General features: G+C 68.9%; 53 protein-coding genes and 2 pseudogenes (1 of these 55 only partly in view). 28 read left to right on the top strand and 27 right to left on the bottom strand.

Annotation, left to right across the window (positions count from 1 at the left end):
• Nucleotides 1-383: the 3' portion of a nuclear transport factor 2 family protein gene (locus BST38_RS19255; RefSeq protein ID WP_083145069.1), read on the top strand. Its footprint begins 52 nt before the window's first position; the window shows 383 of its 435 coding nt (coding positions 53-435); the start codon falls outside the window, past its left edge; its stop codon occupies nt 381-383.
• Between the two features lie 19 nt (nt 384-402).
• On the opposite strand, the gene BST38_RS19250 is transcribed toward BST38_RS19255, so the two are convergent.
• Nucleotides 403-1,254, bottom strand: coding sequence for a Vgb family protein (locus BST38_RS19250; RefSeq protein ID WP_083145068.1), 852 nt, complete (start codon nt 1,252-1,254; stop codon nt 403-405).
• Nucleotides 1,255-1,335: 81 nt separating this feature from the next.
• On the opposite strand from BST38_RS19250, the gene BST38_RS19245 reads away from it, so the two are divergent.
• The 6 genes from BST38_RS19245 to BST38_RS19220 all read left to right on the top strand — a co-directional run bounded on the left by BST38_RS19245 (nt 1,336) and on the right by BST38_RS19220 (nt 6,036).
• On the top strand, nt 1,336-1,953 hold the full coding sequence (locus BST38_RS19245; RefSeq protein ID WP_083145067.1) for a biotin transporter BioY: 618 nt from the start codon (nt 1,336-1,338) through the stop codon (nt 1,951-1,953).
• Nucleotides 1,946-2,641 (top strand): energy-coupling factor ABC transporter ATP-binding protein, encoded by a 696-nt coding sequence (locus tag BST38_RS19240; RefSeq protein ID WP_083145066.1) that lies wholly within the window; start codon nt 1,946-1,948, stop codon nt 2,639-2,641. The genes BST38_RS19245 and BST38_RS19240 overlap by 8 nt, the downstream gene beginning before the upstream one ends.
• Entirely contained in the window at nt 2,638-3,240 is a 603-nt protein-coding gene (locus BST38_RS19235) for an energy-coupling factor transporter transmembrane component T family protein (RefSeq protein ID WP_083145065.1), read from the top strand. The genes BST38_RS19240 and BST38_RS19235 overlap by 4 nt, the downstream gene beginning before the upstream one ends.
• Before the next feature lie 100 nt (nt 3,241-3,340).
• Nucleotides 3,341-4,240, top strand: coding sequence for an SDR family oxidoreductase (locus BST38_RS19230; protein WP_083145064.1), 900 nt, complete (start codon nt 3,341-3,343; stop codon nt 4,238-4,240).
• Entirely contained in the window at nt 4,230-5,138 is a 909-nt protein-coding gene (locus BST38_RS19225; RefSeq protein ID WP_083145063.1) for a DMT family transporter, read from the top strand. Before BST38_RS19230 ends, BST38_RS19225 begins: the two co-directional genes overlap by 11 nt.
• Before the next feature lie 13 nt (nt 5,139-5,151).
• Complete coding sequence (locus BST38_RS19220) at nt 5,152-6,036, top strand: universal stress protein (protein ID WP_083145062.1); 885 nt, start codon at nt 5,152-5,154, stop codon at nt 6,034-6,036.
• A gap of 2 nt (nt 6,037-6,038) precedes the next feature.
• Here the strand turns inward: BST38_RS19220 and BST38_RS19215 are convergent, their stop codons facing one another.
• The 3 genes and pseudogenes from BST38_RS19215 to BST38_RS29555 form a co-directional block, all read right to left on the bottom strand.
• A complete protein-coding gene (locus BST38_RS19215; RefSeq protein WP_083145061.1) occupies nt 6,039-7,574 on the bottom strand; it encodes an APC family permease in 1,536 nt (511 codons plus the stop codon).
• A gap of 70 nt (nt 7,575-7,644) precedes the next feature.
• Nucleotides 7,645-8,031: an NUDIX hydrolase gene (locus tag BST38_RS29560; RefSeq protein WP_207569361.1), complete on the bottom strand. Its 387-nt coding sequence runs from the start codon at nt 8,029-8,031 to the stop codon at nt 7,645-7,647.
• A 24-nt stretch (nt 8,032-8,055) separates the two neighbouring features.
• Nucleotides 8,056-8,694, bottom strand: a pseudogene (locus BST38_RS29555) (cysteine hydrolase family protein); the annotation flags it as partial.
• A 136-nt stretch (nt 8,695-8,830) separates the two neighbouring features.
• Between BST38_RS29555 and BST38_RS19205 the strand changes: the two are divergent.
• Both BST38_RS19205 and BST38_RS19200 read left to right on the top strand, forming a co-directional pair.
• A complete protein-coding gene (locus tag BST38_RS19205) occupies nt 8,831-9,829 on the top strand; it encodes a methylenetetrahydrofolate reductase C-terminal domain-containing protein (RefSeq protein ID WP_083145060.1) in 999 nt (332 codons plus the stop codon).
• Nucleotides 9,826-10,587 carry a class I SAM-dependent methyltransferase gene (locus tag BST38_RS19200; protein WP_083145059.1) on the top strand — a complete coding sequence of 254 codons (762 nt, stop codon included), beginning with the start codon at nt 9,826-9,828 and terminating at the stop codon, nt 10,585-10,587. Before BST38_RS19205 ends, BST38_RS19200 begins: the two co-directional genes overlap by 4 nt.
• Here BST38_RS19200 and BST38_RS19195 read toward each other — a convergent pair.
• Nucleotides 10,565-11,950, bottom strand: a complete 1,386-nt coding sequence (locus BST38_RS19195; protein ID WP_083145058.1) for an NAD(P)/FAD-dependent oxidoreductase — start codon at nt 11,948-11,950, stop codon at nt 10,565-10,567. The two genes, BST38_RS19200 and BST38_RS19195, sit on opposite strands and share 23 nt — an antisense overlap.
• A gap of 299 nt (nt 11,951-12,249) precedes the next feature.
• On the opposite strand from BST38_RS19195, the gene BST38_RS19190 reads away from it, so the two are divergent.
• On the top strand, nt 12,250-12,942 hold the full coding sequence (locus BST38_RS19190) for a GAF and ANTAR domain-containing protein (protein ID WP_420872574.1): 693 nt from the start codon (nt 12,250-12,252) through the stop codon (nt 12,940-12,942).
• A gap of 4 nt (nt 12,943-12,946) precedes the next feature.
• On the opposite strand, the gene BST38_RS29260 is transcribed toward BST38_RS19190, so the two are convergent.
• Nucleotides 12,947-13,225: a hypothetical protein gene (locus tag BST38_RS29260; protein WP_083145057.1), complete on the bottom strand. Its 279-nt coding sequence runs from the start codon at nt 13,223-13,225 to the stop codon at nt 12,947-12,949.
• A gap of 174 nt (nt 13,226-13,399) precedes the next feature.
• A complete protein-coding gene (locus tag BST38_RS29700; RefSeq protein ID WP_237160847.1) occupies nt 13,400-13,987 on the bottom strand; it encodes a hypothetical protein in 588 nt (195 codons plus the stop codon).
• On the opposite strand from BST38_RS29700, the gene BST38_RS19180 reads away from it, so the two are divergent.
• Nucleotides 13,962-15,479: an alkaline phosphatase family protein gene (locus tag BST38_RS19180; protein ID WP_237160846.1), complete on the top strand. Its 1,518-nt coding sequence runs from the start codon at nt 13,962-13,964 to the stop codon at nt 15,477-15,479. The genes BST38_RS29700 and BST38_RS19180 overlap by 26 nt on opposite strands.
• A gap of 9 nt (nt 15,480-15,488) precedes the next feature.
• Here BST38_RS19180 and BST38_RS19175 read toward each other — a convergent pair whose 3' ends face one another.
• On the bottom strand, nt 15,489-16,154 hold the full coding sequence (locus tag BST38_RS19175) for a VldE C-terminal domain-containing protein (RefSeq protein ID WP_083145055.1): 666 nt from the start codon (nt 16,152-16,154) through the stop codon (nt 15,489-15,491).
• Nucleotides 16,155-16,314: 160 nt separating this feature from the next.
• On the opposite strand from BST38_RS19175, the gene BST38_RS19170 reads away from it, so the two are divergent.
• Complete coding sequence (locus BST38_RS19170) at nt 16,315-17,688, top strand: amino acid permease (RefSeq protein ID WP_083145054.1); 1,374 nt, start codon at nt 16,315-16,317, stop codon at nt 17,686-17,688.
• A gap of 33 nt (nt 17,689-17,721) precedes the next feature.
• Here BST38_RS19170 and BST38_RS19165 read toward each other — a convergent pair whose 3' ends face one another.
• Together BST38_RS19165 and BST38_RS19160 are read right to left on the bottom strand one after the other, a co-directional pair.
• Nucleotides 17,722-18,051: a cupin domain-containing protein gene (locus tag BST38_RS19165; protein WP_083145131.1), complete on the bottom strand. Its 330-nt coding sequence runs from the start codon at nt 18,049-18,051 to the stop codon at nt 17,722-17,724.
• A 43-nt stretch (nt 18,052-18,094) separates the two neighbouring features.
• The gene (locus BST38_RS19160) at nt 18,095-18,946 is read right to left on the bottom strand and encodes a hypothetical protein (RefSeq protein WP_083145053.1); all 852 of its coding nucleotides are present in this window, start codon (nt 18,944-18,946) and stop codon (nt 18,095-18,097) included.
• 244 nt (nt 18,947-19,190) lie between these two features.
• Between BST38_RS19160 and BST38_RS19155 the strand changes: the two genes are divergently transcribed.
• The 5 genes from BST38_RS19155 to katG all read left to right on the top strand — a co-directional run bounded on the left by BST38_RS19155 (nt 19,191) and on the right by katG (nt 26,884).
• Nucleotides 19,191-21,440 (top strand): NADP-dependent isocitrate dehydrogenase, encoded by a 2,250-nt coding sequence (locus tag BST38_RS19155; RefSeq protein WP_083145052.1) that lies wholly within the window; start codon nt 19,191-19,193, stop codon nt 21,438-21,440.
• 101 nt (nt 21,441-21,541) lie between these two features.
• A complete protein-coding gene (locus tag BST38_RS19150) occupies nt 21,542-22,684 on the top strand; it encodes a DUF7159 family protein (protein ID WP_083145051.1) in 1,143 nt (380 codons plus the stop codon).
• A 52-nt stretch (nt 22,685-22,736) separates the two neighbouring features.
• Nucleotides 22,737-24,017, top strand: coding sequence for an acyltransferase family protein (locus BST38_RS19145; protein WP_083145050.1), 1,281 nt, complete (start codon nt 22,737-22,739; stop codon nt 24,015-24,017).
• A 161-nt stretch (nt 24,018-24,178) separates the two neighbouring features.
• Entirely contained in the window at nt 24,179-24,619 is a 441-nt protein-coding gene (locus BST38_RS19140) for a Fur family transcriptional regulator (RefSeq protein WP_083145130.1), read from the top strand.
• An 18-nt stretch (nt 24,620-24,637) separates the two neighbouring features.
• Complete coding sequence (gene katG / locus BST38_RS19135; protein WP_083145129.1) at nt 24,638-26,884, top strand: catalase/peroxidase HPI; 2,247 nt, start codon at nt 24,638-24,640, stop codon at nt 26,882-26,884.
• 4 nt (nt 26,885-26,888) lie between these two features.
• Here katG and BST38_RS19130 read toward each other — a convergent pair whose 3' ends face one another.
• Complete coding sequence (locus BST38_RS19130) at nt 26,889-27,641, bottom strand: ATP-binding protein (protein WP_237160845.1); 753 nt, start codon at nt 27,639-27,641, stop codon at nt 26,889-26,891.
• 162 nt (nt 27,642-27,803) lie between these two features.
• Between BST38_RS19130 and BST38_RS19125 the strand changes: the two genes are divergently transcribed.
• A complete protein-coding gene (locus BST38_RS19125; RefSeq protein WP_237160844.1) occupies nt 27,804-28,946 on the top strand; it encodes a glycosyltransferase in 1,143 nt (380 codons plus the stop codon).
• On the opposite strand, the gene phoU is transcribed toward BST38_RS19125, so the two are convergent.
• The 4 genes from phoU to BST38_RS19105 all read right to left on the bottom strand — a co-directional run bounded on the left by phoU (nt 28,939) and on the right by BST38_RS19105 (nt 34,827).
• Entirely contained in the window at nt 28,939-29,628 is a 690-nt protein-coding gene (gene phoU, locus BST38_RS19120) for a phosphate signaling complex protein PhoU (RefSeq protein WP_237160843.1), read from the bottom strand. The genes BST38_RS19125 and phoU overlap by 8 nt on opposite strands.
• A 103-nt stretch (nt 29,629-29,731) precedes the next feature.
• Nucleotides 29,732-30,610 (bottom strand): helix-turn-helix transcriptional regulator, encoded by an 879-nt coding sequence (locus BST38_RS19115; protein WP_083145049.1) that lies wholly within the window; start codon nt 30,608-30,610, stop codon nt 29,732-29,734.
• A gap of 201 nt (nt 30,611-30,811) precedes the next feature.
• Nucleotides 30,812-32,959, bottom strand: coding sequence for a catalase (locus BST38_RS19110; protein WP_083145048.1), 2,148 nt, complete (start codon nt 32,957-32,959; stop codon nt 30,812-30,814).
• Between the two features lie 80 nt (nt 32,960-33,039).
• Nucleotides 33,040-34,827, bottom strand: a complete 1,788-nt coding sequence (locus tag BST38_RS19105) for a thiamine pyrophosphate-requiring protein (protein WP_083145047.1) — start codon at nt 34,825-34,827, stop codon at nt 33,040-33,042.
• Nucleotides 34,828-34,892: 65 nt separating this feature from the next.
• On the opposite strand from BST38_RS19105, the gene BST38_RS19100 reads away from it, so the two are divergent.
• Both BST38_RS19100 and BST38_RS19095 read left to right on the top strand, forming a co-directional pair.
• Complete coding sequence (locus tag BST38_RS19100; RefSeq protein WP_110781802.1) at nt 34,893-37,241, top strand: Tex family protein; 2,349 nt, start codon at nt 34,893-34,895, stop codon at nt 37,239-37,241.
• A complete protein-coding gene (locus tag BST38_RS19095; RefSeq protein ID WP_083145046.1) occupies nt 37,238-37,891 on the top strand; it encodes a sensor domain-containing protein in 654 nt (217 codons plus the stop codon). The genes BST38_RS19100 and BST38_RS19095 overlap by 4 nt, the downstream gene beginning before the upstream one ends.
• A 9-nt stretch (nt 37,892-37,900) precedes the next feature.
• Here BST38_RS19095 and eat read toward each other — a convergent pair whose 3' ends face one another.
• A complete protein-coding gene (gene eat / locus BST38_RS19090) occupies nt 37,901-39,310 on the bottom strand; it encodes an ethanolamine permease (RefSeq protein ID WP_083145045.1) in 1,410 nt (469 codons plus the stop codon).
• A 288-nt stretch (nt 39,311-39,598) separates the two neighbouring features.
• Here eat and BST38_RS19085 point away from each other — a divergent pair, with 288 nt between their 5' ends.
• Entirely contained in the window at nt 39,599-40,546 is a 948-nt protein-coding gene (locus tag BST38_RS19085; protein ID WP_083145044.1) for a DUF7159 family protein, read from the top strand.
• 18 nt (nt 40,547-40,564) lie between these two features.
• On the top strand, nt 40,565-41,725 hold the full coding sequence (locus BST38_RS19080) for an acyl-CoA dehydrogenase family protein (RefSeq protein WP_083145043.1): 1,161 nt from the start codon (nt 40,565-40,567) through the stop codon (nt 41,723-41,725).
• A 3-nt stretch (nt 41,726-41,728) separates the two neighbouring features.
• On the opposite strand, the gene BST38_RS19075 is transcribed toward BST38_RS19080, so the two are convergent.
• Nucleotides 41,729-43,003: a spinster family MFS transporter gene (locus BST38_RS19075; RefSeq protein WP_083145042.1), complete on the bottom strand. Its 1,275-nt coding sequence runs from the start codon at nt 43,001-43,003 to the stop codon at nt 41,729-41,731.
• A 174-nt stretch (nt 43,004-43,177) separates the two neighbouring features.
• Here BST38_RS19075 and BST38_RS19070 point away from each other — a divergent pair, with 174 nt between their 5' ends.
• Together BST38_RS19070 and BST38_RS19065 are read left to right on the top strand one after the other, a co-directional pair.
• Complete coding sequence (locus tag BST38_RS19070) at nt 43,178-43,465, top strand: hypothetical protein (protein ID WP_083145041.1); 288 nt, start codon at nt 43,178-43,180, stop codon at nt 43,463-43,465.
• Nucleotides 43,466-43,568: 103 nt separating this feature from the next.
• Nucleotides 43,569-44,036: a DUF5078 domain-containing protein gene (locus BST38_RS19065; protein ID WP_083145039.1), complete on the top strand. Its 468-nt coding sequence runs from the start codon at nt 43,569-43,571 to the stop codon at nt 44,034-44,036.
• Between the two features lie 162 nt (nt 44,037-44,198).
• Here BST38_RS19065 and BST38_RS19060 read toward each other — a convergent pair whose 3' ends face one another.
• The 3 genes from BST38_RS19060 to BST38_RS19050 are packed head-to-tail and all read right to left on the bottom strand — an operon-like array spanning nt 44,199 to nt 47,880.
• Nucleotides 44,199-44,552, bottom strand: coding sequence for a DUF732 domain-containing protein (locus tag BST38_RS19060; protein WP_083145036.1), 354 nt, complete (start codon nt 44,550-44,552; stop codon nt 44,199-44,201).
• Nucleotides 44,549-47,455: an MMPL/RND family transporter gene (locus BST38_RS19055; RefSeq protein ID WP_083145034.1), complete on the bottom strand. Its 2,907-nt coding sequence runs from the start codon at nt 47,453-47,455 to the stop codon at nt 44,549-44,551. Before BST38_RS19055 ends, BST38_RS19060 begins: the two co-directional genes overlap by 4 nt.
• Nucleotides 47,452-47,880, bottom strand: coding sequence for an MmpS family transport accessory protein (locus BST38_RS19050; protein WP_083145032.1), 429 nt, complete (start codon nt 47,878-47,880; stop codon nt 47,452-47,454). Before BST38_RS19050 ends, BST38_RS19055 begins: the two co-directional genes overlap by 4 nt.
• 278 nt (nt 47,881-48,158) lie before the next feature.
• On the opposite strand from BST38_RS19050, the gene BST38_RS19045 reads away from it, so the two are divergent.
• A complete protein-coding gene (locus tag BST38_RS19045) occupies nt 48,159-49,352 on the top strand; it encodes a cytochrome P450 (protein WP_083145030.1) in 1,194 nt (397 codons plus the stop codon).
• Here BST38_RS19045 and BST38_RS19040 read toward each other — a convergent pair.
• Nucleotides 49,332-49,745 carry an Rv0313 family protein gene (locus tag BST38_RS19040; RefSeq protein WP_083145028.1) on the bottom strand — a complete coding sequence of 138 codons (414 nt, stop codon included), beginning with the start codon at nt 49,743-49,745 and terminating at the stop codon, nt 49,332-49,334. The two genes, BST38_RS19045 and BST38_RS19040, sit on opposite strands and share 21 nt — an antisense overlap.
• A gap of 65 nt (nt 49,746-49,810) precedes the next feature.
• Here BST38_RS19040 and BST38_RS19035 point away from each other — a divergent pair, with 65 nt between their 5' ends.
• On the top strand, nt 49,811-50,668 hold the full coding sequence (locus BST38_RS19035) for a ketosteroid isomerase family protein (RefSeq protein ID WP_083145027.1): 858 nt from the start codon (nt 49,811-49,813) through the stop codon (nt 50,666-50,668).
• Nucleotides 50,669-50,675: 7 nt separating this feature from the next.
• Nucleotides 50,676-51,275: a hypothetical protein gene (locus BST38_RS19030; protein WP_083145026.1), complete on the top strand. Its 600-nt coding sequence runs from the start codon at nt 50,676-50,678 to the stop codon at nt 51,273-51,275.
• Between the two features lie 11 nt (nt 51,276-51,286).
• Here BST38_RS19030 and BST38_RS19025 read toward each other — a convergent pair whose 3' ends face one another.
• Nucleotides 51,287-51,937, bottom strand: a complete 651-nt coding sequence (locus BST38_RS19025) for a hypothetical protein (protein WP_083145024.1) — start codon at nt 51,935-51,937, stop codon at nt 51,287-51,289.
• Between the two features lie 26 nt (nt 51,938-51,963).
• Here BST38_RS19025 and BST38_RS19020 point away from each other — a divergent pair, with 26 nt between their 5' ends.
• Entirely contained in the window at nt 51,964-52,455 is a 492-nt protein-coding gene (locus BST38_RS19020) for an NUDIX hydrolase (RefSeq protein WP_083145023.1), read from the top strand.
• 22 nt (nt 52,456-52,477) lie between these two features.
• Here BST38_RS19020 and BST38_RS19015 read toward each other — a convergent pair.
• The 5 genes and pseudogenes from BST38_RS19015 to BST38_RS18995 form a co-directional block, all read right to left on the bottom strand.
• Nucleotides 52,478-52,861, bottom strand: a pseudogene (locus BST38_RS19015) (nuclear transport factor 2 family protein); the annotation flags it as partial.
• A gap of 8 nt (nt 52,862-52,869) precedes the next feature.
• Entirely contained in the window at nt 52,870-54,216 is a 1,347-nt protein-coding gene (locus tag BST38_RS19010; RefSeq protein WP_083145022.1) for a serine/threonine-protein kinase, read from the bottom strand.
• A gap of 19 nt (nt 54,217-54,235) precedes the next feature.
• Nucleotides 54,236-55,333, bottom strand: coding sequence for a PDR/VanB family oxidoreductase (locus tag BST38_RS19005; RefSeq protein WP_083145021.1), 1,098 nt, complete (start codon nt 55,331-55,333; stop codon nt 54,236-54,238).
• Nucleotides 55,333-56,235, bottom strand: coding sequence for a metal-dependent hydrolase (locus tag BST38_RS19000; RefSeq protein WP_083145020.1), 903 nt, complete (start codon nt 56,233-56,235; stop codon nt 55,333-55,335). Before BST38_RS19000 ends, BST38_RS19005 begins: the two co-directional genes overlap by 1 nt.
• A gap of 83 nt (nt 56,236-56,318) precedes the next feature.
• Nucleotides 56,319-56,801, bottom strand: coding sequence for a hypothetical protein (locus BST38_RS18995; protein ID WP_083145126.1), 483 nt, complete (start codon nt 56,799-56,801; stop codon nt 56,319-56,321).
• Between the last annotated feature and the right edge of the window lie 202 nt (nt 56,802-57,003).

The following is a 57,003-nucleotide window of genomic DNA, read 5'->3' as shown; positions in this document are numbered from 1 at the left end:
AACGCGAATACCTGGCTTCCGGCGGGCCCTGTCACGGCGACTTCGACGTTCTCGCACCGTATTTCGCCACGGATGTGGTGTTGTGCCAGGCCACGGCTCTTCCGTACGGCGGGGTGTGGCGCGGTCACGACGGGATGCGGGCCTTCTTCGCGGCCATGGCCGCCACCTGGTCGGAGTTCGAGATGCTCGATCAGCAGTTCCTGGCCACCGGCGAGACCGCCGTGGTCCGGACCCGGGTCCGTGCCCGGGCGCGGGCGAGCCGCCGCGAGGTGAGCTTCCCGATCCTGCAGACCCTGCGCATCGCCGACGGACGGATCGCCGAGGTGTGGCCGTTCTACTGGGACACCGCCGCGATCGTCGCCGCGATCGCGCCGACTCGGTGACACCCTGGGGGCGGGCCGCCTAGTTGGTGGGCAGGCGCACGACGTACCCGGCTTCGAGAGCAGCCCACAGCGCCCCGTCGGTGGCCATCGCCAGTCCACGGGGCTCGCTGCCTGCGGGCAGGTCGATCAGCATGACCTCGCCGTCGGCGCTGACACGGGCGAGCTGGTCGGATTCGCACAGGCTGACCCAGACTCCGTCCGCCTGATCGGCGATCACCGTGTGGGGCTTGCCCGGTAGGTCAAGTTCCTGAATCGCTTCGTCGAGCGGAATGCGGCCCAGCTTGCCGGCCCGAGTTTCGGTGAACCACAGCGCATCATCGTGCGTCGCGGTGATGCCGACGGGCCCCGAAGACGGGGTCGGGGTCTGCCGGACGCTCACCGTCCCAGCCATGTCGAGCCGTCCGATGGCGCTGCCGCGGTGGAGGGTGAACCACAGCGCGCCATCGGGGCCCGTGGTGATCATCGTCGGGTCGCCCCGCGGGACTGCCACCACGTCCACCTCATCGTCGGCACCGATCCGGCTCACCGTGCCCGAGGTCGTCGTGGTGAACCACAGCGCTTCATCGGGTCCGACGCACAGACACGATGGTGCGCTCCCGTCGGGCAGCTCGATCTCGCGCTGCGCGCCGTCCACGGCGATACGGCCGATCCGGTCGTCCCCGCTGCGGGTGAACCACAGGGCTCCGTCCGGCGCGGCGACGATGTTCGATGGCTTGCTGTGCGGGGCCACCGGAAAGATGTCCAATCCACCGTCCGGCGCGATGCGTGCGATCTCCCCGGACTGGACCAGCGTGACCCAGATGGCGCCGTCGGGGCCCGGGGCGAGCGCATACGGACCGCCGGACACCGCGATATCGAGGACCCCACTCACGGCACGACGGTACGTCACCCCCGACCTGGTGGCCGCCGGGGGAGGCGGCTCTCACAGCCGGGCATCGACGATAATTCCGGGGTGAACCCTGAGACCTCCGGCCCCGCCGGCACGGCCCGCTTCGGCCGCCTCGAGTGGCGGGACCTGACGCAGGCCGCGGTGTTCGCCGGTCTGCTCGCAGCCCTGGGCCTGCCGGGCACCCTGACGCTCGGGCCGACCGGGGTGCCGATCACCCTGCAGACACTGGGCGTGATGCTCGCCGGGTCGATCCTCGGCCCACGCAAAGGACTGCTGGCCATCGCGCTGTTCGCGACCCTGGCCGTCGCCGGGCTGCCGATCCTGGCCGGCGGCCGCACCGGCCTGGTGTCACTGTCCTCGCCGACCGCGGGCTTCTTCGTCGGCTGGTTACCCGCCGTCGTGGTGATCGGGGTCCTGACCGCGCTGATGATGCCGCGCTACCGGGTGGCCTGGGGCATCCTGATCAACATCGTGGGCGGGATGGGCGTCATCTACCTGTTCGGCACGGTCGGACTGATGCTGCGCACCGACCTGAACTGGTGGGCGGCGTTGTCCACCAACGGGATCTACATTCCCGGCGATATCGCCAAAGCCGTGGTGTGCGCCTACGTCGCCGCCCAGGTGCACCGCGCCCGGCCGGGCCTGATCACGCCGTGGCGGGCCCGCCGATCCGATGCCTGACGACCCGCCCGGCGCCCTCGTCGTCGACGGGGTGTCCCACGCGTTCGGCGACCGCCGGGTGCTGCGCGACGTGTCGCTGACGCTGACCGAGCGCCGGATCGCCATCGTCGGTGCCAACGGCAGCGGCAAGTCGACGCTGGCCCGCATGTTCAACGGCCTGGTGATGCCCGACCGGGGGTCGGTGCGGGTGCACGGTCTGGACACCAAGCGGTCCACCCGGCAGGTGCGCCGCACGGTCGGGTTCGTGTTCACCGATCCGGACCGCCAGATCCTGATGCCCACCGTCGCCGAGGACGTGGAACTGTCGCTGTCGCGGCACCGGCTGGACCGCGCCGCGCGCACTGAGCGGGTGGCTGCGGTGCTCGACCGGTTCGGGCTCGCAGGGCATGCGGATCAGCCCGCACATCTGCTCTCCGGCGGCCAGAAGCAGCTGCTGGCGCTGGCGACTGTCCTGGTCACCGAACCCTCGGTGGTGGTCGCCGACGAACCGACCACCCTGCTCGACCTGCGCAACGCGCGGATGCTGCGCGGCGCGTTCGCCGCGCTGGACACCCAGCTCGTGCTGGTCACCCACGACCTGGAGTTGGCGGGCGACGCCGACCGGGTCGTCGTGCTCGACGACGGCCGCGTGGTGGCCGACGACGTGCCCGCCGCGGCGCTGGCGGTCTATCGGAAGCTGATGTCGTGACGGTGCTGGGGGACTACCGGCCCGGACGGTCCTGGCTGCACCGGATGCCCGCCGGGATGAAGCTGGTCGGCCTCGGCGTGGTCATCGTCGCGATGACGGTGGCGGTCGACTCCCCGATGCGGTTGGCCGTGGCCGCGGCAGCGGTGGCCGCGGTGATCGCCTGCGCCCGGCTGCCGGTGGGCGCGCTGGCCGCCCAACTGCGCCCGGTGCTGTGGGTGGTCGCGGCGATCTTCGTGCTGCAGCTGCTGCTGACGGGCTGGCGCCGCGCTCTGGTGGTGTGCGGGGTGCTGCTGCTGGCGGTGGGCCTGGCCGCGATCGTGACGACGACGACCCGGACGACCGACATGCTGGACGCGGCGACGCGGGCGATGGCGCCGCTGGCGAGGTTCGGGTTCCCGGCCCGGCAGGTGGCCATCGCGCTGGCGCTGACGATCCGGTCGATCCCGCTGCTGGTGGACATCATCCGTCAAGTCGAGGAGGCCCGCCGGGCGCGCGGGCTGCGGATCTCGCCGCGCATCGTGTTCGTCCCCGTTGTGGTCGCGGCGCTGCGCGCGGCCGACGATTTCAGCGAGGCGCTGATCGCCCGCGGGATCGACTGACCCTCCGATCACCGCGTTCACCACGCCCCGCGGCACCCGGTCGCGCAGAATGTGGCGAGGCGCCCACCTTGGAGCCGGCGGTGCACCACGGAAGGCGTCGATGATCGAGATAGCGGGAACCGGCCGGCCGGCCGAGCGGGTACCGCCCGACACATTGCGTCGGGCACTGCGCCTGGCGGGGATGCGGCCGTTGCCCCGCCCTCGTAACCCTGCCCGTATCGACCTGCGGGGCAAGCGGATTCTCATCACGGGTGCGTCGTCCGGGATCGGTGAGGCCGCCGCCGGCAAGCTCGCGGACCGGGGTGCGGTGGTGATCCTGGTGGCCCGCCGCGGCGACCTGCTGACCGGCGTCGCCGATCGGATCACCGCTCGCGGTGGTCAGGCCATCGCGATGCCCACCGACCTGTCCGATCTCGAGGCCGTCGATGCCCTCGTACACCGCGCCGGCCGGGTGGATGTTCTCGTCAACAACGCCGGCCGGTCGATCCGGCGTTCCCTGCTCGAATCCTTGGACCGCTGGCACGATGTCGAGCGCACCATCGCGCTGAACTACTACGCGCCGCTGCGGCTGATCCGTGGGATCGCGCCCGGCATGGTCGAGCGCGGCGACGGGCACATCATCAACATCTCCAGCTGGCGCGTGATGCCGGAGTCCTCACCGCTGTTCGGCGTCTACAACGCGTCCAAGGCCGCGCTGAGCGCCGTGAGCAGAGTCATCGACAACGAACTCGCCGACTCCGGTGTGCGATCGACGACGATCTACTACCCGTTGGTGGCCACTCCGATGATCGCGCCGACCCGCGCCTACGACGGCCTCGCCGCGTTGAGCGCCGACGAGGCGGCAGACTGGATCGTGACCGCCGCGCAGACCCGGCCGGTGCGGATCATGCCGCGCAAGATGATCCCGCTGCGTGCGCTCGACCTCATCTCGCCGCGGCTGCTCAACAGCGTGATGAAGCGCTCCACACCACAGACCGGGCGCGCACCCGGTGAACGCTGAGCGCGTCGGCTACCGCGACGAAAACCTGCTTCTCGGAGCATTTCTCACCACCGCGGCGTTCTTCTGCGTGGCCATGGTCGGCACGCTGGCGAAGGTCTCGGGCCAGTACACCTCCACCGGTGTGCTGCTGCTCTTCCAGAACGCGATCTGCCTGGTGTTCATCCTGCCGGTCGTGGCGCGTGACGGGTGGGCGTCGGTGCGGACCGCGAAGTTCGGCTTGCACATGCTGCGTGCGGTGACCGGGACAGGATGCTGGTACGCGCTGTTCTTCGCGATCACCCAGATTCCGCTCGCCAATGCCACGTTGCTGACCTACAGCGCCCCACTCTGGATGCCGTTGATCGCGTGGGCGGTGACGCGCCAACGCGTCGCGGCACCGACCTGGATCGGGGCCGGCGTCGGTTTCGCCGGAATCGTCCTGGTGCTTCAACCGCAGGGGCGCAGCTTCTCCGCGGGCGAGGCGTCCGCGCTCGCCGCCGCCGCGCTGCTGGCCGTCGCCATGATGTCGGTGCGCTGGCTCGGCGCCACCGAACCCCCGCTGCGAATCCTGTTCTACTACTTCCTGCTGTCCACGGTGATGTCGGTGCCGATCGCGGTGGCCGACTGGGAGCCGGTCGCCCCGGCCGGGTGGCCGTGGCTCGTGGGTCTGGGCTTGGCCCAACTGTTTTCCCAAGCTTTGATCGTCGCCGCCTATCGTCATGCGTCGGCGGAGAAGCTCGGCCCGTTCATCTACACCGTCATCGTCTTCACCGCCGTCATCGACTGGATCGTGTGGGACCACAGACCCACCCTCGCGGCCTACCTGGGGATGGCCTTGGTCATCGGCGGTGGGCTCTTCGCCATGCGCGCCAAACATGACACAATCAGCGCCGCAGGGCCTCCCCGGCATGGCCCGTGATCGGCGGTTGCCCATGAGATTGTTGGTCGGATATCTGGCCACACCCGGCGGCGCGGACGCTTTGGCGCTCGCCGTGCGGCTGGCCCGGACGCTGGACGCCGAGATCGACATCTGCCTGGTGTTGGCGCGGCACGGGAATCTCGGCAGCGTCGTCGCGACCGGCGGATACGACAAGCTGCTCAGCGAGCAGGCACAAGAGTGGCTGTCGGACGCGCTCGCCGCGGTACCCGCGGATATCGTCGCCCGCACCCACGCCCATTTCCACGACTCCTTCGCCGCCGGATTGATCGACGCGGCCGGCCAACTCGACGCGTCGGCGATCGTGGTCGGCGGTTCGGGTGGCGGGCTGGCGGCGAACTACACGCTCGGGGCGGTGGTCAACGAGCTACTGAACTCGTCGCCGCTGCCGGTGGTGGTGGCTCCGCGCGGCGCCCGCGACTCGACGGTCGAGCGGGTCCGCGAGGTGACGTGCGCGCTCGGCGAACGTCCCGGCGCCGACCTGTTGCTGGACACCGCGTTCCGGTTCGCCAGGGCCGCGGAGACCCCGCTGCGGCTGGTGTCGCTGGTGGCGCTCGACCCGGACTCGGCGAGCGGAAGCGCCGGCCGCGGGCACCACCCTGCGGTGGATCACGCCTTCCGCACGCTCGACGCCGCCAAGAAGTCGTTGCCCACGGGGTTCCCGGTCACCGCGACGGTGGTCGAGGGCGGCACTGTCGAGCAGGCCGTCCAGAGTCTCGCCTGGCACGACGGCGACCTGATCATGGTCGGTTCGAGCCGGCTCGGCGCCCCACGGCGGACCTTCCTCGGTTCGACCGCTGCGAAGATGCTGCGGGTGCTCGACGTGCCGATGGTCGTGGTGCCCAAGGCGGAGATCGGTGCCAAGCACTCGGGATGGTGAACCTAGGGTTCATCAACGATGAGGACCGGGGTGTCCTTGCGCAGCGTCTCACCGCGGAAGAACGCCGGTTGCCGGGCGCGCATGATCATCATGAACACGATGCCGAGCAGGATCAACCCGAGACCGAGGATCAGCACCAGGCCCACGCCGCCGATGCTCGCGCCACTGCCGTAGTCCGGGGACGCGCTGTCGCGCAGCGTCACCGCGAAGACGCCGAGCAGGCCGAGGCCGCCGAGCAGCGGGAACAGCAGCTTGAACACGAATCCGCGTGCACTGGAGAATAATTCGCGCCGGAAGTACCAGATGCACGCGAACGCGGTCAGGCCGTAGTAGAAGCAGATCATGATGCCGAGCGAGTAGATCGTGTCGGTGAGCACGTTCTCACTGGTCAGCGTCAGCACCGAGTAGAACAACGCCGAGCCGACCCCGGCGACGACCAGGGCATAGGACGGTGTCATGAACCGCGGGTGGATCTTGGCGAACCGGGTCGGGAAGGCCTTGTAGGCGCCCATCGCCAGCATGGTCCGTGAGGTCGGCAGGAACGTGGTGATCAGGCTCGCGGCGCTGGACGCCACCACGGCGAGGAACAGGAACAGATGCAGCGGGCCGCCCATCACCGGTTCCGCGAGCGCCCCGAAGACGTTTTCGGAGTTCTCCTCGTTACCGAGACCCAGACCGTCGGTGCCGACACCGGCATACATCTGGGTCGCGACGGCGACCAGCAAATAGGTCAGCAGGATCGACACCACGCACAGCAGCGCGGCACGGCCCGGCGTCTTGTCGGAGTCCTTGGTCTCCTCGTTGACCGTCAGCGCGGTGTCCCAGCCCCAGAACGCGAAGATCGACCCGGACAGGCCCGCGATGAACATCGACATCGTCAGGCCTGCCGGGCTGAACCAGTCCCAGCTGAACGACAAGCCGGTCTCCGACGAGCCGGATTTCGCGAACGCCATCCCCGCGAACACCAGCAGCACCACCATCTGGAAACCGACCAGGACGTACTGGACCCGTTCGGTGGTGGTGATGCCGCGATAGGACACCGCGGTGGCGATCGCCAGGAACGCCACACAGGTCGCGACGTTGATCAGCTTGTTCTCCCACAGCGCGCCGACGGCTTCGCTGCCGAACAGGTCGCCGATGAACTGGTAGAAGAACTGCACCGCGACACCGGCCAGGTTGGACAACACGATGACCGTCGCGAGCACGGCCGCCCACCCGCCGAGCCATCCGATGTACGGCCCGAACGCCTTGGTGGTCCAGGTGAACGACGTCCCGCAGTCGGGTGCGACCTTGTTGAACTCGCGATACGCGTACGCGGCGAAGAACATCGGCAGGAAGCCGGCGATGATCACCACCGGCATCTTCATGCCCGCCTCGGCGACCAGGATGCCGATGGTGGCCGTCAGCGCATAGGCGGGGGCCACCGAGGACACCCCGAGAACCGTTCCGCCCAGCAGGCCGACGGCGTTGTGTGACAGTCCCTTGTCCTGGATGTCCGCTTCGGGACGGTGCAGGGGGTCGTGGGCCTCGATCCGCATGGTGACCTCACCAGGGGTGAACAATGATGGTGCTCAAGCTAAGCACGCACGCACCCGCGGGGGAGCGCTTTCATTCACAGGTTCGGCGCACCAACCCGAGCACGGCCTCGCGCGTCAACGGCGCGAGCTCGAGGTCCCCGGGCCGGGCCGGATCGATCCACGCGATCTCGTCGATCTCGGCCTGCGCGGAAGGTTCGGCGCGCAACGTCACGGCGAACAGTTCGGCAGACACCCGGTGCCCGGGCTCGTTGGCCGCCGCCGCGGTGTAGGTCCCGAGCGGGCTGACATCCGTTGGCGCCACGTGCACCCCGAGTTCCTCGGCGAGTTCGCGGCGCAGCGCGTCCGGAGCCGACTCGCCCGGGTCGAGCTTGCCGCCCGGCTGCATGAACGCCGTCGTCCCACGCTTGCGGACCACGAGCGCCCGGCCGGCGTCATCAACCACCACCGCGGCGACCACCCGGATCTGTGGAGGCGTGTCCTGTTGGGCGGCAAGCGCTTCCGTGATGGTCGCGGTGTCGGCGAGGGTCACCCCGATCAGCGTGAGGTCGGCGAGCCGCTCCGGGGTGGTCTGCGACGTCGCGTCGGTGGCCAGCACGGTCCGGTAGTCGAGTTCCGACGCGTCGAACAACGTGGCCCGCGGGCAGTTCGGCAGGTTGCACCCCGCGACGACGACGGTGCTCACGCCCATCGTGCGCAACTGCGTGTCCAGGGCGGTCCTGAAGAACGCCGACCACCGCGGCTTGTAGACGACGTACTCGCCAGGACCGACCGTCTGGAGCTCCCCGGCGAGCAGCGCCGTGCAGTCGAGCTCGACCGGCTGCGGCAGCAGGGTCTGCGCGATCTGCGCACCGGCGGTTCCCGGAGCGGCGATGTGCGCACCGGACTCGACCGCGGCACGGCGCACGGCATCGACGTCGGACCCGCCCGGCTCGTACAACCGCACGATGTGGATGACCGGGCGCCCGGCGGCGCGGAACGCCGCCGCGAGGCGCGCCATCGCCGGAAGCCGCTCGGCGGTTCCGCTCACCACCGACGACCCCGCGACGAAGTCGTGCTGGACGTCGATGAGCAGCAACGCCGAGCGGGACCACTCCGGCGTCAGGTATCGGTCAGAATCCACTTAACGATTCTGGCACCCGCCCGGCGCGGACCAGACGATGAGGCATGGGCCTTGACGTCGCGCCGGTGAAACGGTTTTGGACGCCCTCCCAGTACAGGACTACTTTGCGGTGTGGACGGGAATCCCCGCACGCAACATGACAGGTGACGACGCAGTCGTGCAGGACTGCCCCAAGCGGATGACGTTCGGCCCATGCGGTGGCGTCCACCCCGACGGCCGCTGCGAGATGCGGCCCGGTCCGTGTGCGTTCCCCGAGGTGGTGCTCTGGCCCTCGGATCCGGCACCGCACGTGCCGGCACCGCAAGCGCCGCTGGTCCTGACCGACTTCAGCTGCGCGCCATACGATCCGGCGGACGTGGCGGCGACCGCGACGGCGCTGTCGTCGTCGTGTGATGCGGTGCTGGTCGGTGAGCACCAGAACCGTCCCGATTTCCCTCCGACACTGATGGGCCGGCTGTTGCTGGACGCCGGCGTCACCCCGTGGATCACGCTGTCATGCCGCGATCGCAACCGGGTGGTGCTCGAACAGGAGCTGCGCGGACTGTCGCTGCTCGGGGTGCGCACGGTGTTGTGTGTGACCGGTGACGGACGCGGCTACGACGTACGCCCCGACGTCACCCAGACCTTCGACCTCGACGGGCCGCGGCTGGTCGAACTGGCCACCTCGCTGGGGATGACCGCCGCCGTGCCGGAGACCCCGACGGCCCCGCCCGTGGCGGGGCGGCCGCTGCGTCTGGTCCAGAAACAGCGGGCCGGCGCGCGCGTCGCCGTGCTCAACCACGTCTCCACGCCGGAGCTGATCGCGGACTTCATGTCGGGTGCGCGGGCGGCCGGACTGACCATCCCGGTGCTCGCGGCCGTCGCGGTGTTCACCGACGAGGTGTCGGCCGCCGTGCTGCAGGGCCTCCCTGGGCTGGCACTCGATCCGGACGTCGTCGAGCGCGTGCTGGCCGCCGCGGACCCGGTCGAGGCCGGCATCGAGGCCGCGGTCGCGGAGGCCCGCGCTCTACTGGCGATCGACGGTGTCGACGGTGTCAACGTCTCCGGGCTGGCGTCTGCCGCCGGAACCCGCGCCGGCGCCCAGATCAAGGCCGAGGTCGGTGCGCGGATCCGCGCGGAAGGGTGGGGACGATGACCGAGGCGATGGACGCCGAATTCGACACGGTGGCCGAATGGACCGCGCAGGCGGCACGCCACCTGGGCCGCGACTACTACATCCCCGCCGGCTGCCGGGGCAGTGGCAACCCTGCCGCCCTGGACTGGCTCGTCGAGCGTCTCGGCCTTCGCCCGGGCGACTCGCTGCTCGACTGCGGGGCCGGTGTCGGGGGACCGGCCGCCTACGCGGAGGCGAGGAGTCCGGTGTCGCCGGTGCTCGTCGAACCCCAGGCCGGCGCCTGCAGGGCCGCGCGCTCGCTGTTCCCGTATCCCGTCTTCCAAGCCGTCGCCGATGCGCTTCCGTTCTCCGACAACGCATTCGATGCGGCATGGTGTCTGGGGGTGTTGTGCACGACCACCGCGCAGCGCGAGGTGCTCAGCGAATTGCGCCGGGTGGTGCGCGCACCGGGGCGCATCGGGCTGCTGGTGTTCGTCGCACAGGCCGGCCTGACCGAGGATCAGCAACCCGAGGGCAACAACTTCCCGACGGAGCAGTCATTACAGCGCCTGCTCGACGAGGCCGGGCTGCGTGTCGAGGACCGGCTGCGCACCGCCGATCTGCCGCCGATCCCCAAGGACTGGCAGGACCGGGTCGCGGCGATCGACGCCGCGCTGGAGAGCAGGCACGGAGACGACGACGCGTGGAAGCTCTCCGAGGAGAATTCCGGGCAGATGGGCCGGCTGCTCGGAGACGGACTGGTCTCCGGCGAGGTGCTCAGTCTGCGGCGCGCGGACTAGGTGCTGGACTCCCGGCCGGGGCTTTCCGGGAGTTGTTGCTCTGATGCACGGGTGACTCCCACGTGTAAGGCTCCTCGGGGTGGCCCGACCCGCCCAGGATGAACGTGCGGTCGCTGCGGTTGGACCGCGCGATGGTCGCCAACCAGGTTCCGACCGTGCTGAACCGGTTGCGCACCCCGGTCAGGAACGCGATGTGGACGAAGCCCCAGCCGAGCCAGCCGGGTATCCCGGTCAGCCGGATCGGGCCCGCCTGCAGCAAGGCGTGCCCGCGGCTGATGTAGGCGGCAGAGCCAAGATCCCGGTAGCGGTAGTTCTTGCGGCGTTTGCCTTCCAGATCCCGCCGGATGCAGGCCGCGGCGTGCAGGCCGCCCTGCATGGCGTTCTCGGCTACCCCGGGTAGCCCGTCGCGCCCGGCGAGGTCGCCGATCACGAACACCTCCGGGTGCCCGGGTACCGACAGGTCGGCCTCGACCGCGATGCGCCCGGAGCGGTCCGATGAGGCGCCCAGCACTTCCGCGGCGTGGTTCGCGAACGGCACCGCTTCCACTCCTGCCGTCCACAGCACTGTCCGTGTCGCGTAATCGACTTCGGCGCCAGCGTCTTTCGAGCGCACGGTGATGCCGTCGCGACGCACATCGCTGACGTGCACACCGAAATGCAACTCGACACCGAGGTCGGTCAGAACCCGCGCGGCGCCCTCGGACAGCGCCGGCGCGAAGCTCTTCAGCACCCGGTCGCCGCCGTCGAAGAGCAGCACCCTGGCGTCTTCGGGCTCGATGCTGTGAAACTCGTTGGCCAGTGCCCGTGTCGCCAATTCCCGGATCTGCCCGGCGATCTCGACTCCGGTCGGCCCGCCACCGGCCACCGCGAAGGTCAGCCACTGGTCACGTTCGGCCCCCGGGGGCAGGGTCTCGGCGATCTCGAACGCGGCGAAGACGCGGCGCCGGATGCTCAGCGCGTCGTCCAGGGTCTTCATGCCGGGCGCCCAGGCGGCGAACTCCTCCTTGCCGAAATAGGACTGGCGCATGCCCGCGGCGAGGACGAGGTAGTCGTAGTCGACATCGAAAGTGGAGTCGTCGGGCCGGCGGGCCGTCACACGGCGCGCGCCGGCGTCCAGCCGGATTGCCTCACCGAGCAACGGCTTCACGTTGCGGTGGTCCTGAAGCTCCTCGCGCAACGACCGACTGATCTGGCCGATGCTCAGCGTTCCCGTGGCGCACTGGTACAGCAACGGCTGGAACACGTGACAGGCCGCCCTGTCGAGCAGCGTCACGTCGACTCCGACACGGCCGAGACGTCGAGCGCAGAACAGGCCGCCGAACCCTCCGCCGATGATCACTACTCTCGGGCGTTTCTCAGTCATCCCGGCCAGGATAGTTCGCGCTGCGCACCCCGGGGCCGCGGCAGCGGTACGGATCCCCGGCCGGCTGGGCTGCGGACTTCGAAATATGCACAGACACAAGGAATTCAGGGTTTTCCTTGGCGGACTGTGGGATACGGCCGATTGCACGTCCCTGCGCGGGATGTCATCATTTCGTTGTTGGAGCACATCCCTGCGGTGCCGTGTTGCCCGCCTCCCGGGCGGGCCGATCGCGGCGGGAGGTATGCGTGACAATCGAAGACAGGCCCCGAGGCGCCCCGCCGTACCCCCGGCGGCAGACCCTGCTCGAACGCGCACGGCTCAACGATCTGGTGGTGCAGATCAACGAACTGCAGCGCCGCGGCGGCGTGGACCCCGAGGACGCGCTGCTCGACATCATCGAGAACGGGGTCGCGTCGGTGCCGGGTGCCCGCCATGCGGGTGTCACGCTGATCGACAAGCACGCCGTGGTGACGACCGCGGCCGCGACCCACGCCCACGTCCGGCTGCTGGACCGGATCCAGGCCGAGGCCCACGAGGGGCCGTGCCTGTCGCGCGCGTGGTCCCACCACACCCTCCGCGTCGACGACCTCGCCGCAGAGCAGCGGTGGCCGCTGTACTGCCGGGCCGCCGTCGAACGCACGCCGGTGCGGTCGGTGCTGTCGATCCGGCTCTATCACGACGGCCCCAGTCTCGCCGCGCTGACGTTCTACGCCGACGAGGCCGAGGTGTTCGACGACGACTCGGTGGAACTGGCGTTGATCTTCGCCGCCCACACCGCCGCCGCGCTGACGCTGACCCAGCGCGAGGACCAGTTCCGCAGCGCGCTGGCCAGTCGCGACGTCATCGGCCAGGCCAAAGGGATGCTCATGGAACGCTTCGGCATCGACGCCCATGCCGCGTTCGAACTGTTGCGCCGGATCTCCCAGGAGAAAAACGTGAAACTGGTCGATATCGCCGAAAACCTGGTCGCCGCGCACGGAACGGCGGGTTAGCCGGCTACCGCCCCGATGGCGTCCTCGCCGAGCGGATCAGCGACATATCCGCCGGGCCGGCGTCGGCGGGCCACCACGGCGGCTCCGCTATCTCGCACGCATCGAGGTTGGTCTGACCGTGCACCTGGGTGACCGTGTCGACACAGTCGGCGACCGTCGCATGCTCGATCTCGGAGATCCGGTCATGCGCGTTGGACGCGAACCAGGCGCCGAAGCCCACGATCGCCGCCGACGCGGCCACGCAGACCGCCAACGGCCAGTCCAGACGGTCCCTCACGCCCATAGCGGCTGACGCTAGTGCAAATATCTGGGTATTCGCTGAGTGAGTCATGAGAAGTCCCGGCCCGACACGCCACGGCAAACTCTGCCAATCGTGCCCAGCGAACACGCTTACGGCGTAATTTACGTCCGTAACAATCTGGTCACAGCCAGTCCGAGGGTGAGGGAATCGCATGGGTTACGCCGTCAACGTCGGTCGTGTCGGAGCGCTCGCGGTGACGCTGGGGGTGGGCTGGGCCGTCGCGTCGGCACCCGGCGTCGCGTACGCGGACACCTCGGATGCCTCTTCCTCTTCCTCGAGTGCGTCCTCGAGCGCATCGTCGAGTGAGTCCTCGTCGGCCCGCGAGTCGGCCAAACCGGCCAGGACGTCCCGTTCGGACTCCGGCGACACCGCGGGCAGCGCCCCGTCCTCGGGGTCGTCGGAGGCATCGGAGGCCGGTGACGACGATGCCGCATCGCGCGCGTCCAAGACATCGCGGGCGACGGGCCCTGCCCGCGACGACGTCGAGGACACGGCCGAGGTAGACGATGCAGAAGACACGGCCGCCGCCGAAGACACGGCCGACGATGCGGACGCACCGGCGGCGATCGAGACCGTCGCGGTGAGCACCGTCGCCGCCCCCGCGACGCCGTCGAAGCCACCGGCCGACGCGCCCAGGACCAAACCGGCGCCGACCCCGACATCGCCGACCACGACCTCGCCGGCACCCGAGCCAGCCGCCGCGGTACCGCAGTCCGTGGTGAAACCGACCCTGGTCAGCATCATCAGCGATGTGCTCGCCTCGATCCTGACCCCACCGGCGAAACCCGCCCCGGCGACACCGCTGCAGGGAGCGACGATGCTCGCGTCGCTGGCGGCGGTCCGTGACGAACTCGAGCGCACCGCGGCCCGCCGGTACGGCGCGACGGTCGCAGACGCCGTCGCACAACTCGTCGACGACACACCCAACGTGCTGGTGATCGGCGTGGACGGCACCAATCTGAGCCGGGTGCTCGCCCACCCGGAGCTCACCCAGAACTTCTTCAAGCTGATCCAGGGCGGCACCACCGCCGCGTCGACCATCGTCGGGCACACCACGGTCTCGAACCCGTCGTGGTCGTCGATCCTGACCGGCCTGTGGGGCGAGACGACGGGTGTCATCAACAACGTCTTCACACCGTGGACCTACGAGAAGTGGCCGACGCTGTTCACCCAGCTCGAATCGGCCGACCCGTCCATCGTGACCACCTCGATCGCGAACTGGGACGTCATCTCGGCGATCGCCACGTCCGGCCTCGGCGTCGACAACGTCGTCAACGTCCCCGAGCAGGAGGACGATCCGCTGTGGTTCAAGGCCGACGACCTGGTCGGCGATTTCACCGAAGCCGCGATCGCCGATGCCAGCGCCGCCGTGGCGAACCTGATCTTCAGCTATTTCGTCGGTGTCGACGAGGCCGGCCACGCGTTCGGCGGCGAATCGCCGGAGTACCTGGAGGCGCTGGCCAACTTCGACCGCAACCTCGGCGAGATCATGGCCGCCGTCGACGCCTGGGAGGCCGCGACCGGCGAACAGTGGACGATCCTGATGGTCACCGATCACGGCCACCAACCGCAGCTCGGGTTCGGCCATGGCTTCCAATCGCCGGCCGAGACAACGACATTCGTCGTCGCCAACAATCCTGACCTGTTCCAGCAGGGCGGGGTGAACCTGAAGTACTCGATCGTCGACGTGACCGCCACGGTGCTCGACCTCTTCGGCCATCAGCCCGGCGTCACCGACGGGGTCTCGCTGCTCGACCTCGACGACAGCACCGTCACCCCGGGCGACGACGACGCGTTGCTGCGCAAGGCACTGCAGGACGCGATCGCGATGTACGGCTACCCCGACATCGCGACCAACCTCGCGCTCAGTGTGCGGACCATCGCCGCGACCATCCCGTACTACGTCAACAACGTCTTCAACGGGGTCCAGTCGGGTCTGCAGTCGCTGGCCGACGCGGACATCTTCCTGATCAGCCCGCTGGCCGCGCTGGCGATCATCCCGGTCCGCATCATCGGCGACCTCACCTACATCGCGGTGAACATCCCCGCCCAGATCATCGCGCGCCTCACCGGCGTCACCGGCGCGTCGATCTTCCCGTTGGTGCGGCCGCAGACCCCGGTGTTCCCGATTCCCGAGGCCGGCGATCAGACCCCGACCCTGCTCGCGGCGGCGTGCACCGAGGGCCGCGTGACCAGCGCCGTGTTCGCCTGCGGGGCAGCCGCTCTCGCGTCCTGACCGCGGCGCTCAGCGCTTGAGCGAGGAGACGTAGTACGTCTCCTTGCCGGTCGGGTATCCGCCGCCGTCGGTCGCGATGTGGACATGGTCGAAATGGTTCAGGGTCTCCGAGCCGTAATCGGCCGTCCAGCTCGGGGCGCCGATGCCGGGGTAGAAGCCCTGCCGCCAGATCACGTGGATGACGCCCATCCGCTCGGCGTTCGCCAGCGCGTAGCCGGCGATCTGATTGCCCAGCGCGATCCCTTCCTCGCTGTTGTGGTTCGGGATCATCACATCGATCGCCAGCCCGTTGGGATGCCACTTCAGCGCATCCTGGCGGTAGCCGCCGATCGTCGTGATCTCCGGGAACATCACCGCGATCGCCCGGGCGAGCCAGATCGTGTGCACCTGCAGCCCGCCCTCGGGGGCGATCCCCTTCGGCAGCGCGAAGTCGAAGACCCGGGCGTCGACCGGCGCGCTGGCCGCGAGCAGTTCGGCCTCGGTGGGGACCGGCGCCGCCAGTATCGGGGGCTCCTGGTTCGGCGCCGAGGTCGGCGCGCCGGCCATCGTCGGCTCGGGCTGCGGGGCGCGCGGCGGAGTCGTCTGCTGGGCGTAGATCATCGCCGCCGACAGCGCGACGGACGCGGCGATCGCCAGCCAGCGCCCCCGGCCGTTGGCCAACAGATTCCTGCCCACGGAACAGCACCTTAATCTCCCCGCCGACCCGCAGCCGGCAATTGGAGTCACCGCGTCGCAAACCGCGGTTTGGCGGCAGCGCGAATCGGGAAATCCCCGCCCTGTCCTGGTGCAGCGCGGCCCGGCTGATCATGCGGCTGCAAACAGAGAGGCGCTGGCGATGGAGACAAGTGGGCAACTCGGGACCAGCCTGAAACCCCGGCACATCACCATGATCTCCATCGCCGGGATCATCGGCGCGGGCCTGTTCGTCGGGTCGGCCAACGCGATCGCCGAAGCCGGACCCGCGGTGATCCTGTCCTACCTGATGGCCGGGACGCTCGTGGTGCTGGTGATGCGAATGCTCGGCGAGATGGCCGTCGCGAACCCGGACACCGGGTCGTTCTCGGTGTACGCCGACCGGGCGCTCGGCGGCTGGGCCGGCTTCTCGATCGGGTGGCTGTACTGGTGGTTCTGGGTGCTGGTGATCCCGGTGGAAGCCACCGCGGCCGCGGAGATCCTGTCTCATCTCATCGGCGGCGCCCAGTGGTTCTGGGCATTGGCGGTGACCTTGTTGCTCACCGCCACCAACCTGATCAGCGTCGGCAACTACGGCGAGTTCGAGTTCTGGTTCGCGTTGATCAAGGTCGTCGCTATCGTCGCGTTCATCGGTATCGGCGTCGCCGCGATCCTCGGGGTCATCCCCGATTCCGAGGTGAGTGGCCTGCACCAGCTGTGGGAGCCGGATGGCTTCATGCCCAACGGATTCGGGGCCGTCGTCGCCGCGATGCTGATCACGATGTTCTCGTTCATGGGCACCGAGATCGTCACCATCGCGGCCGCCGAGTCACCCGATCCGGAGTCCGGGATCTCGCGCGCGGTGAACTCGGTGATCTGGCGGATCTCGCTGTTCTACGTCGGCTCGATCTTCGTGATCGTGGCGCTGATGCCGTACGACCGGCTCGAGGACGGCTCCTACCAGTCCACGCTGCAGGCGATCGGCATCCCCGGATCGAAGCTGATCATGGACCTGGTCATCCTGACCGCGGTGGCGTCATGCCTGAACTCCGCGCTCTACACCGCATCACGGATGTTGTTCTCGTTGGCCGAACGCCGCGACGCGCCGCAGGCGGTGAAAAAGCTGACAGGCAACGGAGTTCCGTGGGTCGCCGTGCTCGCGTCCATGGTGGTCGGCTTCCTCGCGGTGCTCGGGAACTACCTGCTGCCGGACAAGATCTTCGGCTACCTGCTGGCGACCAGCGGTGCGGTGGCGTTGTTCGTCTATCTCGTAATCGCGGCCAGCCAATTCGTCCTGGGAAGGTCGATGCGGGAGGCGGGGGAGAAGCCGTCGGTGCGGATGTGGCTGTTCCCGTACCTCACGGTGGCCGTGATCGCCGCGATCGTCGTCGTGCTGGTGCTGATGGCCTTCGACCCCGACCAGCAGCAAGCCATCGCGCTGTCGGTGGTCTCGGCGGTGTTCATCGTCGGAACCGGGGTGGTGGTGCACCGCAGGCACGCCGCCAGGGAGGCCGCCGAACTTCTCTCGCAGGCGTGAGAACTTCTCTCACAGGCGTGAGATCCGCTGGGGTCAGGGGAGTTTCGCGACGGTTAGCAGCAGCGCCGCATCCGTCAGCGCGAGCAGTGAGTGCCGGGAGTCGGGGATCATGAGCAGGTCCCCGGTGCGCCCGTCCCACTGCTGATCTCCGGCGATCAGACGCACCGAGCCCTTGAGCACGTAGAGCGTCGCCTCGCCGGGGTTCTCGTGCTCGCCGAGTTCGGAGCCGGCGAGCATGCCGATCACCGTCTGGCGCAGCACCTTCTCGTGGCCTCCGACGACCGTGTCGGCGGCATTGCGGCCGGCTGCGGCCGCCTGCTCAATTTGTTGACGCGCCAGCGCTTCGAGCGACACCTTCTGCATGACAGCCATTCCATGCCTGATGCCGCGCACCGTCAACCCATGATCAGAAGGTCTGCACCTTCTGGACGCTGACGATGCCGCCGTGGCCGGTCTTGTCGTTGGTGAACCGCATCCCCGACGGCGAGGACACGATCGTCCAGCCCATGGCCCGATAGGTGCGATCGCCGAGCGTCACCGCCTCGGGCACGCCGAGGTTGCCGTCCACCCAGGACCCCGTGCCGTCGGCGTTGATCCGCACGCCGTGATACGGCCCGCTGCCGTCGACGTGCTGAGCCCAGTTCATCCCGTCGGTCTCACAGCCCACGTAGCCGGTGTCGACGAGGCACTGGGTCTCACCGCCCGCGGTCTGCACCACCACGTATCCGTACTCGTTCGGCGGGATCGTCACGACGTCGGCCGAACTCACCGCCGCGGGCAGGTCGCCCGCGGGCTGTGCCAGCGCGGGGGATTCGTAGGCGGCCAGGGTGAAGCCGAACTCCTTGAGCGGTTCCAGATCCTCCGCCTCACCCGACGGGGTCCAGATCGCCAGCGGACGGTCGTCGACGACGGCGTGCGCCACGTAGGTGGACGGCTGCCACGACAACGTGGACTGCATGGACGGCTCGGACTCGAAATGGTCGAAGTTCACGACACCGTCGCCGTCGTGGGGCACACACGTGCTGCCCGCGACGGTGTGGCGGGTGTCCGACGCCGTGGCGGAGTCGCCGCGGCACACCGCCGACTGCCACTGCTCGAGGGACCCCGTGACGGTCCCCGGCGTGGCCGCGGAGTTTGCCGAACCTTCTGTCGCGGGCGCCGACGAGCACGCGGTCGCGGCGGCGGCGAGCAGCAGTGCCGCAGCGGCGCACCGTACGGGGGCGAACGGCGCCGCCACTGGCCTGTGGGTGATCTCCATGCCTACCTTTCGCCGGCGACGTCGGGCGTTGCTCGGCAACCGCGAATGTACTGGCGGGATTTTCACCTGCGTCAATCACTTGCCAAGTCCTGACCCAACCGTGATCGCCGCGTGTCCTGACCACCGGCCTACTGGGCCGACCGGCCGTAGTGGCACTTCGGTACGCTGCGCCTGAAGGGTGGCCCAGCTCTCACAAGAGCCGACCGCCGCAATCAAGCGAACACACACGCGGGAGAGAGAACACATGAGCGCCGAGCAGCCGTCCATCATCTACACGTTGACCGACGAGGCGCCGCTGCTCGCGACCTACGCGTTCCTGCCCGTGGTCCGCACCTTCGCCTCGGCGGCGGGCATCGACGTCAAGTCCACCGACATCTCCGTCGCCGCGCGCATCCTGGCCGAGTTCAACGATCGCCTCCCCGACGACCAGAAGGTGCCCGACAACCTCGCCGAACTCGGCGAGCTGACCCAGCTGCCCGAGACCAACATCATCAAGCTGCCGAACATCAGCGCGTCGGTGCCGCAGCTGCTGGCCGCGATCAAGGAACTCCGGGCCAAGGGCTACGACCTGCCGGACTACCCGGGTGACCCGAAGACCGACGAAGAGCGCGAAATCCGTGCCCGCTACCAGAAAGTGCTCGGCAGCGCCGTCAATCCGGTACTGCGCCAGGGCAACTCGGACCGTCGCGCGCCCAAGGCGGTCAAGGAGTACGCCCGCAAGCATCCGCACAGCATGGGCGAGTGGTCGCAGGCCTCGCGCACCCACGTCGCGACGATGAAGACCGGCGACTTCTACCACGGCGAGAAGTCGATGACCCTGGACAAGGACCGCAAGGTCAAGATGGTATTGACCCCCAAACGTCCAGATGGGTCGAGCGAGACGGTCGTGCTCAAGCCCGAGGTGGCGCTGGAGGCCGGCGACGTCATCGACAGCATGTACATGAGCAAGAAGGCGCTCATCGAGTTCTACGAGGAGCAGATCGAGGACGCCTACAAGACCGGCGTGATGTTCTCGCTGCACGTCAAGGCGACCATGATGAAGGTCAGCCACCCGATCGTGTTCGGCCACGCCGTCAAGGTGTTCTACAAGGATGCGTTCGAGAAGCACGGCAAGCTCTTCGAGGAGCTCGGCGTCAACGTCAACAACGGCATGTCCGATCTGTACGACAAGATCGAATCGCTGCCCGCGTCGCAGCGCGAGGAGATCATCGAGGACATCCACCGCTGCCACGAGCACCGCCCCGAGCTCGCGATGGTCGACTCGGCCCGCGGCATCACGAACTTCCACTCGCCGTCCGACGTGATCGTCGACGCGTCGATGCCGGCGATGATCCGGCTCGGCGGCAAGATGTACGGCGCCGACGGCCGCACCAAGGACACCAAGGCCGTCAACCCCGAGTCCACCTTCTCCCGGATCTACCAGGAGATGATCAACTTCTGTAAGACCCACGGCCAGTTCGACCCGACCACGATGGGCACCGTCCCCAACGTGGGTCTGATGGCGATGAAGGCCGAGGAGTACGGCAGCCACGACAAGACCTTCGAGATCCCCGAGGACGGCGTCGCCGACATCGTCGACATCGACACCGGCGAGGTACTTCTGAGCCAGGACGTCGAAGAGGGCGACATCTGGCGCATGCCCATCGTCAAGGACGCCGCGATCCGCGACTGGGTCAAGCTCGCCGTCACCCGGGCCCGAGCCTCCGGCATGCCCGCGGTGTTCTGGCTCGACACCGAGCGGCCGCACGAGGTGGAGCTGCGTAAGAAGGTCAAGGAGTACCTCAAGGACGAGGACACCGAGGGCCTGCAGATCCAGATCATGCCGCAGGTCTGGGCCATGCGGTACACGATCGAGCGGGTGATCCGCGGCGAGGACACCATCGCGGTGACCGGCAACATCCTGCGTGACTACCTCACCGACCTGTTCCCGATCCTCGAGCTCGGCACCAGCGCCAAGATGCTCTCGATCGTGCCGCTGATGGCCGGTGGCGGCATGTACGAGACCGGTGCCGGCGGGTCGGCGCCCAAGCACGTCAGCCAGCTTCTCGAGGAGAACCACCTGCGCTGGGATTCGCTCGGCGAGTACCTGGCCCTCGGCGCAAGCTTCGAGGACATGGGCCGCAAGGCGGGCAACAAGAAAGCCGAGCTGCTGGGCAAGACCCTCGACTCGGCGATCGGCAAACTTCTCGACAACAACAAGAGCCCGTCACGCAAGGCCGGCGAGCTCGACAACCGCGGCAGCCAGTTCTACCTGAGCATGTACTGGGCTCAGGAGCTGGCCCAGCAGACCGAGGACAGTGAGCTCGCCGAGTACTTCAAGCCGTTGGCTCAGTCGCTGGCCGACAACGAATCGACCATCGTCGAGGAGCTCAACGCGGTACAAGGCAAGCCGGCTGACATCGGTGGCTACTACTATCCAGATGTAGAGAAGACGACTGCGGTGATGCGGCCGAGCAAGACGTTCAACGAGGCACTCGAGGCGGCCCGTACCTAGGCAGCGTTTTCCGGCAAAGTGATCGAGTGTGATCCGCGCGTAACATCTCGCGCGGACACGCCGATTACAAGCCATCATCCGGCTGTCGTCTGGGAGTTGTTATGCGCGTGGTAATGGGTCTGTCCTTGACCGCAGGCAGTGCCGTCTGGGTGCTCGTCGACACCTACGACGGCAGCATCATCGCCGACGAGGTCGTCGACCTCGACACCGTCGGTGAGATCTCCCGCGCGGCCGCGCGCAGCGTGCAGGAGTTCGCCCTGCAGAGCGAGCGGCTGATCGACGGGGTGCGGCTGGTGTGGACCGAGGACGCCCGCCACGAGGGCGTCCGGTTGCGGACCAAACTCCGGCTGTTCGGCTTCGAGGCCATCGACACCGTCAGCGAAGAAGCCGCCCGCGAAGGCCGGAACCGGACCGCGCGGCACATCGCCCCGCACATGGTGCTGGCCTACGGCGCCGCCCGGGCGGATCTCGACGACCCCGCCGACAAGGGTGTGCTGCTTCGGCTTGCCGAAAAGGTGCCCAGCAGGAACTCCGAATACGGCGCCGGCGCCCCGGTGATCGCCGAGCGGGTGGCCGCGGTGCGCGTCGCGGGCAGCGAGGCCGCGATGCGGACCTCCGACCGGGCCCGCCAGCTCATGGAGGCGTTGCCGGGCGGAGTGGGTGTCCGCGCCGCCGCGGCGGTCTTCGCCGTCGCGGTGACCGGTGTCGTCGGATACGCGCTGTTCGGATACTCACCCAAGCACGACGTTCCCCAGCCGGCCGTCGCCGAGGCAGTGGCGCCGGCACCCGCCGCGATCCCCGAACCGGTGCTGCCCGCGGTTGTCGAGCCCGCCCCCATCATGGTCGAAGAGGTCGCGATCCCCGCGGCCGTACCCGAGACCGCACCGAGCCCGCAGTACAGCGCCGCGGTGCCCGAGACCGCCGCCGAAGTCGAGGTCTCCGACGAGACCAGCACCGGGACCTACGCCGCGGCGGTGCCGCAGACGACGTCCGACGTCCCCGCGGCGACGGTGTCGCCGGGGCTGCGGACCCCCGAGCCCAGCACGGCCCAGACCGTGGGCGCCGCCGAGATCGGGCAGCAGCTGCCGGCACAGACCGGGGTGCCGCATCTGACGGGTCCCGGCCCGGCCGCCGGACCGGCCCAGCCGTACACGGTCCCGGCGCAGGCGTCGCCCGAGGTGATCCCCCCGCCGGCGCCGCCCGCGCCGGGTCCGCTGGGTGCGCTGTTCGGCGCGCTGCCCTGATCCGGTAGGACTACTCATGGCCGCGCTGCCGTAGACGCGCCATGCTGGGCAGATGACACCGCCCACGCGTGACCGCGCCGTCGACGTCATCCGCCTCGCCGCTCTCGTGGTGGTGATGTTCGGGCACTGCGCGCTGCTGCTGGCCACCGTGGACTCGGGCGGCGTCCGCATCGCCAATCTGATCGGTGAGGTTCCCGCCGTCGCGCCCGCCACCTGGCTCGCGCAGGTGATGCCGCTGTTCTTCCTCGCCGGCGGCGCGGCGGGCGCCTACGGCTACCGCCCCGGGACGGCTTGGGGGGCTTGGGTGTTCACCCGCGCACAGCGCCTGTTCCGGCCGGTGTTCTGGTATCTGGCGGCGTGGACGGCGGGGCTCGCCGCAGCGTGGGCGGTGCTGGGCGCGAAGTCGGCGGCCGGGCTCGGCGCCGAGAGCGTGGCGCTTCTGTGGTTCCTCGGCGTCTACGTCGTGACGCTGGCGTTCGTCCCGGCGCTGGTGCGGCTGGACACGGGCGGCACCCTCGCCGCGGTGCTCGCGGCCCTGCTCGCCGCCGTCGCGGTCACCGATGCGGTGCGTCTCGGTACCGGCGAACTCGCCGCCGGCCTGCCCAACTTCCTGTTCGTATGGCTGATCCCGATCGTCATCGGGGTCGGTTACGCGCGCGGGCTGATCCGTCCGGGGCCCGCCGCTGTCACCGCCGCCGCGGCGTTCGCGGCGGCGCTGGTGCTCGTCACCATTGGGCCGTACGAGGTATCGCTGGTGGTGACCGGTGCCGAGCGGATCTCCAACGTCTCCCCGCCCACGCTGTTGCTGGCGTTGCACTGTGTGTGGATGTCGTGCGCGTTCGTCGCGCTCTCCGGGCCGGTCGGGCGGTGGGCGCAGCGCACCCGGCTGTGGGGTGTCATCGCGGCGGGCAATGCCGGGGCGATGACGCTGTACCTGTGGCACATCGTCGCGATCGCGATCGCGGCGTTCGGTTTGAACGCATTCGGCCTGGACGCCTACGACGTGCACGCCGGCGACTTCATCGGGATGCTCCTGCTGCGCGCCGCGGTGTTCGCGGTGGTGATGCTCGTGCTGTTCCGGCTGCTCTCGCCGTTGGAACGCAGGCCGCTGCCGTGGTGGGACGCCGGCGTCACCGCCACCGGACATCGCGCCACGGCGGCAGGGGCGCTGGTGTGCGTCGCCGGTGTGGTGCTGGTCGTGATGGCGAAATTCGGGCTCGGTGACCCCGCCGGCTGGACCGCGTGCGCGGCGTTCCTGACCGCCGCGAGCGCCGCGCGGCTCTTCGCGGCCGCCCCGCTGCGCATCCGGGCCGCGACAACGTTGAGTTCGTAACCCGCCCTTGGAGTTTCATGTGCCGTCCCGGTACGGGCGGCGCGCGGACGGCGCACGGCGTTTCGCGGACCGACATCCAAAAAGCGAAAACATCGCCACTTTGGTCGACTGATCTTGTTGAGTTCTTGATCCCATCCAGATTGGGGACGAGTATCGAGGAGATGGCCGACGACCGCGACTACGCAAGCGTGCTCAGGTCGGCGGCGATGCGAGTCACCAGGCCCCGCATCGCCGTGCTGAGCGCCGTTGCGCAGCACCCACACGCCGATACCGAAGTCGTCATCCAGGCCGCGCGCGAACAGCTGCCCGACGTCTCCCGCCAGACGGTCTACGACGCGCTGAACGCCCTCACCGCAACGGGTTTGGTGCGCCGAATCCAGCCCGCCGGATCGCTCGCGCGGTACGAGACCCGGGTGGGGGACAACCACCACCACATCGTCTGCCGCTCCTGCGGGGTGATCGCCGACGTCGACTGCGCGGTCGGCGAGGCGCCCTGCTTGACGGCATCGGACGATCTCGGATTCGAGGTCGACGAGGCCGAGGTCATTTACTGGGGCCTGTGCCCTGTGTGTTCTACAGCCCAATATTCACCGATGAAATGAAAGATGAAGGGATACAACGTGTCTTCTGATACTTCCGATGCCCGGCCCCCGCACTCCGACGACAAGACCCGAAGCACCAGCGAATCCGAGAACCCGGTGATCGATTCGCCGGAGCCCAAGGTGCACGCGCCGCTGACCAACAAGGACTGGTGGCCCGACCAGGTCGACGTCTCGGTGCTGCACAGGCAGAACGAGAAGGGCAACCCGCTCGGCCGGGACTTCGACTACGCCACCGAGTTCGCCAAGCTCGACCTCGAGGCGTTCAAGGCTGATGTCATCGAACTCATCAAGACCTCGCAGGACTGGTGGCCCGCCGACTACGGCAACTACGCCGGCCTGTTCATCCGGATGAGCTGGCACGCCGCGGGCACCTACCGCATCTTCGACGGCCGCGGTGGCGCCGGGCAGGGCGCGCAGCGCTTCGCCCCGCTCAACAGCTGGCCCGACAACGCGAACCTGGACAAGGCCCGCCGCCTGCTGTGGCCGATCAAGCAGAAGTACGGCAACAAGATCTCCTGGGCCGACCTGATCGCCTATGCCGGCAACGCCGCGCTCGAGCAGTCCGGTTTCCAGACGGCCGGCTTCGGGTTCGGTCGTGAGGACATCTGGGAGCCCGAGGAGATGCTGTGGGGCCAGGAGGACACCTGGCTGGGCACCGACAAGCGCTACGGCGGCACCAACGACAAGGACCGCCACCTCGCCGAACCGTTCGGCGCCACCACCATGGGCCTGATCTACGTCAACCCCGAGGGCCCCGAGGGCAAACCGGATCCGTTGGCCGCCGCCCACGACATCCGCGAGACGTTCGGCCGGATGGCGATGAACGACGAGGAGACCGCCGCGCTGATCGTCGGCGGCCACACCCTGGGCAAGACCCACGGTGCCGCCGACGTGAACGTCGGCCCCGAGCCCGAAGGTGCCCCGATCGAGGATCAGGGCCTGGGCTGGAAGTGCCCGTTCGGCACCGGCAACGCCAACGACACTGTCACCAGCGGTCTCGAGGTGATCTGGACCGGCACGAACTCGCAGTGGAGCAACGCGTTCCTGGAGAACCTGTACGGCAACGAATGGGAGCTGACCAAGAGCCCCGCGGGCGCCTGGCAGTTCGAGGCCAAGAACGCCGAGGCCACCATTCCGGACCCCTTCGGCGGCCCGCCGCGCAAGCCCACCATGCTGGTCACCGACGTGTCGATGCGCGAAGACCCGATCTACGGCCGGATCACCCGCCGCTGGCTCGACCACCCCGAAGAGATGGACGAGGCGTTCGCCAAGGCCTGGTACAAGCTGATGCACCGCGACATGGGTCCGATCAGCCGTTACCTCGGTCCCTGGGTCGCCGAGCCGCAGCTGTGGCAGGACCCGGTCCCCGCGGTCGACCACGCGCTGATCGACGAGTCCGACATCGCAGCGCTCAAGAGCCAGGTGCTGCAGTCGGAGCTGTCGGTGCCGCAGCTGGTGAAGACCGCGTGGGCCGCCGCATCCAGCTTCCGCAGCACCGACAAGCGCGGCGGCGCCAACGGCGCCCGGCTGCGCCTTGAGCCGCAACGCAATTGGGAGGCCAACGAGCCCGCCGAGCTGGACAAGGTGCTGCCGGTGCTGGAGAAGATCCAGCAGGACTTCAACAGCACCGCGACCGGGGGCAAGAAGGTCTCGCTGGCCGATGTGATCGTGCTCGCCGGCTCGGCGGCGGTCGAGAAGGCCGCCAAGGACGCCGGATACGAGATCAACGTGCACTTCGCGCCCGGTCGCACCGATGCCTCGCAGGAGGACACCGATGTGGATTCGTTCGCGGTGCTCGAGCCCCGCGCCGACGGGTTCCGTAACTTCATCGCGCCCGGGGAGAAGGAGAAGCCGGAGCAGCTGCTCGTCGACAAGGCCTACTTCCTCGACCTGACGGCGCCGGAGATGACCGCGCTGCTCGGCGGTCTGCGCGCGATCGGCGCCAACCACGGCGGCACCAAGCACGGCGTCTTCACCCAGACGCCGGGCGCGCTGACCAACGACTTCTTCACCAACCTGCTCGACATGGGCACCAAGTGGAAGCCGTCGGAGCACACCGAGAACGTCTACGAGGGCCATGACCGCGCCAGCGGCGAGCTCAAGTGGACCGCCACCGCCAACGACCTCGTGTTCGGGTCGAACTCGGTGCTGCGCGGGATCGCCGAGGTCTACGCCCAAGAGGACAGCAAGGGCAGGTTCGTCGAGGACTTCGTCGCCGCGTGGGTCAAGGTGATGAACAACGACCGGTTCGATCTGCTCCGCTGACCGACTAGAGCCGGTTCTCGGGACCGAGCAACGCCCACACCGTCTTACCGGACGCCGTCGGGATGACTCCCCACGCATGGCTGAGCGCCGTGACGATGGCGAGCCCGGAGACGGTGTGGGTGCCTGCCCCCGGATCCTCCCGACGCGTCGGGGTGGCCGGGTCGTCGTCGCTGACCGCGACCGCGACCCGGCCGTCCTGCGTTTCGAGGATCAGCGTGGGACGGCTGGTGGTGTGTTCGAGCACGTTCTCGACCAGCACGGTGGCCACGGTGCACACGCTGACCGCGAGCGCGGGGAAGCCCCAATCGGACACACACCGGGTCACCGGCGCCCGGATGCCGCGCAGCGCGCCCGAGCCGGCGTCCACGGGGACGGTGGCTCGGCGTACCTGAGGCGCGGCCGGTGCCGCCGCCGCCGCGGATTCGACGTCGGGCAGCAGCGCCACGTGGCGGGTGATCCCGCTGCGGGCGATCGCGGCCCGGCGCGCGGGGTCCGAGCACGCCAGCAGGATCGGGACACCGGGCCAGGTCCGCACATGCCAGCGTGCGCTGGCGAAGACTGTCCAGGCGCTGTCGGCCGGAACGGTGAGACCATCGACCGCGGCGACCACCGCCCGGGGCCCGCCGAGGGCCGCCGCGACGACGCCGTCGCGCACGTCGCGGCAGGTCGAATCGTCCAGCGTGCCGGCGATCTGCAGCGCCGAAACCCGGCCCGGCGCCGGGACCGCCCAGACCCGAATCCCACCGCGTCGCTTCATCGCAGGCACTGTTCCCGCCGACGCTCGCGGTCAACCGTCCGGGCGAAATCAGTCCGCGGCACGAAGGGCAGCGGACAGCAGGCGAAGACCTCACCGGTGTCGCGTTTGAACCGGCGGCCGGCGGGCCTTACAACCAATTGACGGGGCAGACGAAAGGACCGCATGAAGATTGCAGTCGTAGGGGATCCGGTACGCCGCAGTTCGACGGACCGGGACGGTGGCGGACACTACGGCCTCGGCGACCTGTCCGGCGCACTCGTCCGGCGCGGTCACGAGGTCCGGATCCACTCCGCGGCAGAGACGATCCCTGTCGACATCCCGGATCTGCGGAACTCCACCGACCTGATGCCGGCGATCGGGGAGATCGCGCGGCACCTCGAGAACGTATGGAGCCGGGACCGCCCCGACGTGGTGCACTGCCACGGCTGGGTGTACGGGATGGCCGCGCAGCTGGCCGCCAAACGGTGTCCGGTACCCACGGTGCAGACCTTCCACGAGCTGTCCACCACCGCGCGCCGGCACCGCGGAACCGGCGCCGCGTCGGAGACCGCGGTCAAGCTCGAGACGCTGCTGGCGCGCAACGCGACCGCGGTGACGGTCGCGTGCCACGACGACATGCACGAACTCATCCGGCTGGGCTGCGCGCGCACGAAGATCACGGTGCTCGCACCCGGTGTCGAGGTCGACGACGTCACGCCCGAAGAGATCGCCGGGCGCCCGGTCGGCGGGCCGTGCCGCCTCGTCGCGATCGCCCGGGACTTCTCCACCGGACACGGCCTGGTCGATGTGCTCAGGATGCTGCCGTCGCTCGGCGACGCGCGGCTGGTCCTGGTCGCGATGGACGGCGACACCGGCGGGGAGGCCGCCGGTGTGCGGGCCACGGCCGACCAGCTCGGGGTCGGCGACCGTATCGAGCTGATCTGCGGTGCGGACCAGAGCGACCTGACCGCGCTGTTCCGCGCGGCCGATGTGGTGGTCAGCCCGTCGCGCTACGAGCCGGGCGCCGAGGTACTGCTGCACGCGATGGCCTGCGGCGCACCGATCGTCGCGGTCGGGCACGGCGGGGCCAACGACGCCGTCATCGACGATGTCACCGGCATTCTCGCGCCGCTGGGGGACCTGCCCGCACTGAACCGCGCGCTGCGCTCGGCCCTGAGCCAGACGGTGTTGCGGCAGGGGATGGGGCTCGCGGGGCGCTCCCGGGCGCGGTCACGGTACAGCTGGGACGTCGTCGCGTCCGACGCCGACGCCGCGTACGTCGCGGCGGTCGGCCGGTACACGGCAACGACCGCGCTGCCTATCTGAGAATGGGCGGATCGCCGACGGGCCGCGGCTCGTCGGCAGGGCAGAGCTGCTCGCCGGTCGCGCGGAAGTACACCCGCCGCGCGATCTCGACGCAGTGGTCGGCGAAGCGTTCGTAGAACCGTCCGACCAGCACCAGATCTGCCGCGACCATCGCGCCGTGTTGCCAGTGCGGTCCGACCAACTCGGCGAACAGTTCGCGGTGCAACTCGTTCATCCGCTCGTCGCCGTCGCAGACGCGGCGTGCCTGTTCGGGATCACCACTGTTCACCGTCCCGCGCACCTGCTCGGCCAGTTCGGTTGCGGTATAGGCCATATCGGCGAACAGCGGGTACACCTGCTCGGGAATGACCCGCTCGGGATGCCTGCGGCGCGCCGTGCGCGCGATGTGCGCCGCCAGCCCGCCCATCCGATCCGCGTCGGAGGCGATGTACAGCGCCGAGACCACCGTGCGCAGATCACGGGCGACGGGGGCCTGAAGCGCCAGTAGCCCGTAGGTGCGCTCCTGTACCGCGTTGCCGAGCCTGGTCAGGCGCTTCATCTCGAACACCGCCCGGTCGGCGCTGGCCTCGTCGCCGTCGAGCAGGGCCGCCGAGGCGGTCTGGATGAGCTCGGCGGCACGTCCGCACATATCGGCCAGATCGACGGTGAGGGCGTCCAGGGACTCGTGAAACTCGTTGCGCATGCTCTCTCTACTGTTCGGGAGAAACCGACGCGTACCCAGGCCACGGCTCGGCAAACCCGGGGTTCACGCGGGCAGGACTCCGCCGGCCGGCCGGGTACCCGCTTCAGCGGCCCAGCGTCTGATGCGGGCTCTCCCCGTAGGTCTGCCGGTACAGCACCGCGAACCGGCCCGTGTGCCCGAACCCCCACTTGGCCGCGGTCGCGGTGACCGTCGCCTCCGAGCGGTGCGCGGTCAGTAGTTCCTGACGCGCCGCGGCCAACCGGACCTGCCGCACATAGGCCGTCGGCGTCACGTCCAGGTAGCGGCGGAACAGGTACTGCACGGTGCGCGGGGTGGTGAACGCCGCGCCGGCGAGCTCCGACAGCGTGACGCGGCGCCCCAGGTTGGCATCGATGTAGGCCAGCGCGGCCTGCAGGGCTTTGGGGAAGGATCCGGCGCGGTCGGAGCCGTCGCCCGAGGTCGCCGGGAACCCCGTCAGCGCGGTCGCGCGCAGCAGCCGGGTCAGTGCGTCGGTCAGCGAGTCCGCCGCGGCGGGGTGATCGGCGGACGCGTCGAGGTCGACCATCTCGCTGACGTAGCTCACCGTGCGCCGGACCACGTCGGCCGACGCCGCCGTGAGCGGGAGCAGCCACGCCGGCGGGGACGGCGGCGGCGGCAGAGCGGTGCGTAGGTGCACCACCGTCATCCGTGCGTCGACGGTGCGCAACGAGACCGGACGGGCACCCGGGGTCAGCAGCCGCACATCCCCGCCCGCGGCCGCCCCCGCCTCGGCGTGTTCGCCGAAGCGGACCTCGCCTTCCTGCACCCACAGCAGGACGTCGTCGCGGATCTCGTCCACGCTCAGCGTCGCATCGCCCGGATGCTCGATCCGGTCCAGATGGAAGCCCGGTGCCGAACGCCGCACATGCCGGTAGACGCTGTCCGGATCGTCAGCAGTGAACTCGAACCGCGCCGGCCGGCGCGGGTGATCGGCGGTGCTCAACGAGCTAGGCGCGGGTCCACGCTCCGACGTCGGACACGGGCAGCCCGACGGGCCCCGCGTTCGACGGCAGAATGCTCAAGTCCACCAGCGCCTTTCGTATGCCGACACCCCATGTCTGGGCGATGGTGTCATATTCGGCATCTCCGCACAGCGCGGCAAACGAAAGACCGGCGATCCGACTATCCGGAAAACGAAATGTCGCTAGCCTTTCCTGTTGCGCCGCCCCTTCTTGACCTCTGCGCGAACCGGCGGCACCTCAGAGGACATCACGAGTTCCGCGCGGTCCCACACCCGATGCAGCCCGAGTGCGGCCAGCAGTTCCGCTCCGAAGCTGTTACTCACATCATCCGCGGTCAGCACACCGGGATCCGACACGCTGATGCCGGCCGCCTCCAGCGCGGCGGCGCCGCTGCCCCACGCGCCGAGGGCCTTGCAGTGCCGGAGCATCTCGTGCAGCAGGACGACCATCTTGATGTCGTTGCGCTGCAACGCCCCGTCGGCGACGACCACCGCGTCGAACTCGATCGAGCGGGCGGTGTCGAAGGTGCGTTCCACGATGACCGAGCGGCGACCGGACTTCAGCGTCCCGCCGACCGGCGCGGTCACCATCGGCACCACACCGGCCTTGTCGAGCGCCTTGATCAGCTTGGTCACGCCTGCCAGATCGGAGTCCTCGTCGGCGATGATCGCGACCTTGCGGCCCGCCACCGGGCCGGGTGTGGTCACCACCTGAGACAGTGCGGGCGACAGCATGACGTCCTCGGGCGGAGAGCCTTGGGGCGCAGGCAGTCCGAGCCCTTCAGCGACCCGGGTGCACAGGTCGGTGTCGACGTTGGCGAGCACCTCCAGCTCCCGTTCCTTGATCGCCTGCTCGTAGCACTTCCCGAGTTCGAACGTGAACGCCTCGACGATGTGGTCCTGTTCGATCTTGGTCAGCGACCGGTAGAACATCGCGGCCTGGCTGAAGTGGTCGTCGAACGACACCGGCGCGACTCGGCCGACCCGGCCCTCGACCGGCCGCGGCGTCTGCACGTAGCCGCCCTCGTCGGCGTCGGCGACCAAAGGTTCACCGCCGTCGATGCTGTTGGGCAGGTACGGCGCCTGCCCGGTGTGGACCGCGGTCTGGTGCATGCCGTCGCGCAGCATGTCGTTGACCGGGCAGCGCGGCCGGTTGATCGGCAGCTGCGTGAAGTTCGGACCGCCGAGCCGGGTCAGCTGGGTGTCCAGGTACGAGAACAGCCTGGCCTGCATCAGCGGATCGTTGGTCACCTCGATGCCGGGGACCAGGTTGCCGGTGTGGAACGCGACTTGCTCGGTCTCGGCGAAGTAGTTCGTCGGATTGCGGTTCAGGGTCAGCTTGCCGATCAGCTGCACCGGCACCAGTTCTTCGGGGACGATCTTGGTCGGGTCGAGCAGGTCGATGCCTTCGAAGGTCTCGGTGCCGTCGTCGGGCATCACCTGCACGCCGAGCTCGTACTCCAGCGCCGCCCCGGCCTCGATGCCGTCGGCCATGTCGCGGCGGTGGAAGTCCGGGTCGAACCCTGCGGCGAGCTGGGCCTCCTCCCACACCAGCGAGTGCACGCCGGCCACCGGCTTCCAGTGGAACTTCGCCAGGCTGGTCTCACCCTTGCCGTTGACCAACCGGAAGGTGTGGACGCCGAACCCCTCCATGGTGCGGTAGGAGCGCGGGATGCCGCGGTCGCTCATGTTCCACAACACGTGGTGGGTGGCCTCGGTGTGCAGCGATACGAAATCCCAGAACGTGTCGTGCGCGGACTGCGCCTGCGGGATCTCCCGGTCCGGATGCGGCTTGCCGGCGTGGATCACGTCGGGGAACTTGATGCCGTCCTGGATGAAGAACACCGGGATGTTGTTGCCGACGAGGTCGAAGACGCCCTCCTCGGTGTAGAACTTGACCGCGAAACCGCGGGTGTCGCGGACGGTGTCGGCCGAGCCGCGGGATCCGAGCACGGTCGAGAACCGGCAGAAGACGTCGGTCTGCTGACCCTTCTTGGCCAGGAACCCCGCCTTGGTGACGGAGGCCGCATTGCCGTAGGCCTCGAACACGCCGTGGGCTGCCGCGCCGCGGGCGTGCACCACCCGCTCCGGGATGCGTTCGTGGTCGAAGTGGGTGATCTTCTCGCGCAGATGGAAGTCCTCCATCAGCGTCGGGCCGCGGCTGCCCGCCTTGAGTGAATGATCGGTATCGGGCAACCGGACACCCTGAGCCGAGGTCAGGTACCGACCCGACTGCGACCGCGGATCCTGTTGCTCCTGAGTGTCTTTGGGGGCGCCGGTCGGACTGACTTTGGCGGGAGCGGACTGGTCACGCTTACGCGCAGGGGGCATTACGAACCTCCGTGGTGGGCTGTACGAGCCCACCCGCAATACCCGGCGTGCCCATCCTCAAACTCATCCTCAGACGCTCGCTAGGAGCGGGTGAAGAATTCGGCCGCCTTTACCTTCACGGTCTGGTACATCAGATGACGTGCGCTCGGATCGCCTTTGGCGACCGCGCGACTCATGTTCAGCATCTGCTCCAGCGTGACGTGCGGAGGTATCGGCGGCACCTCCGGATCGCACCGCACGTCCAGCAGTGTCGGGCCGGGCGTGGACAGCGCCCATTCCCACGCCTTGCCCAGGTCGTCGTCGGCGGCCACGGTGATCGCGTCGATCCCCATCGCCCGCGCCACCTCGGCGTAGCTCACCGCCGGCAGGCTCTGCGACTCCTCGAACTTCGGTGTCCCGCCCATCGCCCGCAGTTCCCAGGTCACCTGGTTCAGGTCGCCGTTGCCGAACACGCACACCACGAACGGCAGGTCGTCCCACTCCGTCCGGTAGCGGTGGATGGTGAGTAGCTCGGCCAGCCCGTTCATCTGCATCGCGCCGTCGCCGACGAACGCGACGACCGGGCGGTCCGGATGTGCGAACTTCGCGCCGAGCGCGTACGGCACCGCGCAGCCCATCGTGGCCAGCGTCCCCGACACCGACCCTCGGACCCCCTCGGTGAACTTCAGGCAGCGCGCGTACCACGTCGTCGACGACCCGGAGTCCGCGGTCACGATCGCGTTGGCGGGCAGGCGTTTCGACAGCTCCCACGCCACCCGCATCGGGTTGACGGGATCTGCCGGGACAGTGCTCTGTTCCTCCAGCACCGACCACCAGTGGCGCACGTTCTTCTCCACCGTGTCCCGCCACGCGGTGTCGATCCGGCGGCGCAGGTGCGGAAGCATCGCCGTCAGGGTCGCCTTCGCGTCGGCGACGATGTTCAGCTCGGTCGGGTACCGCATCCCGATCGACGCGCCGTCGTCGTCGATCTGTACCGCGCGGGCCTGACCGAACTCCGGAAGGAACTGTGTATAAGGGAAATTCGACCCGACGATGAGCAGCGTGTCGCAGTCGCGCATCAACTCGTAGCTCGGCCTGGTGCCGAGCAGCCCGATGGCCCCGGTCACGAACGGCAGGTCGTCGGCCAGAACATCTTTGCCCAGCAACGCTTTTGCGACACCCGCGCCGGTGAGCTCGGCGACCCGGGCGATCTCCTCGTGCGCCCCGCGCGCTCCCTGGCCGATCAGGATCGCGACCCGCTGTCCGTCGTTGAGGATTTCGGCGGCCTGACGCACCTGCGCCTCGGTCGGGGTGATCACCCCGACCACGTCGCCGGGGTCGCTGGAGGGCACATGCTTGAACTGGTGTTCCGGCGGGGTGTACTCCTGCTCCTGCACATCCGACGGCACGATCACCACCGTCGGCGCACGCCGCGTCCGCGCGGTGCGGATCGCGCGGTCCAGCGCGGCGGGCAGCTGTTCGGACGCATTGACCTCCACCACGTAACCGGCCGCGACGTCGGCGAAAGCCGCCTGCAGGTCGACCTCCTGCTGGTAGCTGCCGCCCATCGCGGTCCGCGCGGTCTGCCCGATGATCGCCACCACCGGCACGTGGTCGAGCTTCGCGTCGTAGAGGCCGTTGAGCAGGTGCACCGCACCCGGGCCCGACGTCGCCATGCACACGCCGACCTGGCCGGAGAACTTCGCGTACCCGACGGCGGCGAACGCGGCCATCTCCTCGTGGCGGGTCTGCACGAACATCGGGTCGTTGTCGGCGCGGCCGAGCGCGGAGATCAGCCCGTTGATCCCGTCGCCCGGGTAGCCGAAGATGTGGGTCACATTCCACTGGCGCAGGCGGTCCAGGATGAAGTCGGCGACATCGGTGCTCATGAGCACCGCGGCTACCCCGGAGTCGCTCCGTCAAACTGTCCGCCCGATTGGGTAGGGTTCCGCGAGTGATCAAGTCTGGCCCGGTCAAGTCTGTTGCAGTTAAATCCGTAACCGCCCGTCTCGCTGAGGAACTGGCCGTCGCAGAAGGCCAGGTCACGGCCGCTGTGCGACTCCTCGACGACGGGGCGACGGTGCCGTTCATCGCCCGTTACCGCAAAGAGGTGACCGGCAGCCTCGACGACGGCCAGCTGCGCCTGCTCGAGGAGCGGCTCGGTTACCTGCGCGAGCTCGACGACCGCCGCAACGCGGTGCTGGCCTCGATCAAGGAACAGGGCAAACTCACCCCCGAGTTGACCGACGCGCTGATGGCCGCCGACACCAAGGCCAAGGTCGAGGACATCTACCTGCCGTACAAGCCCAAGCGGCGCACCAAGGCGCAGATCGCGCGCGAAGCCGGCCTGGAACCGCTGGCCGAGCAGCTGCTCGCCGACCCGGGCCGGGCGCCGGACGAACTGGCGGCCGGGTTCGTGACCGATGAGGTCGCCGACACCGCCGCCGCACTCGACGGGGCCCGCCACATCATCGTCGAGCGCGCGGCCGAGAACGCGGAGCTCGTCGGCGCGCTGCGCGAGCGGTTCTGGGACAACGCGGCGGTGCGGACCCGGCCGGCCTCCGACGCCGCCGCGGCCTCGGAGAAAGGCCAGAAGTTCCGCGACTACTTCGACCACACCGAGGCGCTGACCGAGATGCCGTCGCACCGGGTGCTCGCGGTGCTGCGCGGCGAGAAGGAGGGTGTGCTCTCGCTGGCGCTGGACGGCGGAGAGGACGACGCCTACCAGGCCATGATCGCCTCGGCGCTCGGAGTCGATCTCACCGCGAAGGCGCCCGCCACTCCGTGGCTGGCCGCCACCGTCGGGTTCGCCTGGCGGACCCGGCTGTCGGTGTCGGCATCGGTGGACGCCCGGGTGCGGTTGCGGATGCGCGCCGAGGAGGACGCCGTCACCGTGTTCGCCAAGAACCTCAAGGATCTGCTGCTGGCCGCCCCGGCGGGCAACCGGACCACCCTGGGCCTGGACCCGGGGTTCCGGACCGGTGTCAAGGTCGCCGTCGTCGACGGCACCGGCAAGGTCCTCGACACGTGCGCGATCTTCCCGCACCAGCCGCAGAACCAGTGGGACACCGCCAAGGCGACGCTGGCCGCGCTGGTCGCCCGGCACGGCGTGGAGCTGATCGCCGTCGGCAACGGCACCGCATCACGCGAAACCGACGCGCTGGCAGGCGAACTCATCGCCGACATCCGCAAGGCGGGCGCACCGGCGCCGGCCAAGGCGATGGTCAGCGAGGCCGGCGCATCGGTGTACTCGGCGTCGGCCTACGCCGCGCGGGAGCTGCCCGACCTCGACGTCACGCTGCGCGGCGCGGTGTCGATCGCGCGCCGGCTGCAGGACCCGCTCGCCGAACTGGTCAAGATCGAGCCGAAGTCGATCGGCGTCGGCCAGTACCAGCACGACGTCACACCCGGAATTCTGGCCAAGAGCCTCGGCGCGGTCGTCGAGGACGCGGTGAACGCCGTCGGCGTCGACCTCAACACCGCGTCGGTGCCGCTGCTGTCGCGGGTCTCCGGGATCACCGAGTCGCTTGCCGAGGCGATCGTCGCCCACCGCGACAGGGCGGGCCGGTTCCAGAACAGAAGCAGCCTGCTCGAGGTTCCGCGGCTGGGCCCCAAGGCTTTCGAGCAGTGTGCCGGGTTCCTGCGGATCCGTGACGGGGACGACCCGCTCGACGCATCCGGTGTGCACCCCGAGGCGTACCCGGTGGTCCGGCGCATCCTGGACCGCACCAACCTGGCACTGGGCGAGATCATCGGCGACGCCCGGGCGCTGCGCACCCTCAAGCCGGCCGACTTCGCCGACGACCGGTTCGGCATCCCGACCGTGACCGACATCCTCGGCGAACTGGAGAAGCCCGGCCGCGACCCGCGTCCCGCGTTCACCACCGCGACGTTCGCGGCAGGCGTGGAGAAGGTGTCCGACCTCAAACCCGGGATGGTGCTCGAAGGGGTCGTCACCAACGTCGCGGCCTTCGGGGCGTTCGTCGACGTCGGTGTGCACCAGGACGGTCTGGTGCACGTCTCGGCGATGGCCGACCGCTACGTCTCGGACCCGCACGAGGTGGTGAAGTCCGGGCAGGTGGTCCGGGTCAAGGTGGTCGACGTCGACGTCGAACGTCAGCGCATCGGCCTGAGCCTGCGCCTGGGCGACGAGACGAAACCCGAGCGCGGGCCCCGCAAGACCGACAAGCCCCGCGGCCCGCAGCGGAAACCGCAGCGCACCAACGACTCCCGGGGCCGCGACACCAGCCGGGCTGGCGGATCGATGGCGCAGGCGCTGCGCGACGCGGGCTTCGGGCGATGACGACGGCGGCGCGGCGCGCGACGGTGTTTACCGCCGTCTGCGCCGCCGCGCTGCTGACCGGATGTACCCGGCACGTCGACAATCCGCAGGCCCGCCCCGCCGCGCTGGCCGCCCCGATCACCGAGATCCAGGTGGTGGATCTGCTCAGCCCGAAGGTGCTCGGTGAGGACGGCAACCTGTTCGTCGTCGCCGAACCGGAACGCTGCGCCGGGCTCGCCCGCGAGGTGGACCCGCCGCTGATCCAGGCGGGCGGTCCGCTGGCCACCGACGGCGGCCATTGGATCACCGAGGACGGCCTGTTCTACATCGAGGAGATGGTCGCGGTGTACCGCTCCGATTTCGACGCGGCCGCCGCGGTGCAGTCGGCGCGCCGCCTGGTCGACGAGTGCAGCGGTGAGCGTCTGTCGGTCACCACGATGCGCGACAGCGTGTACGACTTCACCGTGCAACCCGCCGCCGACGACGGCCCGGACGGCAGCGTGCTGTGGGGGTTGCGGGCCGTCGACTGGAACTGCGACAACCTGTTCGTCGCCGCCCACAACGCGGCCGTCGAGATCACCACGTGCGGGGCCGCGCCCGGCTATGACGTGGCGAGCCTGGCCGAGGACGCCCTGGGGCGGATCAACCGGCTCGCCAACACCACCGCATAGCCGCCGCGGTCAGCGCAGTTCGTCCTCGGCCGAGGCCAGCGCCGCGAACTCCTCGTCGGGGGAGTTCGCCACCAGGTGATGCCGGCTGTAGAGGCCGAAGTAGGCCATGAACGCCGCGAACACCAGCAGGCAGCCCAGCGCCGCGACGTAGTCGACCAGGAACGTCGCGATGACCGCGATCGCGGCGATCACCAGCGCGAAGCCGGTGGTGGCGATGCCGCCGGGGGTGCGGTACGGGCGGTGCATCTCGGGTGCGCGCAGCCGCAGCACGATGTGGCTGACCATCATCAGCACGTAGCTGACCGCGGCGCCGAACACCGCCATGTTCAGCAGCAGGTCACCCTTGCCGATCAGCGACAGCAGGAAACCGATGATGCCCGGCACGATCAGCGCCAGCGTCGGCGCCTTGCGCCGGTTGGTCACCGACAGCACCTTGGGCAGGTAGCCGGCCCGCGACAGCGCGAACAGCTGCCGCGAATACGCGAAGATGATGGAGAAGAAGCTCGCGATCAGACCGGCCAGCCCGATGTAGTTGACCACCCGGGCCCAGCTGCTGTCGCCGAGAGCCTCGACCAGCGGGTTGCCGGACTCCGACATCGCCGACGCGCCCCCCGCGCCGGTGGTCAGCACCAGCACCGTCACGCAGGTGACCAGCAGCACCGCCATGCCGGCGATGATGCCCTTGGGCATGTTGCGTTCGGGCTCCTCTGCCTCCTCGGCCGCCAGCGGCACACCCTCGATGGCCAGGAAGAACCAGATCGCGAACGGGATCGCGGCCCAGATGCCCAGCACCCCGAACGGCAGCAGTGACGATGCGCCGGCGGCGTCGGTGACGGCGATGTCGGTGAGGTTCGCGGCGTCGAACCGGGGGATGGCCGCCACAGCGAACACGACGATCCCGATGAGCGCGATCACCGTGATCACGAACATCACCTTCAGTGCTTCGCCCACACCGGACAGGTGGATGCCGATGAACACCGCGTACGCCGCCAGGTACACCCACCAGCCGTCGGTGATCCCGAACAGGTTCAGCGACTCGACGTAGGCGCCGATGAATGTCGCGATCGCGGCCGGCGCGATGGCGTACTCGATCAAGATCGCGGTGCCGGTCGCGAACCCGCCCCACGGGCCGAGGGCGCGCCGCGCGAACGTGTAGCCGCCGCCGGCCGCGGGCAGCGCCGACGACATCTCGGCCATCCCCAGCACCATGGCCAGGTACATCGCGGCGATGATGACCGCGGCGATGGCCAGGCCGCCGAAGCCGCCCTGTCCCAACCCGAAGTTCCAGCCCGAGTAGTCCCCGGAGACGACGTAGCTGACCCCGAGCCCGGCGAGCAAGATCCAGCCCGCGCTACCGCTCTTCAGCTGACGTTTCTGCAGGTAAGCCTCGGATTCCCGATGTTCCTCGACGCCTCTCATGCTGCCGCCCCATTCCCTCCGGTGTGACCCGGATCACTGCCAGAGGCTGATTGTATGCACGGCCCCGCAAGAGCATTGCCGATCAACGCGATACAGCCCCTGGCTAATCATCCCGGTGATGCGCTGTCCGGCGTCGCGCACGCCGAGCGAGAACCCGACGACGGCGTTACGCTTCCGCCGAACAACGGGGGCGGTGTCCACAGCCGTACACACGCACCCCAGCGGTAACAACTACCCGCATCTGTCCGATAGATCACACAACTACCGGGGAGCGGGAAGGGAGACGGCGTGGGTGTCGTGCTGGGTCTGTCGCTGACCTCGGAGAATGTGGCCTGGGTGCTGGTCGACGACGCCGGTGCCGTTCTCGACCACGATGTGATCCAGGTGCACGCCGACGATCAGATCGCGGGCGCGGCCGCCCGCGGCGCGCATGCCATCGCCACCAACGCCGGCGTCGACGTCGACCGGGTCCGCCTCACATGGAGCAAAGACGCCGCCGCCGACGGGCCGCGGCTGCAGAACCGCTTGCGTGGCCTGGGTTTCCGCGAGGTCGAGGCCGTTCCGTACGCCGACGCCGTCGCCGTGATGGTGCGCCCGGACAGCGAGCCCGGTGTCGCGCTCGCGTACGGCGCCGCGTTCGCCGTCACCACGAGTATCGGGCGCACGATGGGCAGGCGCCGCATGACGCGTGCCCGGATCGCGGTCGCGGTGCTCGGCGCGGCGGCCGCCGCCGCGGCCGCCGGCCTGTTGCTCACCTCGGGCTCGGCGCCGGCGATCGAGCAGACCGCAACCGACGTCACCCCGGCCGTCGAGGCGGGTTGGGTCTCCGTACCCGCCTCCACCGACGGTGCCGCCGGCGTCGTCCGCAAAGTCGTCCCGTCGCAACCGGCCTCCTCACAACAAGCGGCGGCCGAACCGGTGCGCCGGGTGTACGCCGTCGCGCCTGCGGCAGTGCCCGCGCCTGCGGCAGTGCCCGCGCCCGCGGCAGTGCCCGCGCCCGCGGGGGTTCCGCACCTCCCCGAAGGCGTCCCGCACCACATGGCCGCGCCTGCCGCCCCGGCCGTGCCCGTCGTGTCCGCGCCGGTGTCCGCGCCGGAGGCCGTCACCGACACCGCCGCGACCGGGCAGGCCCACCTGCCCGACGCCCCCGCGGCCGCGGGGCCCGCCGAGGTCACGTCGCTGCTGCCCGACACCGACATGACAGTTCCGGTGAATCTGTTCAGTGCGCTGCCCTGACGGGCTAACGTCGAGGCCGTGACGGCGGTCGAGAAGGCACATTCGCTGCGCGACGTGGTTCGTGACCATGCAGCCGAATCCGAACAACTGCGGACCCTGGCGCCGGCTGTCGTCGACGCGATGTGGGGCAGCGGGCTGATGGCGGCGTTCAATCCGCGCGAAGCCGGCGGCTGTGAGCCATCGTTTTCCGAGATGATCGAGACCTGGATCGAAATGGCTTGGCAGGACGGGTCGTTCGGCTGGGTGGGGATCGCGAACTTCCCCTCGGCGTTCGCCGCGGCGACCTACCTGCCCGCCGACGGGTTCGCCGAGGTGTTCACCGCCAACGACCACCGCGTCACGATGGGCGGCCAGTTCTTCCCCAACGGCCAGGGCGTCGCCGTCGACGGCGGCTACCGGCTGACCGGGGCGTGGAGTTTCGGATCGGGCACCGGCCACGCCGAATACGTCGCCGCCGGGTTCATGCCGATGGTCGACGGCGAGATCCGGTGGGTCGCCGAGGGTATCCCCGACATGCAGATCGCGATCGTGCCGCGGTCGGAGGTGTCGTTCAAAGACGGCTGGCACGTCCAGGGACTGCGCGGCACCGGCTCCTATGACTACGCGATCGACGACGTGTTCGTCCCGCACGGGCGCACCTTCGCGCTGTTCACCCGTGAGCCGGAGCGGGGGAGTTCGGCCGCGGGCCGGATGGGCATGATGCCGGTGACCGCCGCAGGGCACGCCGCATGGGCGCTCGGGGTGGCCAAGAGCATGCTCGACGATGTCGCCGAACTGGCCGAGACGAAGTTCCGGATGAGCGATATGGCCGCGCTCGCCAGCCGGCCGACCTTCCAGAAGGATCTGGCGCACCACGTCGCCGCGTGGCGTGCGGCGCGACTGCTGGTACTCGACGCGTTCGGCACCGCCGAGGCCGCCGTCGACGCCGGTGCGGACCTGACGCCGACGCAGCGGGCCGATATGCGGGTGGCGGCGGTCTTCGCCACCGACACTGCCCGCGCCTGCGCCGAATGGGCGCATCTGGCGGCGGGCACCACGTCGATCCGGGAGGGCAGCCGCCTCGAGCGGGCGTTCCGCGACATCTACACCGGCACCCAGCACGCCTTCATCAGCGAGAAGGTCGCCATGGACGCCGCCCAGGTGTGGCTCGGCATCGTCGAGGACCACTTCGGGCTCTGACGCTCACGCGACGATCTCGCGCAGGTAGCGCCGGCTCGCCAACAGGTAGCAGCCGATCGCGACCAGATGCATCACCGGCACCACGTACAGCAGCGCCCGGCCCAGCGACATGGTGCCGAGGTCGTCCTTGAGCGCATCGCTGATCAGCCCCGCGACGAACGGCCCCGCCGACCCGAGGATCGCACTGAAGAACAGGAAGATCGCCGACGCGGTGGCGCGCTGTTCGGCGGGCACCAGGCGTTGGATCGCCGCGATCGACGGGGCCATGTAGGCCGTGCCGACCACGTAGCTCAGCGCGATGAACAGCACCGCCAGCCCGGGGCTGCCGACGATGAAGCCGAGGGTGGAGAACGGGATCAGCACGGCGGTCATCAACGCGACCAGCCACAGCAGCCAGCGCGGGTCGACCCGGGACAACCGGTCGGCGACCCTGCCGACGACCAACAGGCCGAGGATTCCGGTCAGGCCGCTGGCGATGCCGTAGTGCACACCGACGTCACCGAGGGACATGCCCCGCGCGCGCATCAGGAACGCGGGCGCGAACGTCGTCACCGCGTAGCCGGCGATCGAGATCGACGCCGCCCCCGCGACGATCATCAGATAGCTGGGCTTGCGCAGGATGTCCCACCAGTTCGCCGGGACCTGCTGTGTGGCAACCGGTTCCGTCGGCGGCGGCTGCCTGCGGCCGACGACCACGAGCACCACCGGGACGAACAGCACGCTCAGCGCACCCATCACCACGAACGCGGTGCGCCAGCCCAGCTCCTGGGCGAGCAGGCCGCCGCCGATCAGGCTGGCCGCGCTGGCCAGTGGGATCGCCAGCGTGATGACGGCCAGCGGTGCCGCGCGCCGTTCCGGGGGGAAGTTGCGCGCGACGTAGGCATGCGCGGCCGGAGTCGAGCCGGCCTCGCCGACCGCCACGCCGACGCGGGTGAGCGCGAGCTGGAACCCGGACTGCACGGCGCCGCCGAGCATGGTCATCACGCCCCACAGCGACAGGCAGCCCGAGATCACCAGCCCGTACGCGCCGCGGTCCGAGACGCGGGCGATCGGGATGCCGATCAGCGCGTAGACGGCCAGGAAGCCGAACCCGTTGATCACGCCGATCGCGGTGTCGGACAACGAGAGATCCTCGCGGATCGGTTCGGCGAGCACCGCGGGCAGGAACCGGTCGGCGTAGTTCAGCGTGCCGACGACCGCGAGCGTGCCGACGGCCGCCCAGGCCCGTCTGGGGCTGTGGGTGTGTTTGGTGGCCTCCGCCGACGACGGTGCCGACATCAGGTCTCCTCGCTGCCGATCCGTTACAGACGGGTCCCAGAATGTCATGCACAGGGCGTGCGGGGGCGGCAATCCGGCGGCATATGGACGGCGAGTCCGGGCCCGGGTTGGCCACCGGGCCGGCTGGTTATATATGCTAAATACTCTGCTCGCGATCGATGTGGGAGTTCATCCATGGGCTCGTTCAAGACCCTGATCAAGACCGCGCTGCCCGCCGCCGTATTGGTGGGCGGGATGGCGATCGGGGCGGTGGGTTCCGTTGCCGCGCCGGCCTTCGCGCAACCCGCACCGCCGCCCGCGCCGGTCGGTGAGGTACCGCCCGCATGGGCCCCGCCGAAGCCGTCGGAGTTCTGGAACGGGCATCCGGTCGTGTGGTTCTCGGGATGGGGCGGCCGCTGGGGCGTCTGGATCAACGGCTCCTTCATCTCGCTGACGTCGAATCCCGTCACGGGCGGCGGTTAAATCCGGTGATCAGCACCAAACAGCTGTCTAGCTGCGCTATACACTCACTGCGGGTAATGCCCGCGCCATCGCGGATCGATCGAACGACAACACAGGAGCAACGATGACTGGACTGAAGAGCCGCATCGCGCGGATGGGTCTGGGCCTCATCGGCGCCGCGGCGATGTGCGTGGGTACCGCCGGGCCGGCGCTCGCCGACTCCACCGACGACTATCCGATCCCGCGCCGCATCATCCACACCCAGTGCGACGTCGAGCAGTACATGGCCGCCGTGCGCGACACCAACCCGGTGTACTTCGAGCGCTACATGATCGACCGCAGCAACCGGCCGCTCGATGTGCAGCAGGCCGCGTTCGACCGCATCCACTGGTTCTTCTCGCTGGACCCGGTCGGGCGCCGTCAGTACTCGGAGAACACCGCGACGAACATCTACTACGAGCAGGTCGCGACCCGCTGGGGCAACTGGGCCAAGCTGTTCTTCAACAACAAGGGCGTCGTCGCGCATGCCACCGACGTCTGCATGAACTACCCCCGCGGCGACATGTCCGTGTGGAACTGGGCGGGTCGGTAGTCCCAGGTTTTCCCGGTTCGGCGGCGCTACGGCGCCGCCGAACTTTTTTGTGAACGGTTGTGCGGCAGTCGCTTCGGCGCGAGCGTGCGTCAAATACCACCGCGAGCGGCGCGTCTGAGTGCAGACACGCACGCTCGCGGTGGGGGAGGTGTGGCGTCCTGGCTAGGCCGGGGCTTCGGCGGCCCCGGCGGCCTGGTCGAGGATCGGCAGCCGGTCCGGGCAGTAGGTGCGCAGCGCCGCGGCGAGGAACTTGTAGGCCTGATCGGTCGACGAGTCGGTCTGCAGCTGGTCGTGCACGAACTTCGCCGACGCGAACACGTCGGGGTCGACGTTGGTCCGTAGCCGCTTACACGCGATCTTGCCGATCCAGGCGTTGTAGTCCTTCTGACCGTAGATCCCGTATGTGTTCAGCTCGTTGGCGAACGCGGTATCGGGATCGGCCGCGGCGGGTGCCGCGGTTCCCAGTGCTCCCAGCGTCACAGCCGCCGCAGCGACACCGACCATGAGGCGCCTCATGCCCTCACTCCTTCCGACGGATCCGATTGCAGCCCGCCGGGTCTCGGCCAGGGTGCGGGAACAGGACGGGTGCGAACCCGTTGCGGCCACCAGAACCACGGGCCCAGCAGCGCGGCGATGGACGGGGTCATGAACGCTCGGATCACCAGGGTGTCGAACAACAGACCCAGACCGATCGTCGTACCGACCTGTCCGATGACGGTCAACTCGCTGACCGACATTGACATCATCGTAAGCGCGAAGACCAAACCTGCGGCCGTTACGACGGAACCGCTCCCGCCCATCGCGCGGATGATGCCCGTGCCGATGCCGGCGTGGATCTCCTCCTTGAGTCGGGAGACCAACAACAGGTTGTAGTCGGCGCCCACCGCGAGCAGGATGATCACCGCCATCGCGAGCACCATCCAGTGCAGCGGCTGGCCCAGGATGTGCTGCCAGAACAACACCGACAGCCCGAACGACGCGGCCAGCGACAGCACCACCGTGCCGACGATCACCGCTGCGGCGACCACCGCACGGGTCAGGATCAGCATGATGATGAAGATCAGGCCCAGCGCCGAGATCCCGGCGATCAGCAGGTCGTAGTTGTTGCCGTCCTGCATGTCCTTGAACACCGATGCGGTGCCGCCGAGGTAGATCTTCGAACCCTCCAGCGGAGTGCCCTTGACCGCCTCCTTGGCCGCGGTCTTGATCTTGTCGATCTTGGCCACGCCCTCGGGGCTCAGCGGATCACCCTCGTGGGAGATGATGAAGCGCACCGCGTGCCCGTCGGGGGACAGGAACTGCTCCAGACCGCGCTGGAAGTCGGCATTCTCGAAGATCTCCGGCGGTAGATAGAACGAGTCGTCGTTCATCGAGTTGTCGAAGGCCTCGCCCATGGCATCGGCATCCTCCGACATCGCCGCCATCTGATCCTGCTGACCCTTCTGCGACTGATACATCGTCAGCATCATGGTCCGCATCGTCTTCATGGTCTGGATCATCTCGGGCATCAGCGCGACCATCTGGGGCATCAATGCGTCCAGACGCTTCATGTCCGGGATGATCTCCTTGAAGTCATCGGTCATGATGTTGATGCCGTCGAGGGTGTCGAACACCGACCGCAGCGCCCAGCACACCGGGATGTTGTAGCAGTGCGGTTCCCAGTAGAAGTAGTTGCGGATCGGGCGGAAGAAGTCGTCGAAGTTCGCGATGCTGTCGCGCAGGTCCTCGATGTCGACGACCATGCCCTCCATCTTGGTGACCATGCTGTGGGTGATGTCGGCCATCTGCTCGGTCAGGCTCGACATCTTCTCCATCGTCTTGATGGTGTTGGCCATCTCGTCGGCCTGGACCAGCATGTCGGCCATCCGGTCCTGCATGTACTTCTCGTTGAGCCGCTGGGTGGTGCCCTGCATGCTCATCTGGAACGGAATCGAGGTGTGCTTGATCGGCTTGCCGTCGGGCCGGGTGATGGCTTGCACCCGGGCGATGCCCTCGACCCGGAAGATCGCCTTGGCGATCTTGTCGATGACGAGGAAGTCGGCCGAGTTGCGCAGGTCGTGGTCGCTTTCGATCATCAGCAGCTCGGGGTTCATCCGGGCCTGGTCGAAATGGCGATCGGCGACCGCGTAACCCTGGTTGGCCGGCAGGTCGGCGGGCAGGTACTCGCGGTCGTTGTAGTTGGTCTTGTAGCCGGGCAGGGCCAGCAGCCCGACCAGCGTGATCGCCATCGCGGCCACCAGGATCGGACCGGGCCAGCGCACGATCGCGGCGCCGATCTTGCGCCAGCCTCGGATGCGCATCGCACGCTTGGGTTCGAGGAGTTTGCCGAAGCGGGTCGCGACGCTGATGATCGCGACCATCAGCACCACGCCGGCCATCACGACGACGAACATGCCGATCGCCAGCGGGACACCCATGGTCTGGAAGTACGGCAGCCGGGTGAAGCTCAGGCAGAACGTCGCGCCGGCGATGGTCAGACCGGACCCCAACACCACGTGCGCGGTGCCGTGGAACATCGTGTAGTAGGCGGACTCTTTGTCCTCGCCTTGTGTTCGGGCCTCCTGATATCGGCCTATCAGGAAGATCGCATAGTCCGTCGCCGCGGCGATGGCCAGCGTCACCAGCAGGTTGGTGGCGAAGGTGGAGAGGCCGATGATCTCGTGGTAGCCGAGGAACGCGACGATGCCGCGCGCGGTGGCCAGCGAGAGCACCACCATCACCAACGTGATCAGCACCGTGACGATCGACCGGTACACCAGCAGCAGCATCACGATGATCACCGTGAACGTCGCCAACTCGATCACGCGCATGCTGCGGTCGCCGGCGATGTGCTGGTCGGCGGCCAGCGCGGCGGGGCCGGTGACGAAGGCCTTCACCCCCGGCGGAGGTTCCAGGCTGTTGACGATGGCCTGGACGGCCTTCACCGACTCGTTGGCCAGCGCCTCGCCCTGGTTGCCGGAGAGCTTGACCTGGACGTAGGCGGACAACCCGTCGTTGCTCTGGGAGCCGGACGCGGTGAGTGGGTCGCTCCAGAAGTCCTGAACCGACTGCACGTGCTCGGTGTCGGCCTCCAGCCGGTCGACCAACTCGTCGTACCAGGCGTGCTCGGCGTCGCCGAGGGGTTTCTCACCCTCGAAGACGATCATCACCGAGCTGTCGGAGTCGCCTTCCTCGAACAGCTCGCCGACCTTCTTCATCGAGATCATCGACGGCGCGTCGTTGGGGCTCATCGACACGGCCTGCATCTCGCCGACCGTCTCGAGCTGCGGCACCGTGACGTTGACGACGACGATCAGCGCGATCCAGCCGAGGATGATCGGCAGCGCGAACAGCCGGATCATCCGGGGGATGAACGGGCGGTGCTGCTGCCGTGCTGTCGGGAACTCGTCGGTGCGGGCGTCGGAAGCGGGTGCGCTCATGCGGATTTCACAAAGCAGAAGGTCTGGGCATTCAAGCCGTCGGTCGTTCTCTCGTCCTTGAGCTCGTCGTCGACGTAGATGCGGCACGTGATCGTGCTGCTGTCACCCTGGGCGACGATGTTCGGCGCAGCCGACGGCTCGGTGGTCTCCAGCGTCAGCGACCAGGGCAGCGCGGCGCCGTCGACCCGCTGCGGCTTCGCGTCGAGGTCGAGGTAGTTCACGTCGGCGTAGCTTCCGTTGCCGATGATCTCGTAGCGAACAACCTTGGGATCGAACGGTTCCGGTAGGTCGGCGAAGTTGCGCGGCGTCTCGATGATGCCCTCCGAGCCGAAGAACGTCCGGATGCGCGACACGGTCAGGCCTGCGACGACGACGACGACGATGATGAGCAGCGGCAGCCACACTTTTTTACCGATGGCGATCACGACGACTGACCCCGTGTGGTGGCGCGCATTTGACCCCTGGAAATCGTTTCGAATGTTCTGCTGATCGTAACTTAGCTAGGTTAAGTTCCCACCGGCGCTCAGGCTAACTCAAGGCAATGTGTTGCTGCTAACTCATATTTTGCCGGTGCGATCCAGGTCACTAAATGACGCTCCGCCAGATTGTTGCGCGGTTTCCTTGACCCGTCACGAACCCCGCTGCTAGACATACCCACAGCTGAGTGCTGAGCGATCGCACAGTCGATGAGGAGCGTGTCCGCGTGACGGTGGCCGAGCTTTATTACGACCCGTACGACCTGGCGATCGTCGCCGATCCTTATCCGACCTACGCCCGGCTGCGGGACGAGGCGCCGCTCTATTACAACGAACGCTACGACTTCTGGGCGTTGTCGCGGCACACCGACGTCGAGAGCGCGCTGCTGAACTGGTCGACCTTCTCGAACCGCCGCAGCGACATCCTGGAGCTGGTCAAATCCGACTTCGACATGCCCAAGGGCGTGATGATGTTCGAGGACCCGCCCGAGCACACCCTGCTGCGCGGGCTGATGTCGCGGGTGTTCACCCCGCGGCGGATGGCCGAGATCGAGGATCAGATCCGGCAGTACTGCGTGAACTGCCTCGACCCGCTGGTCGGCAGCGACGGCTTCGACGTGATCGCCGAGCTCGCCGCGATGATGCCGATGCGCGTGATCGGCATGCTGCTCGGGATCCCGGAGTCAGAACAGGTGTCGGTGCGCGATGCCAACGACGCGAACCTGCGCACCAAGCCCGGCGCACCGATGAAGGTCGCCGATCCCGACCGGATCGCCGACGGCCGCATCTACGCCGACTACGTCGAGTGGCGGGCGGCCAACCCGTCCGACGACCTGATGACCGCCCTGCTCAACGTCGAGTTCACCGACGAGACGGGCGTGCACCGCAAGCTCAGCCGCAAAGAGGTGCTGCACTACACCCAGGTGGTGGCCGGCGCGGGCAACGAGACGACGGGCCGGCTGATCGGGTGGTTGGCCAAGGTGCTCGCCGAACATCCCGAGCAGCGGCGCCATATCGTCGAGGACCGCACACTGCTGGGCAGGACGGTCGACGAGACGCTTCGGTTCGAACCCACCGGCCCGCACGTCGCGCGCTACCTCGCGACCGACTTCGAGTACGCCGGCACCAGGGTGCCCGCGGGCAGCGCGATCCTGCTGCTGTTCGGTGCCGCCAACCGTGACGAGCGGCGCTACCAGAACCCGGACACGTTCGACATCCACCGCGACAACATCAGCCACCTCACGTTCGGCAAGGGGCTGCACTACTGCCTCGGCGCGAACCTGGCCCGGCTGGAGGGCCGCGTCGCGCTCGACGAACTGCTCAATCGGTGGCCCGAATGGGACATCGACTACGACACCGCCCGGTTGGCGCCGACCTCGACCGTGCGCGGCTGGGAGCACCTACGAATGGTCGTCGGCTGATTCACCACTGTCCGGGGCCGTGTCGAGCACACTGACCGCGATGCCGTACGGCAGGAACCGCACCCGCCGCGACGGATCGGTGTTGTCCTTGTTCGCCCGCAACGCGTCGAGTTCGCTCGGGTAGACCTGCTCGATATGGGCGCCGCCGCCGTCGTCGACGGTGTAGATGGCCCACACGCCGTCGCCGGTCTCCCCGGTGGTCTCCGGGCGTGACCGCGGCCTGCCGCCCCGGGCGAATTCGTCGAACAGCACCGACCAGCCGGCCTTCTCGCCCGGGGTGTTCACGAAACGGCCGAGGCCGTCGAGCGCCTCACGCAGTCCCTCGCCCGCCTCGCGGACCACACGATCGAAATCCTCCGGGTCGAATCCGAACGGCCCGCTGCTTCTGCTCATGAGACCAGTGTGCCCGCGACGGCAGGTCTGGTCGACTGCCGCTCGCCGAGGTGGTAGGCAACCATATGCCCTTCACACGAGCCGATGTGCTGACCGCGGCGCAGCGGTCGCTGGCCGCCGCGGGATCCCACGACCGTGCAGGCTGGATCGGCCTGTTCACCGCCGACGGCAGGGTCGAGGATCCGGTGGGCTCCGCGCCGCACCACGGCCGGGTCGCGATCGGGCGGTTCTACGACACGTTCATCGGGCCGCGGACGATCACCGCGCACGTCGACGGCGACATCGTCGTGGGTGGGGCGATGAGTGGCAACACCGGCGGCACCGTGATCCGCGACGTCGAGCTGGAGATCGAGATGGCCGACGCGCTGACCATGCGGGTACCCACCTACATCCGCTACGACCTGCGCACCGACGGTGACGAACTGAGGATCAGCGCGCTGTCGGCGTTCTGGGAGCTGCCCGCGATGGTCGGACAGTTCGCCGCGGGAGGGCTTGCGGCGGTGCCCGCGGGCATCTCGCTGGGCCGGGCGATGTTCGGCAACCAGGGGCTGCACGGCAGCCTCGGCTTCCTGGCCGGTTTCCGCGGTTCCGGACGTGGCGGCAAGGACGTCTTCGCCCGATTCCTCGACGGTGCCTGCGCCGGGGACGAGGTCGGCATGCGGCGGCTGCTGTCCGACAGTTCCGTCACCCTCGGCGACGGCGACCCGATCACCACGTCGGATCTGCTCAAACACCTCTCGGGCGGGACCTGGGACAAACTCATCGCGTCGGGCCGTTACGTCGCGGCGCGGGTCCTGCGCGACGGCCAGCGCGTGGTGCTGATCGGTGAGATCGCCGCCGTCCCCGGAGGCGACCGCGTCAGGATCAGCCAGGTCCGGATGTTCGCGGAGGTCGCGCCCGGCGCATCCGACGTGAGAACGTAGCAGCACCATGTCCGTGCCCCCATCGTCCGAGCTCCCGCCGGATCCGGTCCCCGCCGAATACATGACCTACGAGGAATTCGGCAGGCGATTCTTCGAGATTGCCGTGTCGGAGGAGCGTGTGGCCGCCGCGATCGGCGCGATCGCCGGTGACGAGTTCGAGATGGGTCCGATGGCCCAAGGCCCCGGCCGGATCGCCAAGGTGACCGCCAAGGTGCGCATCCAGCAGCCCCGGGTCACCCGCGAACTCGGCGAGCTGATCACGTTTGCGATCAAGATTCCGCTGGAGATCGACATGGTCGTCGACCTGCGCATCGACAAACCGAAGTTCATGGTGTTCGGCGAGATCTCGTTGCGCGCCACCGCCAAGGCCGCCGCACCGCTGCTGCTGATCCTCGACGTGGAGAAACCGCGGGCCGCTGACATCGCGATCCACGTGACGTCGAAGACGCTGCGTGCGGAGGTGGTGCGGATCATCGGCGGCATCGACGCCGAGGTCAAGCGGTTCATCGCGCTGCACGTGGCCGGCGAGATCGACAGCCCGGGCTCTCAGAAGGCCAAGGTCATCGACGTCGCCGACACCATCGACGAGGCCTGGACCGGTATCTGACCGGCCGCCGGTCACAGCACCTCACTCAGGTCGGCGCGCCACTGCGGGAGAGTGCCCGACACCCGCACGATCCCGGGAGCGAACGCGACCCCGGTCAGCTGCAGTCCGCCGGCCATCTCCGGCAGCCGCACCGGATATGCCGGGGTGCGGGTGGGCAGGCGCCACCGCCTGGCGCCGATCCCGATCCGGCGCGCGGTCAGCCACAGCGCCGCGCCGTCGAGCCGCGCCTCGACCTCCACATAGCCCAGCCGTGGTCGCCGGGCCAGACCGACCCGCGCCACCCCGTCGGCGCCGATCGCGCCCGCGAGCCGCGGTGCGGTCGCACGGAGCAGGTCGGCCAGGGTCGGCGCCGGTACGTCCAGCGTCACGTCCACCGGACCGGCGACCACGGCCAGCGGCGCACCGGGCTTCATCCTCATGTTGTGCAGCCGCACCGTGGCCCGCTCGAAATGACTTGTCCGCCAGTTGATGTCCTCGGCGGTCGCGGTGATGGCGGTGAGCTGGTCGGCGGCGTCGAGCGCGGTGACGGTCATGGTGAGATCGGCGTCGTCGACACGGAGGGTGAGCCGGCGCCCGACCGCGAACCGGCGCACCGTCATGAACAGCGGCCGGTATGCCGCGGCCGACCACAGCGAGGTGAGTAACCGCCGGGGACTGGTCATCGTGGCGCCATACTATCGTCGGACGCGTGCCCAAGCTCAGCGCCGGATTGCTGCTCTACCGGGCGACCGGCGGTGGCCTCGAAGTGCTCATCGGCCATCCCGGTGGTCCGTTCTGGGCGCGCAAAGACGAAGGGGCATGGTCGATTCCGAAGGGCGAGTATGCCGACGGGGAGGACCCGTGGCTCGCGGCGCAGCGGGAGTTCACCGAGGAGATCGGCAAGCCGCCCCCGCCGGGGCCGCGCATCGACCTCGCCCCGGTGCGCCAGCCCGGCGGCAAGGTGGTCACCGCATTCGCGGTGTGCGGCGACCTCGATCTCGACGGCGCCGTCAGCAACACGTTCACCCTGGAATGGCCGCGCGGATCCGGCAAGCTCAAGGAGTTCCCGGAGATCGACCGGGTGGGCTGGTTCGACGTGGCGACGGCGCGCGAGAAGCTGCTGAAGGGGCAGCGCCCGCTTCTCGACGCGTTGGAGCAGGCGCTCGCAACCGGCGCACCGGACGGGTTTCGATCGCGTTGATCGTCAGCGCGCGGCCGTGGAACCGCCAGCCGCGAGGAGTTCGCAGGTACTCGTCGTCGTAGCGGAGGTGCCACACCGTGTCGGTGATCGCGCCCGCGGCGTCGACGGTCCAATGGTGCGCGACGCAGGTGATCCGGCCGAGCGCGTAGTCGCGGTCCGTGCCGGGCGCGTACACCTCGCCCACGATGGCGTGTTCGGTGCGGGTCACCGAGTCCAGCGCCGACAGCGCGGCCCGGACTCCGTCGCGGCCGTGCAGTCGCCGCGTCGGCTCCAACGTGTGCGGCGGCTCCGGAACTCTCAATTCCGCGGTGTCGGTGAACAATTCGAGGACGTCGGTGAACCGTCGGTCGTCGACGGCCGAGGCGTACAGATGGACCAGGTCACCGACCGCGAGACGGTCCGCCATGTCGAGGGTCATGGCAGCGCGGGCAGACCGTTGCTCTCACGGATCGCGCGCCTGCACTCCCGGCGCGTCTGACCCGTCTGCTCCATGCAGGTCAGCACCGGGAACGCCTCCTCGGTGCGCAGCGGCGGCTCGGCCGGATCCGGTGGCGGCGTCGACGTCGGGGTGGGCAGCTCTCCGTGGGTCAGCGACCAGATCGTGGCCGTCGCGTCCGGCACCGCCGTGCAGTATGCGACGGCGCCGTCGGCCGTCGTCGCCGTCGAACCCTGCGGGGCACAGTTCGCGCCGATCACCACGGTGGGCGCCGGGGCGGGTGTTGTCGTGGTTTCGGGTGTCGGCTGAGCGGTCGGGGGCGTCTCCGGACGATCGGCGCGCAGGAACTCCAGCGCGGCCACCGCGATCGCGACGACCAGCAGCACCGCCAGCACCGCGGGTACGACGATCGCCGGCCGCAGCCGCGATCGGGGTTCGGTGGCGGGGGTCGCGGGGCGGGTGACGCCCGAATCCGGGGCGGTCGCACCCGTGAGGTGGTGGCGCAGCGCGTGGGCGAAATCCGCGCAGTGCTCGAAGCGGTCGGCGGGGTCCTTCGCGAGCGCTTTCGCCAGTACCGGGTCCAGCCCGGCTAGTTCGGGGCGATGCCCCGCCAGCCGCGGCGGTTCGGCCGACAGGTGCTGGCTGATCACCACCGCGGGGTTGGAGTGCGAGAACGGCGGCGACCCGGTCAGCAGGTGAAAGGCGGTGGCGGCCAACGCGTACTGGTCGGCCCGGCCGTCGAGTTTGCGGCCCATCAGTTGTTCGGGCGCGGCGTAGGACACCGTGCCCACCGTCATGTTGGTCGCGGTCAGGCCGCTGATGTCGTCTTCCCAGCGGGCGATACCGAAGTCCGCCAACAGGATTCGCTGGTTCGGCGCGCCGGGGCGGGAGAGCAGGATGTTGGCGGGTTTGACGTCGCGGTGCAGCAGGCGGTTTTCGTGGGCGTAGTCGAGCGCGTCGGCCACGGCGGTGACGATCTCGGCGACCTGGGTGACGGGCAGGCCGGCGCTGCGCTGCGCGGCCAGCAGATGTGCCGCGTCGGTGCCCTCGACGTAGTCCATTGAGATCCAGATCCGGCCGTTGTCCTCGCCGCGGTCGTGCACGCCGACGATGTGCGGATGCCACAGCGTGGCCGCAATATCGGCTTCACGTTCGAACCGCTGCCGGTACTCCGAATCTCCGGACACCTCGGCGGGCAGCACCTTCAGCGCGTCCTGGCGGGGGAGTCGGGGGTGCTGGGCCAGGTACACCTCGCCCATTCCGCCGGAGCCGAGCAGTCTCACGATCGTGTAGCCCGCGAACGTCTCACCCGCAGCCAACGGCATGGCCGAATAGTACGGCGTACTACAGATCCAGCGTCAGGTCAGCGCCGTCGGCGGCCCGGGACACACACGTCAGCATCATTCCCGCCGCCCGTTCCGGGTCGGTGAGCAGTGTGTCGCGGTGGTCGACAGTGCCGGAAAGCACGCGGGTGCGGCACGTCCCGCAGAAGCCCTGCTGACAGGAGTACGGCGTGTGGACGCCGGTGCGGCGCAACCCGGCCAGCAACGTCTCGTCGGCGCCGACCGCAACCGTCTGCCCGGTGGATGCGACGGTCACCCGAAACTCCCGGCCGTCGACCACCGGCGGTGCGGCGAACCGCTCGAAGTGCAGTTCGACGTCGTCACGCCCGACCAGCGCGGTGCGGATCGCGGCGAGCATCGGGGCGGGTCCGCACGCGTAGACCGCGGTGCCCTCGGGGCAGTCGCCGAGCAGTTCGGCCGCCGACGGCAGCCCGTGCCGGTCGTCCGTCCGGATCTCGACCGCCGCACCGTACCCGGCGACCTCGTCGACGAACGGTAGCGAGTCCAGGGAGCGTCCGGTGTAGAGCATGGACCAGTCGACGCCGATCCGGCGGGCCATCGCGAGCATCGGCAACACCGGGGTGATCCCGATGCCTCCGGCGATGAATCGGAATTGCCTTGCGGGAGAACCGTATCCGGGCACCGTCAGCGGGAATGCGTTACGCGGCCCGTGGGTGTGGACCGTCGCCCCTTCCCGCAGTGCGTCGTGCACCTCGGTCGAGCCGCCGCCCCCGTCGGGGATCCGCCGGACGGCGATGCGGTACTGGTCGGTGCGGGCGGGGTCGCCGCAGAGCGAGTACTGCCGGATCCGCCCGCTGGGCAGGTGGATGTCCAGATGTGCGCCCGGATACCAGCGCGGCAGTCGTTCGCCGGTCAGCGTCAGCTCGACGACGTCCTGGTCTCGGGCGACGACGCGCCGCGCGGCCACCGTCAGCGGGATCGTGTCGGTGCTCGCGCGCGGTGGGCGGATGCGTCGGATTGCTGCTGACGCCGCGAACAGGCCGCTCAGTGTGGCGTCGGCGAGGCTCAGCGTCAGGTCGTGGCGGGTGCGCCCGGAGGCGCTCGGAGGCGTCTGCCGGTAGCGCGTGAAGACGCCCATCACAGCTGCGCGGCGCGCGCCGCCGGCGAGGTGGCCAGGTAGGCGACGGCCTGCGCGGTCGACCCGAGATCCTCGGGGGAGTACTTCGGGCGGAAGTAGCCGAGGGTGCTCGACCCGAACAGGTTCCGGTAATGCGGCAGCAGGCCGAGTGTGGAGTCGCGCATCCGCATCCGGTTGAACTGCCACCAGGTGGCGTCGACGGAGGGATCCTTGCGGACCAGGTACCACGCGGCGCGCTGGAAGAACACGAACAGCATCGACGCCGCGATCGTCATCGCGCGGATCCGGGCGAGGTAGCTGTCGTGGAAGTAGACGGCGACGTCGTGGGCGACGCTGCGGTGTTCGACCTCCTCGCTGCCGTGCCAGCGGAACAGGTCGACCAGCGTCGGATCGGCGCCGAAGTCATCCCACGAGCAGTTGAGTGCGAAGTCGCCCATCACGGCGGTGTAGTGCTCGATCGCGGCGATCAGCCACAGCCGGTCGCAGAGGTGGCTCAGTCGTCGGGATTCGTCGGCCGAATCATCCAACGGCGCCAGAGTTTTGGTGAACAAGTGCTCGATCTGGGCGAGGATCGGAGTCGGGTCGACGCCGTGGCCGACCATGAAGTCGTGCAGGACGTGGTCGTGCACGTCGGCGTGGGTGGCCTCTTGGCCGATGAAGCCCCGGATGTCGTCGGCCAGCTTCGGGTCCTTGACCAGCGGCAGTGCCTCGTTGAACGTCTGCACGAACCAGCGTTCCCCGGCGGGCAGCACGATGTTGAGGACGCTGACGACGTGTGAGGCGACCGGATGGCCGGGGATCCAGTGCAGTGGGATGTCGGCGACATCGAACTGCACCTTGCGGGCCTGGATCTGGACGGGACCGGGATCGATCTCGGCGGTGAAACGGCGCGGTCGCAACATCTGCTGCTCCTGTTCGTCGTGAACTTGGGGTGAGTTTACGACGACTTAGTGGGAACGCAGGTACCGGATATGTCGGAGGGGTGTCAGCGCGGCGAGGTGTTCGCGATGATCGGCGGGACACCGCCCGGCGGCACGCTCTGCACCATTCCGGGAGGCGCGGTACCCGCGCCCGGTGCGCCGGCGATGGGCACCAGCGGGGTCGGGGTGACGGTCGTGACGCCGTTGGCGCCGACCGTCGGACCGCCGGTCGGGCCCATGGCCTTGATCTGGTCGGCGGCGGCCTGGGTGCAGTCGAGCATCAGCAGCATGCGTCCGCCACTGGTGACCTTCTGCGAGCCGACGAGGCAGGACGACTGAGGCAGCACACTGCCCGTCGAGCCGCCGAAATACGCCTTGATGCCCTGGCTCTTCAGGATCGCCAGTGCACGGCCGTACTGCTCGCCGACGACGTTCGAGGGATGTGCGGAGGTGCCTGCCTGCGGCTGTGACACGGCGGCACCCGCTCCGAGCAGCGCGACTGTTCCGGCGGCGAGGCAACCGCCGCTGAGCACGACGAGCTTGTTCACGAACACTCCCTCGGTTGGTATGCGGTGCGAACATATCGCAGCAGTGACGAATGTGAAACCGCTGCAGCGGGCCCCGGCGTTACAGGTGTGCTCGTCAGATACGAGAAGAGGGGCGCCCGGTGGGCGCCCCTCTCGCTCGTGCTCGCTGGTCAACGGACCTTCACGTAGTAGATGTGTCCGGTGATGGTGTTTTGGTAGAGCC

Origin of the sequence: Mycolicibacterium parafortuitum, assembly GCF_002086815.1 — a bacterium.
Taxonomy (GTDB): Bacteria; Actinomycetota; Actinomycetes; order Mycobacteriales; family Mycobacteriaceae; genus Mycobacterium; species Mycobacterium parafortuitum.
Note: the sequence above shows the minus strand (reverse complement) of the source record. Positions and strands in the feature narration are given on the sequence as shown.

Bases quoted from the DNA above. Each gene is read 5' to 3' on its own strand.
- BST38_RS19240 (WP_083145066.1), top strand. From the start codon at position 1,946: ATGCCTGACGACCCGCCCGGCGCCCTCGTCGTCGACGGGGTGTCCCAC.
- BST38_RS19230 (WP_083145064.1), top strand. From the start codon at position 3,341: ATGATCGAGATAGCGGGAACCGGCCGGCCGGCCGAGCGGGTACCGCCC.
- BST38_RS19220 (WP_083145062.1), top strand. From the start codon at position 5,152: ATGAGATTGTTGGTCGGATATCTGGCCACACCCGGCGGCGCGGACGCT.
- BST38_RS19215 (WP_083145061.1), bottom strand. From the start codon at position 7,574: ATGCGGATCGAGGCCCACGACCCCCTGCACCGTCCCGAAGCGGACATC.
- BST38_RS19205 (WP_083145060.1), top strand. From the start codon at position 8,831: ATGACAGGTGACGACGCAGTCGTGCAGGACTGCCCCAAGCGGATGACG.
- BST38_RS19200 (WP_083145059.1), top strand. From the start codon at position 9,826: ATGACCGAGGCGATGGACGCCGAATTCGACACGGTGGCCGAATGGACC.
- BST38_RS19195 (WP_083145058.1), bottom strand. From the start codon at position 11,950: ATGACTGAGAAACGCCCGAGAGTAGTGATCATCGGCGGAGGGTTCGGC.
- BST38_RS29260 (WP_083145057.1), bottom strand. From the start codon at position 13,225: ATGGGCGTGAGGGACCGTCTGGACTGGCCGTTGGCGGTCTGCGTGGCC.
- BST38_RS29700 (WP_237160847.1), bottom strand. From the start codon at position 13,987: ATGATGCTGACCAGGGTCGGTTTCACCACGGACTGCGGTACCGCGGCG.
- BST38_RS19170 (WP_083145054.1), top strand. From the start codon at position 16,315: ATGGAGACAAGTGGGCAACTCGGGACCAGCCTGAAACCCCGGCACATC.
- BST38_RS19165 (WP_083145131.1), bottom strand. From the start codon at position 18,051: ATGCAGAAGGTGTCGCTCGAAGCGCTGGCGCGTCAACAAATTGAGCAG.
- BST38_RS19160 (WP_083145053.1), bottom strand. From the start codon at position 18,946: ATGGAGATCACCCACAGGCCAGTGGCGGCGCCGTTCGCCCCCGTACGG.
- BST38_RS19155 (WP_083145052.1), top strand. From the start codon at position 19,191: ATGAGCGCCGAGCAGCCGTCCATCATCTACACGTTGACCGACGAGGCG.
- BST38_RS19150 (WP_083145051.1), top strand. From the start codon at position 21,542: ATGCGCGTGGTAATGGGTCTGTCCTTGACCGCAGGCAGTGCCGTCTGG.
- BST38_RS19145 (WP_083145050.1), top strand. From the start codon at position 22,737: ATGACACCGCCCACGCGTGACCGCGCCGTCGACGTCATCCGCCTCGCC.
- BST38_RS19140 (WP_083145130.1), top strand. From the start codon at position 24,179: ATGGCCGACGACCGCGACTACGCAAGCGTGCTCAGGTCGGCGGCGATG.
- BST38_RS19130 (WP_237160845.1), bottom strand. From the start codon at position 27,641: ATGAAGCGACGCGGTGGGATTCGGGTCTGGGCGGTCCCGGCGCCGGGC.
- BST38_RS19125 (WP_237160844.1), top strand. From the start codon at position 27,804: ATGAAGATTGCAGTCGTAGGGGATCCGGTACGCCGCAGTTCGACGGAC.
- phoU (WP_237160843.1), bottom strand. From the start codon at position 29,628: ATGCGCAACGAGTTTCACGAGTCCCTGGACGCCCTCACCGTCGATCTG.
- BST38_RS19110 (WP_083145048.1), bottom strand. From the start codon at position 32,959: ATGCCCCCTGCGCGTAAGCGTGACCAGTCCGCTCCCGCCAAAGTCAGT.
- BST38_RS19105 (WP_083145047.1), bottom strand. From the start codon at position 34,827: ATGAGCACCGATGTCGCCGACTTCATCCTGGACCGCCTGCGCCAGTGG.
- BST38_RS19095 (WP_083145046.1), top strand. From the start codon at position 37,238: ATGACGACGGCGGCGCGGCGCGCGACGGTGTTTACCGCCGTCTGCGCC.
- eat (WP_083145045.1), bottom strand. From the start codon at position 39,310: ATGAGAGGCGTCGAGGAACATCGGGAATCCGAGGCTTACCTGCAGAAA.
- BST38_RS19075 (WP_083145042.1), bottom strand. From the start codon at position 43,003: ATGTCGGCACCGTCGTCGGCGGAGGCCACCAAACACACCCACAGCCCC.
- BST38_RS19070 (WP_083145041.1), top strand. From the start codon at position 43,178: ATGGGCTCGTTCAAGACCCTGATCAAGACCGCGCTGCCCGCCGCCGTA.
- BST38_RS19065 (WP_083145039.1), top strand. From the start codon at position 43,569: ATGACTGGACTGAAGAGCCGCATCGCGCGGATGGGTCTGGGCCTCATC.
- BST38_RS19060 (WP_083145036.1), bottom strand. From the start codon at position 44,552: ATGAGGCGCCTCATGGTCGGTGTCGCTGCGGCGGCTGTGACGCTGGGA.
- BST38_RS19055 (WP_083145034.1), bottom strand. From the start codon at position 47,455: ATGAGCGCACCCGCTTCCGACGCCCGCACCGACGAGTTCCCGACAGCA.
- BST38_RS19040 (WP_083145028.1), bottom strand. From the start codon at position 49,745: ATGAGCAGAAGCAGCGGGCCGTTCGGATTCGACCCGGAGGATTTCGAT.
- BST38_RS19035 (WP_083145027.1), top strand. From the start codon at position 49,811: ATGCCCTTCACACGAGCCGATGTGCTGACCGCGGCGCAGCGGTCGCTG.
- BST38_RS19030 (WP_083145026.1), top strand. From the start codon at position 50,676: ATGTCCGTGCCCCCATCGTCCGAGCTCCCGCCGGATCCGGTCCCCGCC.
- BST38_RS19025 (WP_083145024.1), bottom strand. From the start codon at position 51,937: ATGACCAGTCCCCGGCGGTTACTCACCTCGCTGTGGTCGGCCGCGGCA.
- BST38_RS19010 (WP_083145022.1), bottom strand. From the start codon at position 54,216: ATGCCGTTGGCTGCGGGTGAGACGTTCGCGGGCTACACGATCGTGAGA.
- BST38_RS19005 (WP_083145021.1), bottom strand. From the start codon at position 55,333: ATGGGCGTCTTCACGCGCTACCGGCAGACGCCTCCGAGCGCCTCCGGG.
- BST38_RS19000 (WP_083145020.1), bottom strand. From the start codon at position 56,235: ATGTTGCGACCGCGCCGTTTCACCGCCGAGATCGATCCCGGTCCCGTC.